This is a genomic window from Streptomyces lusitanus, assembly GCF_042647945.1.
GTDB classification, from domain to species: domain Bacteria; phylum Actinomycetota; class Actinomycetes; order Streptomycetales; family Streptomycetaceae; genus Streptomyces; species Streptomyces pseudogriseolus.
This window is the reverse complement of the sequence record NZ_JBHRWL010000027.1, coordinates 110,497-161,754: the sequence shown is the minus strand read 5'-3', so window position 1 is coordinate 161,754 and position 51,258 is coordinate 110,497. Positions and strand designations below refer to the sequence as shown.

Annotated in this window: 53 protein-coding genes (1 of these 53 only partly in view); 19 read left to right on the top strand and 34 right to left on the bottom strand. The window is 70.9% G+C overall.

Annotated elements, in window-relative coordinates:
• From ACFOSY_RS30345 to ACFOSY_RS30335, 3 genes are all read right to left on the bottom strand, one after another.
• A partial coding sequence (locus ACFOSY_RS30345) for a radical SAM protein (protein ID WP_394313029.1) occupies positions 1–512 on the bottom strand: 512 nt, incomplete at its 3' end.
• A gap of 68 nt (positions 513–580) precedes the next feature.
• On the bottom strand, positions 581–1,342 hold the full coding sequence (locus ACFOSY_RS30340; RefSeq protein WP_394313027.1) for a prepilin peptidase: 762 nt from the start codon (positions 1,340–1,342) through the stop codon (positions 581–583).
• Between the two features lie 13 nt (positions 1,343–1,355).
• Positions 1,356–4,349 (bottom strand): BTAD domain-containing putative transcriptional regulator, encoded by a 2,994-nt coding sequence (locus tag ACFOSY_RS30335; protein ID WP_394313024.1) that lies wholly within the window; start codon positions 4,347–4,349, stop codon positions 1,356–1,358.
• Positions 4,350–4,578: 229 nt separating this feature from the next.
• Between ACFOSY_RS30335 and ACFOSY_RS30330 the strand changes: the two genes are divergently transcribed.
• From ACFOSY_RS30330 to ACFOSY_RS30320, 3 genes are all read left to right on the top strand, one after another.
• Positions 4,579–5,226: a hypothetical protein gene (locus ACFOSY_RS30330; protein ID WP_394313022.1), complete on the top strand. Its 648-nt coding sequence runs from the start codon at positions 4,579–4,581 to the stop codon at positions 5,224–5,226.
• 2 nt (positions 5,227–5,228) lie between these two features.
• The gene (locus tag ACFOSY_RS30325; RefSeq protein ID WP_394313070.1) at positions 5,229–6,275 is read left to right on the top strand and encodes a hypothetical protein; all 1,047 of its coding nucleotides are present in this window, start codon (positions 5,229–5,231) and stop codon (positions 6,273–6,275) included.
• Positions 6,276–6,373: 98 nt separating this feature from the next.
• A complete protein-coding gene (locus ACFOSY_RS30320; protein WP_394313020.1) occupies positions 6,374–6,718 on the top strand; it encodes a hypothetical protein in 345 nt (114 codons plus the stop codon).
• Between the two features lie 30 nt (positions 6,719–6,748).
• On the opposite strand, the gene ACFOSY_RS30315 is transcribed toward ACFOSY_RS30320, so the two are convergent.
• The 11 genes from ACFOSY_RS30315 to ACFOSY_RS30265 form a co-directional block, all read right to left on the bottom strand.
• Complete coding sequence (locus tag ACFOSY_RS30315; protein WP_394313017.1) at positions 6,749–6,982, bottom strand: hypothetical protein; 234 nt, start codon at positions 6,980–6,982, stop codon at positions 6,749–6,751.
• Positions 6,983–7,362: 380 nt separating this feature from the next.
• Entirely contained in the window at positions 7,363–7,833 is a 471-nt protein-coding gene (locus ACFOSY_RS30310; RefSeq protein WP_394313011.1) for a pilus assembly protein TadG-related protein, read from the bottom strand.
• Entirely contained in the window at positions 7,830–8,264 is a 435-nt protein-coding gene (locus ACFOSY_RS30305; protein WP_394313009.1) for a TadE/TadG family type IV pilus assembly protein, read from the bottom strand. The genes ACFOSY_RS30310 and ACFOSY_RS30305 overlap by 4 nt, the downstream gene beginning before the upstream one ends.
• Positions 8,264–8,713, bottom strand: coding sequence for a TadE family protein (locus ACFOSY_RS30300; protein WP_006133156.1), 450 nt, complete (start codon positions 8,711–8,713; stop codon positions 8,264–8,266). Before ACFOSY_RS30300 ends, ACFOSY_RS30305 begins: the two co-directional genes overlap by 1 nt.
• Before the next feature lie 28 nt (positions 8,714–8,741).
• Complete coding sequence (locus ACFOSY_RS30295) at positions 8,742–8,993, bottom strand: hypothetical protein (RefSeq protein ID WP_006133157.1); 252 nt, start codon at positions 8,991–8,993, stop codon at positions 8,742–8,744.
• A gap of 85 nt (positions 8,994–9,078) precedes the next feature.
• Positions 9,079–9,993, bottom strand: coding sequence for a type II secretion system F family protein (locus tag ACFOSY_RS30290; RefSeq protein ID WP_394313067.1), 915 nt, complete (start codon positions 9,991–9,993; stop codon positions 9,079–9,081).
• Between the two features lie 14 nt (positions 9,994–10,007).
• A complete protein-coding gene (locus tag ACFOSY_RS30285; RefSeq protein ID WP_394313064.1) occupies positions 10,008–10,964 on the bottom strand; it encodes a type II secretion system F family protein in 957 nt (318 codons plus the stop codon).
• Positions 10,965–11,016: 52 nt separating this feature from the next.
• The gene (locus tag ACFOSY_RS30280; RefSeq protein ID WP_369157523.1) at positions 11,017–12,324 is read right to left on the bottom strand and encodes a CpaF family protein; all 1,308 of its coding nucleotides are present in this window, start codon (positions 12,322–12,324) and stop codon (positions 11,017–11,019) included.
• A complete protein-coding gene (locus ACFOSY_RS30275) occupies positions 12,321–13,208 on the bottom strand; it encodes a hypothetical protein (protein WP_394313007.1) in 888 nt (295 codons plus the stop codon). The genes ACFOSY_RS30280 and ACFOSY_RS30275 overlap by 4 nt, the downstream gene beginning before the upstream one ends.
• A gap of 17 nt (positions 13,209–13,225) precedes the next feature.
• Positions 13,226–13,966, bottom strand: coding sequence for a hypothetical protein (locus ACFOSY_RS30270; RefSeq protein ID WP_394313005.1), 741 nt, complete (start codon positions 13,964–13,966; stop codon positions 13,226–13,228).
• Positions 13,967–14,447: 481 nt separating this feature from the next.
• Entirely contained in the window at positions 14,448–14,963 is a 516-nt protein-coding gene (locus ACFOSY_RS30265) for a hypothetical protein (protein WP_394313003.1), read from the bottom strand.
• Positions 14,964–15,123: 160 nt separating this feature from the next.
• Here ACFOSY_RS30265 and ACFOSY_RS30260 point away from each other — a divergent pair, with 160 nt between their 5' ends.
• The 3 genes from ACFOSY_RS30260 (at position 15,124) to ACFOSY_RS30250 (ending at position 17,702) form a co-directional block, all read left to right on the top strand.
• Positions 15,124–15,804, top strand: coding sequence for a hypothetical protein (locus ACFOSY_RS30260; RefSeq protein ID WP_394313001.1), 681 nt, complete (start codon positions 15,124–15,126; stop codon positions 15,802–15,804).
• Between the two features lie 387 nt (positions 15,805–16,191).
• Positions 16,192–16,662 carry a hypothetical protein gene (locus tag ACFOSY_RS30255; RefSeq protein WP_394312999.1) on the top strand — a complete coding sequence of 157 codons (471 nt, stop codon included), beginning with the start codon at positions 16,192–16,194 and terminating at the stop codon, positions 16,660–16,662.
• The gene (locus ACFOSY_RS30250; protein WP_394312997.1) at positions 16,659–17,702 is read left to right on the top strand and encodes a hypothetical protein; all 1,044 of its coding nucleotides are present in this window, start codon (positions 16,659–16,661) and stop codon (positions 17,700–17,702) included. Before ACFOSY_RS30255 ends, ACFOSY_RS30250 begins: the two co-directional genes overlap by 4 nt.
• An 81-nt stretch (positions 17,703–17,783) precedes the next feature.
• Here ACFOSY_RS30250 and ACFOSY_RS30245 read toward each other — a convergent pair whose 3' ends face one another.
• The 5 genes from ACFOSY_RS30245 to ACFOSY_RS30225 are packed head-to-tail and all read right to left on the bottom strand — an operon-like array spanning position 17,784 to position 21,223.
• Positions 17,784–18,362 carry a hypothetical protein gene (locus ACFOSY_RS30245; RefSeq protein WP_394312994.1) on the bottom strand — a complete coding sequence of 193 codons (579 nt, stop codon included), beginning with the start codon at positions 18,360–18,362 and terminating at the stop codon, positions 17,784–17,786.
• The gene (locus tag ACFOSY_RS30240) at positions 18,359–19,027 is read right to left on the bottom strand and encodes a hypothetical protein (RefSeq protein ID WP_394312991.1); all 669 of its coding nucleotides are present in this window, start codon (positions 19,025–19,027) and stop codon (positions 18,359–18,361) included. The genes ACFOSY_RS30245 and ACFOSY_RS30240 overlap by 4 nt, the downstream gene beginning before the upstream one ends.
• Complete coding sequence (locus ACFOSY_RS30235) at positions 19,008–19,604, bottom strand: hypothetical protein (protein WP_394312989.1); 597 nt, start codon at positions 19,602–19,604, stop codon at positions 19,008–19,010. The genes ACFOSY_RS30240 and ACFOSY_RS30235 overlap by 20 nt, the downstream gene beginning before the upstream one ends.
• 33 nt (positions 19,605–19,637) lie before the next feature.
• Positions 19,638–20,915: a putative T7SS-secreted protein gene (locus ACFOSY_RS30230; protein WP_394312987.1), complete on the bottom strand. Its 1,278-nt coding sequence runs from the start codon at positions 20,913–20,915 to the stop codon at positions 19,638–19,640.
• Entirely contained in the window at positions 20,912–21,223 is a 312-nt protein-coding gene (locus ACFOSY_RS30225) for a WXG100 family type VII secretion target (RefSeq protein ID WP_006133179.1), read from the bottom strand. Before ACFOSY_RS30225 ends, ACFOSY_RS30230 begins: the two co-directional genes overlap by 4 nt.
• 308 nt (positions 21,224–21,531) lie before the next feature.
• Between ACFOSY_RS30225 and ACFOSY_RS30220 the strand changes: the two genes are divergently transcribed.
• The 6 genes from ACFOSY_RS30220 to ACFOSY_RS30195 all read left to right on the top strand — a co-directional run bounded on the left by ACFOSY_RS30220 (position 21,532) and on the right by ACFOSY_RS30195 (position 25,808).
• Positions 21,532–22,053 carry a hypothetical protein gene (locus tag ACFOSY_RS30220; RefSeq protein ID WP_394312985.1) on the top strand — a complete coding sequence of 174 codons (522 nt, stop codon included), beginning with the start codon at positions 21,532–21,534 and terminating at the stop codon, positions 22,051–22,053.
• A 384-nt stretch (positions 22,054–22,437) separates the two neighbouring features.
• Entirely contained in the window at positions 22,438–22,728 is a 291-nt protein-coding gene (locus ACFOSY_RS30215; protein ID WP_394312983.1) for a hypothetical protein, read from the top strand.
• 136 nt (positions 22,729–22,864) lie between these two features.
• Positions 22,865–24,112, top strand: coding sequence for a hypothetical protein (locus ACFOSY_RS30210; protein WP_394312980.1), 1,248 nt, complete (start codon positions 22,865–22,867; stop codon positions 24,110–24,112).
• Positions 24,113–24,125: 13 nt separating this feature from the next.
• The gene (locus ACFOSY_RS30205) at positions 24,126–24,536 is read left to right on the top strand and encodes a hypothetical protein (protein WP_394312977.1); all 411 of its coding nucleotides are present in this window, start codon (positions 24,126–24,128) and stop codon (positions 24,534–24,536) included.
• Positions 24,537–24,663: 127 nt separating this feature from the next.
• Entirely contained in the window at positions 24,664–25,194 is a 531-nt protein-coding gene (locus tag ACFOSY_RS30200) for a hypothetical protein (protein ID WP_394312973.1), read from the top strand.
• Positions 25,191–25,808: a hypothetical protein gene (locus tag ACFOSY_RS30195; protein ID WP_394312971.1), complete on the top strand. Its 618-nt coding sequence runs from the start codon at positions 25,191–25,193 to the stop codon at positions 25,806–25,808. Before ACFOSY_RS30200 ends, ACFOSY_RS30195 begins: the two co-directional genes overlap by 4 nt.
• 151 nt (positions 25,809–25,959) lie before the next feature.
• Here the strand turns inward: ACFOSY_RS30195 and ACFOSY_RS30190 are convergent, their stop codons facing one another.
• On the bottom strand, positions 25,960–26,601 hold the full coding sequence (locus tag ACFOSY_RS30190; protein WP_394312969.1) for a hypothetical protein: 642 nt from the start codon (positions 26,599–26,601) through the stop codon (positions 25,960–25,962).
• Between the two features lie 155 nt (positions 26,602–26,756).
• Positions 26,757–27,056, bottom strand: coding sequence for a WXG100 family type VII secretion target (locus tag ACFOSY_RS30185; protein WP_006133193.1), 300 nt, complete (start codon positions 27,054–27,056; stop codon positions 26,757–26,759).
• Positions 27,057–27,384: 328 nt separating this feature from the next.
• Here ACFOSY_RS30185 and ACFOSY_RS30180 point away from each other — a divergent pair, with 328 nt between their 5' ends.
• Complete coding sequence (locus ACFOSY_RS30180; protein ID WP_394312965.1) at positions 27,385–32,124, top strand: FtsK/SpoIIIE domain-containing protein; 4,740 nt, start codon at positions 27,385–27,387, stop codon at positions 32,122–32,124.
• Positions 32,125–32,175: 51 nt separating this feature from the next.
• Here the strand turns inward: ACFOSY_RS30180 and ACFOSY_RS30175 are convergent, their stop codons facing one another.
• Together ACFOSY_RS30175 and ACFOSY_RS30170 are read right to left on the bottom strand one after the other, a co-directional pair.
• Positions 32,176–33,981 carry a serine/threonine-protein kinase gene (locus ACFOSY_RS30175; RefSeq protein WP_394312959.1) on the bottom strand — a complete coding sequence of 602 codons (1,806 nt, stop codon included), beginning with the start codon at positions 33,979–33,981 and terminating at the stop codon, positions 32,176–32,178.
• A gap of 157 nt (positions 33,982–34,138) precedes the next feature.
• Positions 34,139–34,987, bottom strand: a complete 849-nt coding sequence (locus ACFOSY_RS30170) for a menaquinone biosynthetic enzyme MqnA/MqnD family protein (RefSeq protein ID WP_394312957.1) — start codon at positions 34,985–34,987, stop codon at positions 34,139–34,141.
• Between the two features lie 295 nt (positions 34,988–35,282).
• On the opposite strand from ACFOSY_RS30170, the gene ACFOSY_RS30165 reads away from it, so the two are divergent.
• A complete protein-coding gene (locus tag ACFOSY_RS30165; protein WP_006133199.1) occupies positions 35,283–35,486 on the top strand; it encodes a cold-shock protein in 204 nt (67 codons plus the stop codon).
• Between the two features lie 207 nt (positions 35,487–35,693).
• Here the strand turns inward: ACFOSY_RS30165 and ACFOSY_RS30160 are convergent, their stop codons facing one another.
• Positions 35,694–36,260 carry a helix-turn-helix domain-containing protein gene (locus ACFOSY_RS30160; RefSeq protein WP_394312954.1) on the bottom strand — a complete coding sequence of 189 codons (567 nt, stop codon included), beginning with the start codon at positions 36,258–36,260 and terminating at the stop codon, positions 35,694–35,696.
• A 68-nt stretch (positions 36,261–36,328) separates the two neighbouring features.
• Here ACFOSY_RS30160 and ACFOSY_RS30155 point away from each other — a divergent pair, with 68 nt between their 5' ends.
• The 3 genes from ACFOSY_RS30155 (at position 36,329) to ACFOSY_RS30145 (ending at position 38,135) form a co-directional block, all read left to right on the top strand.
• The gene (locus ACFOSY_RS30155; protein ID WP_394312952.1) at positions 36,329–37,045 is read left to right on the top strand and encodes an AzlC family ABC transporter permease; all 717 of its coding nucleotides are present in this window, start codon (positions 36,329–36,331) and stop codon (positions 37,043–37,045) included.
• Between the two features lie 14 nt (positions 37,046–37,059).
• Positions 37,060–37,356, top strand: coding sequence for an AzlD domain-containing protein (locus ACFOSY_RS30150; protein WP_394313057.1), 297 nt, complete (start codon positions 37,060–37,062; stop codon positions 37,354–37,356).
• A gap of 65 nt (positions 37,357–37,421) precedes the next feature.
• Positions 37,422–38,135: a class I SAM-dependent methyltransferase gene (locus ACFOSY_RS30145; protein ID WP_394312950.1), complete on the top strand. Its 714-nt coding sequence runs from the start codon at positions 37,422–37,424 to the stop codon at positions 38,133–38,135.
• A 6-nt stretch (positions 38,136–38,141) separates the two neighbouring features.
• Here ACFOSY_RS30145 and ACFOSY_RS30140 read toward each other — a convergent pair whose 3' ends face one another.
• Both ACFOSY_RS30140 and ACFOSY_RS30135 read right to left on the bottom strand, forming a co-directional pair.
• Positions 38,142–40,064, bottom strand: coding sequence for an AMP-dependent synthetase/ligase (locus ACFOSY_RS30140; RefSeq protein WP_394312945.1), 1,923 nt, complete (start codon positions 40,062–40,064; stop codon positions 38,142–38,144).
• Between the two features lie 472 nt (positions 40,065–40,536).
• On the bottom strand, positions 40,537–41,823 hold the full coding sequence (locus ACFOSY_RS30135; RefSeq protein ID WP_394312942.1) for an acetyl-CoA C-acetyltransferase: 1,287 nt from the start codon (positions 41,821–41,823) through the stop codon (positions 40,537–40,539).
• A 100-nt stretch (positions 41,824–41,923) separates the two neighbouring features.
• On the opposite strand from ACFOSY_RS30135, the gene ACFOSY_RS30130 reads away from it, so the two are divergent.
• Complete coding sequence (locus ACFOSY_RS30130) at positions 41,924–43,231, top strand: 3-oxoacyl-ACP reductase (RefSeq protein WP_394312938.1); 1,308 nt, start codon at positions 41,924–41,926, stop codon at positions 43,229–43,231.
• Position 43,232: 1 nt separating this feature from the next.
• Positions 43,233–44,093: a MaoC family dehydratase gene (locus ACFOSY_RS30125; protein ID WP_394312936.1), complete on the top strand. Its 861-nt coding sequence runs from the start codon at positions 43,233–43,235 to the stop codon at positions 44,091–44,093.
• Here the strand turns inward: ACFOSY_RS30125 and ACFOSY_RS30120 are convergent.
• The 8 genes from ACFOSY_RS30120 to ACFOSY_RS30085 form a co-directional block, all read right to left on the bottom strand.
• A complete protein-coding gene (locus ACFOSY_RS30120; protein ID WP_394312934.1) occupies positions 44,063–44,761 on the bottom strand; it encodes a TetR/AcrR family transcriptional regulator in 699 nt (232 codons plus the stop codon). The two genes, ACFOSY_RS30125 and ACFOSY_RS30120, sit on opposite strands and share 31 nt — an antisense overlap.
• Before the next feature lie 119 nt (positions 44,762–44,880).
• Complete coding sequence (locus tag ACFOSY_RS30115; RefSeq protein WP_394312932.1) at positions 44,881–47,022, bottom strand: LamG domain-containing protein; 2,142 nt, start codon at positions 47,020–47,022, stop codon at positions 44,881–44,883.
• A 152-nt stretch (positions 47,023–47,174) separates the two neighbouring features.
• Positions 47,175–48,512: a dicarboxylate/amino acid:cation symporter gene (locus tag ACFOSY_RS30110; protein WP_394312930.1), complete on the bottom strand. Its 1,338-nt coding sequence runs from the start codon at positions 48,510–48,512 to the stop codon at positions 47,175–47,177.
• Positions 48,513–48,577: 65 nt separating this feature from the next.
• Positions 48,578–48,664 carry a putative leader peptide gene (locus tag ACFOSY_RS30105; protein WP_394313054.1) on the bottom strand — a complete coding sequence of 29 codons (87 nt, stop codon included), beginning with the start codon at positions 48,662–48,664 and terminating at the stop codon, positions 48,578–48,580.
• Positions 48,665–48,842: 178 nt separating this feature from the next.
• Complete coding sequence (locus tag ACFOSY_RS30100; RefSeq protein WP_394313052.1) at positions 48,843–49,172, bottom strand: DUF4229 domain-containing protein; 330 nt, start codon at positions 49,170–49,172, stop codon at positions 48,843–48,845.
• A gap of 108 nt (positions 49,173–49,280) precedes the next feature.
• Complete coding sequence (locus ACFOSY_RS30095; RefSeq protein WP_394312928.1) at positions 49,281–49,805, bottom strand: GNAT family N-acetyltransferase; 525 nt, start codon at positions 49,803–49,805, stop codon at positions 49,281–49,283.
• 228 nt (positions 49,806–50,033) lie between these two features.
• Positions 50,034–51,197, bottom strand: coding sequence for an aminofutalosine synthase MqnE (gene mqnE / locus ACFOSY_RS30090; protein ID WP_394312926.1), 1,164 nt, complete (start codon positions 51,195–51,197; stop codon positions 50,034–50,036).
• A gap of 49 nt (positions 51,198–51,246) precedes the next feature.
• On the bottom strand, positions 51,247–51,258 hold the 3' portion of the coding sequence (locus ACFOSY_RS30085) for an Lrp/AsnC family transcriptional regulator (protein ID WP_369161787.1). The gene runs 447 nt beyond the window's last position; the window shows 12 of its 459 coding nt (coding positions 448–459); its start codon lies off the right edge, out of view; its stop codon occupies positions 51,247–51,249.

Sequence of the window (51,258 nt, the reverse complement as noted above, 5' to 3'; positions counted from 1 at the left end):
GCGTGGATCCGGGTGATGGCCTCCTCGACCGAGACGCCGGAGATCCGCGCCATGTGCTCGACCTCGCTCGCCCCCAGGCTGTGGATGACGAGCTGCGGGAACTCCTTCTTGATGGCCGCGAAGTGCTTCTCGTAGTACTCGACGCCGTAGTCCGGGTGGTGACCGCCCTGGAACATGATCTGCGTGCCGCCCAGCTCGACCGTCTCCGCGCACCGGCGCAGGATGTCGTCCAGGTCCCGCGTCCAGCCCTTCTTCGTGTCCTTCGGGGCCGCGTAGAAGGCGCAGAACTTGCACGCCGTGACGCACACGTTCGTGTAGTTGATGTTCCGCTCGATGATGTACGTCGCGATGTGCTCGGTCCCCGCGTACCTGCGGCGGCGCACGGCGTCGGCGGCTGCGCCCAGCGCGTGCAGCGGCGCGTCGCGGTAGAGGACCAGGGCCTCTTCGGGGGTGATCCGCCCACCGGCGGCGGCACGGTCGAGGACGGGCTGAAGGTCGGCCTTCTCGGTCACCGGTGTCCCTTTCGCAGGGGTGTGGACGGACGGAATCAGCGTACGTCAGCCGTCCCCGCGCGCCGACGTCAGGCCGTGTACGCGCCGATCAGCAGCCCCGCGAAGGCACCGCTGATCAGGAACGGGCCGAACGGGATCGACGTCTTGCGGCCCGCCTTCCGGGCGACGACGAGCGCGCCCCCGTACAGCGCCCCGCACAGGAACCCGGCCAGCGTGCCGAGCAGCACCGTGGGCCAGCCGTACCAGCCGAGGACCGCGCCCGCGCCGAGCGCCAGCTTCACATCGCCGAAGCCCATGCCGGCCGGGTTGATCAGGAACAGCACGAAGTAGCCGGCGCCGAGCGCGAGCGCGCCCAGCAGGGCGGTCGTCCACTGCCCGGCGTGCTCGGGGACCAGCGCGGTCAGGCCCAGCAGCGCCAGGGCCGCCGCCGCGAAGGGCAGGGTGAGCGGGTCGGGCAGCCGCTGCACCCGGAAGTCGACCGTCGCGAGCAGCACGCCCGCGGGCGCCAGCAGCAGCCACACCGCCAGCTCCGGCCGGGTCCCGGTGGCCGCGGCGAGGGCGGCGCAGACCAGCGCGGTGACCGTGACGGGGACGGCGGCGCCCGTGCCGTACGCCGCTCCCGCGCCCGTCCCGTGCGGGGTTTCTCCGCACGTCCGACAGCGCGCCGGGCCGAGCCAGCCCGCCAGCGGGTGTCCCTGCGGGCACGCCGAGCGCCACTCCTCCCCCGCCGGGACGGCGAACCGGTGGGCGGCGCGGGGCAGCAGCGCGCCGGCCGCCGCGCCCCACAGCGCGGCGACGGCGATCAGTGCGTACTCCAGGCCCCCGGTCATCCCGTACGGCCGCTCAGCCGGCCGCCGCGACCGCGTCGCGCCACGTCGGCAGCAGGTCGTCGAGCAGCGCCTCGGTGCGCGGCGGCAGCCCGCGCGCCCCGCTGCGGGCCACCAGGTCGGACGCCAGGGCGGTGAGCCGCGCCGGGTCGTCCAGGGCGTGGGTGGCGCGCAGCAGTTCGTTCCACAGCCGCTCGTCGGCCGGGGCGGTGCGCAGCGCCGCGTTCAGCGCCTCGATGGCCTTCTCCGCGCGGTCCTTCTCCATGTGGAACTCGGCGAGCGCGAGCCCGGTGTCCGCGACGAGCAGCGGGAGCTGCGCGTCGACGATCTCGTGGGTGAGCCAGCGGTAGCGGCCTTCCGGCCGGTCGGCCAGGAGCGGACCGCGCACCAGCACCAGCGCGTCGGTGAGCAGCCGCCCGCGCACCGCCCGGCTGTCGACGCCCTTGCCCTGCGTCGCCTCGTGGTACAGCGAGCGCAGGACGTCCAGGTCGGACACCACGGACTTGGCGAGGGTGAGCCGGCCGTTGTCGTCGGTGCGCAGCCGCGGGGTGCCGTCCGGGTCGGTGCCCAGCCAGTCCCGCAGCCGGTCGAGGAGCGCCTGGCGCACGTCGTCGGTGACGCCGCGCGGCCACAGCGCGGAGGACAGCACCCGCGGGTGCACGCCCTCGCGGTGCAGGAGCAGCAGCGCCAGCGCCTCGTGCAGCAGCGCGCTGCGCTCGCCGTCCGGCGTCTCCAGGCCGATGATCTCGTACGGCCCGACCAGGCGCGCGTACACGGCGGGGCGGCCCTGCTCGCTGATGTCGACGAGGAACGGCGGTGCGGTGCCGGGCCCGTCGGGGCTGCGGTCCGGGTCGGCGTCGGTGAACAGCTCGACGACCGCCCGCTGGTGGGCGGCGGGCAGGAGCTGCGCGTCGAGTTCCAGACCGAGCAGCGGGGCGAGCAGCCGGCCCTCTCCGGTGATCTCCATCTCCCAGGCGGCGCCGGGCAGATCGCCGCTGCCGGTGCCGACGAGGTAGCCGATGCCCAGGCGGCTCGCGTCGGCGGCGAGTTCGGCGAGCGTCAGGGCGTCCTCGGGGGACGGCTCGGCGGCCAGCAGCACCAGGTGCGGGGCCCAACGGGTGTGCTGGGCCGGGCCGGTGCGGCCGGTGAGCACCGAGTCGTGGCCGGCGGCGCCGAGCGCGCCGCGCCGCTGCCGGGTCTCCGCCTCCATCGTCTCGATCAGCGCCTCGATGCCGTCGAGGTGGCGCAGCCGGCTGGGCGCGAGGGCGGTGAGGTCCTCGCCGAACCCGACGAGGGTGATGGTCATGCGGTCCGACCAGCCGTTGGTGGCCAGTTCGGCGGCCACGGAGGCGAACACGGCCGCCCGGTCCTCCGCGCGGCCGCTCAGCGACACGATGCCGGGGACCGACTCCAGGTTGAGCAGCAGCCGGGAGTCGTCCATGGTGCCGAGGCTGACGAGGCCGGGGTAGGGCGCGGCGGTGTCGACGTCCTCGTACGCCTCGGCGTCGGCGCGGGCCAGCATCCAGAACGTCTGGTCCTGCCCCAGCTGCCACGGGGACGGCGGCTTGCCGGACGGCTGGGCGAGCTGGAGGTGCAGGTCGCCGTTGCTCAGCCAGGCCGCGTAGACCGTCGGCAGCGGACGGGACTCGGCGGCCAGCGACGCGGCGAGCCCGCGCAGCGACCGGTCCAGCCGCCGTACGCCCTCGGGGTCGGCGCCGACCAGCAGCGCGTCCTGCACGTCGAGGGCGTCGCCGGTGGGCGTGGGCGGCTCCATGCCGCGCCGCCCGCCGATCCCGGCGAACGCCGACTGCCACAGCGCCTGCCGGCGCCGGTGGCCGAGCGCCCCGAGCAGACCGGCGGCCAGCAGGGGGGCGGTGAGCAGGGCCTCGGGCAGCCCGAAGGAGGAGGAGTCCTGGGCGGGCGTGGCGGCCTGCTCGGGCGCGGGGCGCTGGAGGTCGGCGTGGCCGGTGCCGGGGGCGGGGCGCTGCTCGGGCAGACCGACCTGGGCGGTGTCACCGCCGCCGGTGCCGCTGCCACGGCCGCTTTCGCCGCCCTGCGCCTGGTCGCCGCCCTGCGCCTGGTCGCCGCCGGACGCGCCGTCGCCGGTCCTCGCGTAGTCGCTGATCTGCTGCCGCACCTCGGGCGACACCTCGGGGGCGTCGTCCGGCATCTCGACGAGGTCGCCGCCGCGGGCGTCGCCGGGCATCTCCATGATCCAGCCGGGCCGGATCAGACTGGCCTCGGACAGCCGCGAACCGTCCGGCTGCACCCGGTCCTTGTTGAGCTCGAAGATCTCCTTGTAGCGGCGGCCGTCGCCGAGGTGCCGCTCGGCGATCTCCCACAGGGAGTCGTGGTGACGCCCCTCGGGCGGCTGGATCCGGTAGAACTTCGTGTCGCCCTGCTTCTCGGCCGCGGCGGGGGCCGCCTCGGTGTGCGAGGCCTGCTCGGCGACCGCGGCGGCGGCGCCGGCCGCCTGCTCCTGCTGCTGGGCGAAGAGACCCGGCGTCTGCTGGGCGGCGGCCACGGTGGGCCGCTGGTTGTCGTCGAAGGTCTGGCCGAGCTGCGCGAGCGAGGGCGTGAAGCTGGCGGCGGTCGCGCCGACCAGCAGCAGCGCGGCGACGAGCTGCCGGGCGAGCAGCTGGCTGGGCCCGGCGCCGGGCACCCGCCCCGGCACCCCGACGCCCGACAGGGCGGCCTTCATCTCCACCAGCACGCACGCGGTGAACTGCGCCCAGGCGAGCCACACGACGAACGTGAGGATGCCGAGGAACGTCGACACGGAGATGTCCTGCTTGAGCCACTCCATCGGCTCGAACGTCTCCGGGAACGGCCAGCCCGCCGTCATCGCCAGCGCGGCCGGCACCCCGACGAGCAGCACCGCCAGCGCGACGAACGCCAGGAACGCCTTCACGAAGTCCCCGAACGTCCGCTGCCGCACCCGCACGGGCTGCGGCGTCCGGTTCCTCGGAGCCGTCGAGCTGGACGAGCTGGGACTGCGGCGTCGCGGCATGGCGGGTGTCCTGAGGTGTGGGAGGAAGGGGTCGTTGAGGCTAAGGGGATCTTATTGACTCGAATGGCCGCAGTCGAAGGGGTGCCGCCGGTCTCCGCCCGACAGGTCCCTGTCCCTGCCCCGCCCTGGGGCGCTTCCCACATCCCCCACACAATCCGCCGGGGCCTCACAAATGCCCCTGATAGCTTCGTTGTCGCCTACGTACAGCCGATACCAGGGGGATTCGTCCGTGGCCCGCAGCGCCTTCCTCACCACCGCAGCCGCCCTCACCGCGACGACGGCTCTGCTGCTCACGGGTTGCGGAGGCGACGACTCGTCGTCGGACGACATCAAGGGCGCGGAGTCCGGTTCGTCCAGCCCCTCGGAGTCGGCGCCGGCCTCGGCCCCGCCCGGCGCGAAGCGCCCGGAGATCACCCTCCCGAGCAGCTTCAGACTCACCTTCCAGGACTGGAAAAGCGACGAACCCGAGGAGCAGGCCGTCCTGAACGACGGCAAGGAGGAACTCCGTTCCGGGTACGCGGCCATCATCGGCAAAGACCTCGACAGCGAGGCGCTCGTCTTCTACCACACGGAATCGGGCCTCTCGCAGGCCCAGCAGTGGATCAGAACCTACACCGACAAGAACCTCACGGTCATCGGTGACCTGCCTGTTTTCGACCCCGAGGTCGCGCTGGGCTCCGGAGACGACAACGCGGTGCTGAACTACTGCACCGACGAGAGCAAGGCGTCGACCAGGAACCTGAAGACCGGCGAGGTGGAGGGCAACCCGCCCGGCACGGACCCGGAAGTCTTCTACTCCGTGTCGATGACGAAGAACGGACAGGGCGTCTGGCAGACGGTCTCCGTCCGCTCGGAGCGGGGAGGCTGCCAGAGGTGACGATGCGTCGCGCTCTCGTACCCCTCGTGCTGACCACGGCGCTGCTGACACCGGGACCCGCCCACGCCGTCGGTGGGGGCGGCACCCGGGGCGACGGTCCCGCCGGCGGAGTCAAGGGCAACGAGTTGACGGCCAAGGCGTCGACGTCCCGCATCAGGGTCACCCAGACCAGCGGCCCCACGGGCGGCAAGGGCACCCTGTCGTCGATCGACCCGACCTGGGAACCCCCACCCTGCTGGTATGAGCCCGTGTTCACGCCGGAGCAGCTGAAGAATTTCGCGGAGACGGAGGCCGCCGGGGACGTCAGCATCCGGCAGGGCTGGTACGGCGAAGGGTTGTGGACCGACCACTTCAGGGACGGCAAGGAAGCCCGGAACTACTTCGGTACGCCCGCGAACGTGCCCGGCTACAAGAACTACAACCTGGGCAAGGACGGTTACTTCTGGCGCGGCGTCGCCCCTGACTGGTCCGCCCTCGACGACACCTCGCTGTGCAGCCGCCTCATGTTCTGGCAGGACGCGGGCGAGGTACCGGACGAACCGGAGGCCCCGACACCCGAGGTGCTCGCCGCGTACGCGTACGACAAGGTCAAGGTCCCGGAGACCGAGATCGAGCTGAAGCCGACGAACCGGTCCACGGTGAATCTGCCCACCTGGATCTGGCTCGACCACGGCACGTTCCGTGAGATCCGCGTCCGCGCGGAACTCCCCGGCACCGGCCTGTGGGCCGAGACCACCGCCAAGCCCGTCGCCCTGCACCTGGACCCGGGCACGAAGGACGCCGAGACCTACCCCTCCTCCGGCGACTGCGAGATCAACGCGGACGGCTCCATCGGCACCCCGTACACCCGGGGCAGCGCGGACGAGACCCCGCCGTGCGGGATCCGCTACCTGCGCGCCTCGGGCGGCGAACCGTACCGCCTGACCGCGTCGATCACCTGGGAGATCTCCTGGCAGGGCACCGGCGGCGCCCAGGGCGACCTCCCCGACGGCACGTTCGAGACGACCCAGGACATGACCGTCCAGGAGATCCAGTCGATCAACCGCTGACCGGGATCCGCGACGCCTCGGCCCGGGCCGGCCCGTCCCTCCGGGTCGTACCCTGCTCAGGGTGAGGGTCGGCCGCGGGCTACCGAGGGGGGATTCACATGGGTGAGGGACAAAGCGATCTCGCGCTTCCGTTGTCCGATCTGGAGGACTACGGGCGCCGGCTGCGGTCGGTGAAGACGCGGATGAATCACACCAAGAAGCTCTTCGACCAGTACAAGGACGACATCGGCGACGGCAGCGTGAACGACGCGCTCTCCGACTTCGAGTCGAACTGGGAGGACGGGCGCGAGGACATCACGCAGCAGCTCGACGCGCTCGCCGACATGTCCGACGCGGTGGTCCGTGAATTCAACAAGCTCGAGAACGAACTCACCAAGCAGGTCAACGAGAAGATGAAGGTCGAGGACAAGCGCCCGAAAAAGGGGAACGGGGCCGAGAAGTAGACTCCCCGGCCCCGGCCCCGCGTCGCGGGCTCAGTACAGCGACGCGTGCAGGTGGCCGTCCACCGCGACGCCCTGCGGGGACAGAGAGACGCCCGCGCCGGCGCTGAGGGCTATGTTCCCGGCCTCGACGTGGACGCCGAGGGCGCCCGCCTCCGCGTGGACGCCGAGGGCGAGGCCGGCGCCGCCGCCCGCCTGGCCGCCGGAGACGAGGTCGAGGTCGGCGTCGGAGAGTTCGGCGGTTTCCACCCGGGGGGCGAGGTTCATGGGGGCGCGTTCCCTTCGTGTCGGACGATGCGTCGCGGAAAGTTCGCCGATTTCCGTCACACGGAAGGCCCGGACACGGAAAAGCACCGGCCCGCGGCGAACGAACAGCACCGCCCGATCAAAGCACGCGGGGATACGGCCGACCAGCGTCGTCCGGCCCGCGGTCCGTCCCCGTACGCCCCGCGCGTCACAGGTGTGACGGAAAGGACCGGGAAAGGTCGCAGGGCCTTCACGCCAGGGCGGTGGCCATTCACCTCGCGGAGGCTCCGGCCAAGTGATCGACCGGCTTCCGTCACCGCTCTGAGAAGCACTCGTGAACCCTGTGCCGATTCCCCGGATTCTTCGGGGTCACGCCCGCCGTACCCCGGCGGGAACGCCCGTCAGCCGACCTCGTTCTCCGCCACGGCCTGACCGTGCACCACCACGTCGCCGCCGTAGAACATCCCCGTGAACACGGGCGAGTACGTCAGCTGGACCTCGACCTCGACCGCGTCGACCGTCGCCGTCACGCAGTGGGTGGCGGCGATGTCCGGGCCGGACATGTCCATCTCGCGGGCGAAGGCCTTCACCCGGGCGTCGCAGTTCTCGAAGTTGATGGGGGCGGGGCCGCCCTCGTTGTCGTAGAGGGCCTCGCGGTCGATGTCCTGGGCGGCGAAGCGGGCCGCCTGTTCCGCGATGTCCGCCGCGCGCTCCCGCTTGGAGATCGACATGCCGCCGTCGATGACGAACGCCGCCAGGGAGAGGAAGACCAGCGCGAAGATGATGACCGCGCCGGCGCCCGAGCCGCGGTCGTCCAGCCGCGTACGGCGGTCCGCCAGCCAGTTCCGCACACGCGCACGCGCCGCCCTCACGCCGTCCTCCGGTACGGGTCGAGCGGCGAGCTGAAGCTCGCGGTCAGCGTCGTCGGGATGTCCAGGCCCAGCATGGCGAGGCCGCGCACCTCGCAGCTCACCTCGACGCTGAACAGGGTGTCCGGCTCGAAGCCCCGGCTCGTCTGGACGACGGTCACCGGGCCCGAGCAGACGTCCTGGAGGTTGGCCTCCGCCGCCGCCCGTGCCTCGGCCATCGCCGTGGCGTGGTCCTTCTGGATCGACCCCGCACGCGCCGCGTCCCGCGCCGCGCCGTCCAACGCGCCCCGCCCGTCGACCAGTTGTCCGAAGCCCACCAGGACGAGGATGAACAGGATCATCACCGGCGCGAGGATGACGACCTCGACGGTGGACAGACCCGCGTCGGCGGTGTCCTCACGCCCGGCTCGCGGACGCGGCAGAGAACGGCGCATCAGTTCTCCCCCTCCTGCACGAACCGCTCCACCGGGCCCGCCGACCGCGCGTGCACCGTCAGGTCCAGGCCCGGGAACACCGTCGGGATACGGGCGGTGATCTCCACGCCCACCGTGTTCTGCTCCGGCTGGAGCATCTTCACGTCCGGGGCGATGACCAACTGCGGGCCCAGCTGCTGGATGTAGCTGTCCACCACCTCCCGCGCCTCGCCCCGCCAGCCGCCCGGCTCCGCGTCCGCCGTCGCCCGCGCCTTGCGCGCGCCCGCCTGCGCCGCCGCCTGGGCGACATGATCGGCGAAGAAGTAGAGCGCGAACTGCACCGTCGCGAAGATCATGAAGAACAGGACGGGCGTGAGGAACACGAACTCGATCGCGGTCATGCCGGAATCGCCGCGGGCGGAGGCGGCCTCCACCCGTCGGCGTACCCAGCTGCGTACGCGCACCGGCATCCCCGTCACGTCGAGTAGGTGTGTGCGGTCAGCAGGTCTTGCCCGCGTCCGCGCCCTTGATGCAGTCGCCGACCTTGTTGGCGCCCTCGCTGAGCGCGGCGTTGATGATCGCGGCCACCACGCCGACGATCGCCACGACGACGGCCGAGATGATGACCCACTCGACCGCGGAGGCGCCGCGGTCCAGCTCGCCGGAGCGGGCCCGCTCGACGCGCGCCCGCATGAAGGTGACCAGGAAGTCGACGGCGGGGATGCCGGTGTGGAAGGTACGTCCGTTCATGACGCGTTGTCCTCTCGAATTCGGTTCACGGAAGTTCTGACGTACGGCGCGCGGTCCGCGGTTCGCGGCTCACCGGTCCGGTATCTCACACCTGGAACACCCGCATCGCCGCCGGGAAGATCAGGAACACCAGGAACCCCGCGCACAGCAGCAGCTGCGCCACGAGCATCGACTGGGACTTCTCACCCGCGCTGCCCTCGATCTCGGCGAGTTCGCGGTGCCGCATGGTCTCGGCGCGCGAGGCGAGGGACTCCCGTACCTTCGCGCCGTCGTCCGCGACCAGCGCCAGCGAGGCGGAGAGGTCCTTGAGTTCCTCCACGCCCAGCTCCTCCCCGAGAGCGCCGAGCGCCTGCCACTGGCTGATGCCGGTGATCCGGGCGTCGGCGAGGGCGTTGCGGATCCGCTGCGTGGCCCAGCCGTCGGACACCTCGGCCGCCGCCATCAGCGCCTCGGGCAGACCCCGGCCGCCGGCCAGGCTCATCGACACCAGGTCCAGGTACGCGCCGATCACCCGCCGCAGGTCGCGCCGCTTCTCGGCCGCGTCCCGGCGCACCTCCAGGTCGGGCAGGACGAAGAACAGCACCGCGCACAGCAGCGCCAGCCACACCGGGATGACCGGGCTGCTGCCGAAGCCGAGCTGCCAGACGATGGCGAACAGGAACGGCCCGAAGAACAGGCCCGCCACCGCCAGCAGCACCTTCGTCGCCAGGAACTTCTCCCAGCTGCGCTCCAGGACGGCCAGGTCGGCGCGGAGCGACCGCTGCTCCCAGCCCTGCTGCCGGTAGACCTCGGCGACCTTCTCGCCGACCTGCGCGCGCAGCGAGGCGAAGCGGCCGGACGGCTCGCGGTCCGTGGTCCGCGCCGACTCGTACGCCGTGCCGCGGGCCCGCATCGCGTCGATCCGGGCGACCTGCGAGAGGGCGCTGCGCCTGGTGGGCATCAGCGCGCGGACCAGGACGTACACGCCCAGTCCGACGACCGCGCCGACGACCACCGGCATCGTCAGTTGGTCGTTCACCGGCGTACCCCCTCTTCCGGCTGGAACGGCGACGCCTGCGCGGGCCCGGCGCCCGGGGTGCGCGGACGCACCAGACGCACCGAGGAGTCGTCGCGTACGAGGAAGCGCTCGGGCGTCTCGATGGTGGACAGCTTGCGCAGCCACCAGAAGCCCAGCGCGAACAGCCCGCACACACAGGCGAGGACGACCTGGCCGACGGCCGTGCCGTACGGCTCGACGAAGTCACGGTTGAAGATGGACAGTCCGAGCACGAACGCGATCGACACGGCGACGACGATCTGCACCGAGCGGCGCGTGGACGCGCGCTGCGCCATCACCCGCTGCCGCATGTCGACCTCCTCGCGCGCCGACTTGGCGAGCGCGCCGAGCACCTGCCGCAGACCGGGGCCGCGCAGGCGGGCGTTGAGGATGAGGGCGGCGACGATGATGTCGGCGGAGGCGTCGTCGATCTCGTCGGCGAGCTGCTGGAGCGCCTCGGGCAGCGGGGTGCGGGCGCGCAGCCGGTCGACGAGCGCGTCGAGGTGCGGGCGCAGCACGGGCGCGGCGGCCCGCGCGGACGCCGGGATGGCCTGCTCCAGGCCGACCGCGCCGGCGATGGTGTCGCGCAGCGACTCCGTCCAGGAGGCGAGCGCCTCCACCCGCCGCATGGCCGCCCGCTCCTCGGAGGCGCCGCCGAAGAGGCGGTCCCAGAAGAAGACGAGCACGGCGGAGGCGATGCCCGCGACCGCCCAGCGGGTCATCAGCAGCACGGCGAGCCCGACGAGCGCGGCGAGCGAACCGCGCCGCCCGGCGAACCGGATCAGCTCGCCCGCCCGCTCGCTCGCCTTCTGCTTCTCGTGGTCGGGCTTCGCGGGCAGTCCGCGTACGGCGACGACGAACAGCGCGAGACCGCCGCCGACGGCGACACCGCAGGCGAGCGCGTACAGCACGGTGGTGGAGAACAGTCCGCCCATGGCGCCGAGCGACTCGAGCGCGGCGAGGTCGGTGGTCGTACGCGTCACCGGCTCACCCCCACGTTCCGCTGGGCCGGTAGCCGTGGGCCATCAGTTCCTCCAGGCAGGCTATGGGGGCGTGCGCGGCCACCCGGCCGTCGGGGGTCTCGGCGAACACCTCGCTGGACAGCACCCGCCCGTCCACGCCGTTCACCTCGCGCACGGAGGTCACCATGCGCTGGAGCCGGCCGCCGCTCTGGAAGCCGTTGCGCCGCTGGATGAAGACGACGAAGTTCACCGCGCCGGCGATGAGCATCTGGCTCGCCTCGATCGGCAGCCGCTCGGTGGCCTGGAGGGCGTAGGTGGAGATGCGGTTGAACACCTCGCTGGAGCTGTTGGCGTGGATCGTGGACAGCGAGCCGTCGTTGCCCTGGGACATCGCGTTCAGCATGGTCACGATCTCGTCGCCGAGCACCTCACCGACGATGACGCGGGAGGGGTTCATACGCAGCGACCGGCGCACCAGCTCCGCCATCGAAATGGCGCCCTGTCCCTCGGAGTTGGGCAGCCGCTCCTCGAACGCCACCACGTTGGGGTGCAGATCGGGGAAGGTGTCGAGGCCGAGCTCCAGGGCGCGTTCGACGGTGATGAGACGCTCGTGCGGCGGAATCTCGTTGGCGAGGGCCCGCAGCAGCGTCGTCTTTCCGGCGTTGGTGGCGCCCGCGATCATGATGTTCTTGCGGGCGCGGACCGCGCAGGCCAGGAAGTGCCCGAGCTCGGGCGTCAGCGTGCCGTTGCCGACCAGGTCGGAGATGAACACCTTGCCCATACGGGCCCGGCGGATGGACAGCGCGGGCCGGCGGGCCACGTCCATGACGGCCGACAGACGCGAACCGTCCGGCAGCCGCAGGTCGAGCTGCGGGTTGGCGGAGTCGAAGGGCCGGGACGACAGACCGGAGTAGGCGCCCAGCACCTGGATCAGCTCGATGAGCTCCTCGTCGGTCTCGGCGACCGGCTCGCCGCGCACCTCACGCCCGTCGGAGTAGCCGACGAACACCTGGTCGCAGCCGTTGATGTCGATGTTCTCGACCTCGGGGTCGTCGAGCAGCGGCTGAAGCCGGCCCACCCCGAACAGCGCCGCGTGCACGGCGGCGGCGTACTGCTCCTCGGTCTCCGCGTCGAGCGGCGTACGGCCCGCGTTGATCTCGGAGCGGGCGTACTCCTCGAGGATCTGGGCTATGACGGCACGGGCGTACTGCCGCTCGTCCTCGCCGGACATCGGCGTGACGCCGTTGACCTGGTCGAGGCGGCGCTGCTCCGCGATCCGGTCACCGGCGTCCTGACGGAACCGCTTGACCAGGGAGTGGTCGACAGCGGTCATCGCCCGGCTCCGTGACCCTGCGGCGGCGGGCCGGCGTGCGCCTGCTGATGGACGGCCTGGGCCTGCGCGGCCTGCTGCTGCGCGGCCCAGGCGGCGCCGTACTGCTGGTACACGTCGGCCGTGACCTTGCGGGCCGAGCGGATCAGCAGCGACTTGTCCAGCCGGCCGCGGCGGCGCCCGGCGAGCTGCTCGGCGCCGGCCGGGTCGTCGGCGAGGGTGCCGACGACGCGGGCGCCGGTCTGGGCGTGCACGAGCATGTCGTTGACCTGGCCGGCCAGCTTGGCCGCGTTGCCCGGGTCGGCGACCAGGACGACGCCGATGACGGGGCTGTTCAGGGTGGCGGCGCCGCGCGACCCGCCGTGCAGCTTGCCGGCCAGCGCGGCCGCCCGGTCCCGCACACGGGCCAGCGCCTCGGGCTCGGTGCGCGAGATCAGCAGGACGAGGGAGGCGTGCGGGAACAGCTCGACGGCCGGGGTGTCGCCGCTGATGCGGCCGCAGTCGGCGATGACGTCGGCGGGCGCGTTGGGCGAGTCGGCGAGGGAGGCGAAGGCGCGCCCGAGCGTCGGCCACAGACCGGCCAGGCCGGCCGCCTGCTCGGCGACGCCCAGTCCGACGAGAACCTCGAGTCCGCCGCTCAACGGCTGGACGTGGTCCCAGAGTTGGTCGGGCACGAGGCCGCGCCGCGCGGTGGCGGCGATGGACAGCATGCCGGTGTTGGGGTTGAGCGGGCCGCCGTGCGCGGCGGCGCTGCGGTACACGAGGTCACCGCCCGCCGGGTCGGTCTCGGCGAGCAGCACGCGGCGCGGCCAGACCGCCGCGAGGGCGACGGCCGCGGTGGTGACGCCGGGGGAACCCTTGTCGGCGGCGAGGGCGATGAGGGCCATGGGTCGGGTGCCGCCTTCTAGTTGCCAGTGACGAGGACGAGAGCCACCTCGCCGTTGGAGGCGGCCTGGGTGAGCGCCGCGGCCTGCGCGTCGTCGACGAGCAGCGTCACGGGCAGGTTGGTGCTGCTGACGAGGTCGTCGCCCTTGGTCTCCTTGACGTAGTCGACGACCGCCTTCTCCACGATCACGGCGTCACCGCCGCCGGTCGAACCGCCGGAGCCGCCGGAGCCGCCGGTATCGCCGTCGCCGGAGTCGGACCGGGAGGTCCCGCCGACGCGGTAAGCGGCCACCGTGGCACCGGACTTCAGCCCTGCCGGGTACTGCCCCTCCTTCAGGGACAGGCCGACCAGGGACTTCCCCTCGGGCACGTTGGCCTCTTCACCGAACATCTCGCCGACGGCGACCACACCGCCGGGGATGGTGGTGACGGCCTTCAGCTTCTTCAGGGCGTCGAGCTGCGACCACTTGACGTAGTTGATGCCCGGGTCCTCGGCGACCATCACCGACGTCGTGTTGCTGTCGGTGACCGCCTGCCCGGCCGGGATCTCCTGGGTGATCTTGACGACCTCGATCCGGTCACCGGCCTGAAGCACGAGCATGGTGGCGCCGAGCGCGCCCACCAGGATCAGCAGCACGGCCAGCGCGGCGAGGGCCGGCTTGCGCTCACGGGGCGGAGTGGGAAGCCGGTCCCCGACCGACGGCCCGGCCGGCACCGCGGAACGACCCGCGCCCGCCCCCGTACGCTCCTGGATCTTCACGCAGCCGCTCCCCGTACACCCAAGATGATGTCTGCCAAGTACTCCGAAATTCCCGACACTTCACCCACGTCTGCTCGCGCACGGACAAGCCCGACGGGTCGGACCTACCCGCCCGACCTGGGCAAATAGCCAACGCTGTGGTGAGTGTCAAGCCATCGCACCGTATCAGCCACACATAAGCCCCTCAAGACGGAGCCGACCTCGCGGACCTCACCGCGCACACCGTTATTCATCTGCAATTTCACTGTTGAACAACCCAGTTGGGACCGGCCCGCCACCTGTGCTCGAGCGAACCCCCGCCCCAACCGGCCGACCACGCCTGCCGTACGGTCCCTTACGTACCGCACATGAGCCCTGCACGATTCGCTCACGAGGACGCCGGACGGCCATGCCATGCTCGTCGCCCGGACCGGTGGGGACGGGATGCACGGAGGGCAGGGGCCTCGGAGAGCCGCCGCGGAGGCCGCCCTTGCGCCCGGACTCACCTCCCGATCGGCCCCCAGTCCCGTCGCGGTCGTGGCGGTTCGACGGGCTGGGCGGGCGCGGCCGGGTCACGGCCTGATCGCCCGGAGAACCACTCCCCCACCTGCAGGACCACTCCTACGAGGGAAGGGCCGCCGATCACCAGGCCGAACCCCAGCCCGAACCACCCACTGCCGTCCCCGCGACTCAGCATCCCCACTCCGGAGACGACGAGGACGACACCGCTGATCACCGGGGGCAGCAACCAGGGCCATGCGTCCGGCTCGGCCACCGCTTCCTCACGCCGCCCCTGACAGTAGGCCGACCACCAGAATTGGACGCTCCACCACACGAGCAGATACGCGGAGACGGCTCCGGCCCCCAGCCCCAGCCGGGCCGGCCATCCAACTCGGCTGGCGACCGCGGCGGCGGTGAGTCCAACGGCCAGGACGACCCAGAAGAGGAACAGCATGACGCCGACGGCCAGCCGGTGCCCACGGCCGCCTTGAAGAGCACGGTGCGAGATGAAGACCACGACCGCAGCGTAGACGGCACGGCTCTCCGTTGTACGTCCCGTCCAGGCACCCGGAAACTGGCATTTCGGCCTGGCCAAGGGACAGTTCGCGTTGGTGAAACCGAGAACTGCACCGATACCGTCACCGCACTGGAAACGTTACGTCTCACGGGAGCCCACTGTGAAGCGCCGCCGCACTTTGCCCGTTGCCGCCGCGTTCGCCACCGCAGCGACCTTGCTGCTGACAGCCTGCGGAGGCGGAGGCGACCAGTCCGGGGGCAGCGACACGATTGCCGACTCCGGCACCGGCCAGGGCGCCGAGAAGCCGACCAAGCCGGCGGAGCCCTCGGGAGCACCGGCGGAGGACAAGCCGGACGGTGTGGATGTGTCTGTGCCCAAGGACATGAACCTGGTCTTCGACTGGGACAAGCCCGAGGACAAGAACGAGGCGGCCGCCATGGACGACGCCGCGAATTACGTCCGGGCCATCTATCACGGCATCGACAAGCGCACGACCGACGACGCCGCCCTGGTGGCCTATTCCAAGGGCCAGGGACTGACGTACGGTCAGACGCAGATCAGCGCCAGGCTCGAGGGCGGATGGACGGCCACCGGCACCCGGCGCCACTACCAGGCCACCACGCGCTCGACGCCCGCCGGCGACACGGTGGAAGTGGCTTTCTGCGTCGACTCGACCAAGTTCTATTCGAAGGAAGTGAAGACCGGAAAGGTGATCAAGGGCACGCCGAGCCTGACGGACTTCGACCACTTCAAGATCATTATGGCCAAGGCGCCCACTGGCAACTGCCTCTGGCAGGCGTCCGAGGTGTTTGTGGAGGGGAAGGCGGCGACGTGCCAGTGACCAAGTCATGGGCCACTTCGGCCGTCACCGGCGCGATTGTCCTGCCGCCGGATTTCCCTCACACGTCACGCTTGAGATCTTCGCGATTCGCCCACGCCCTGGTCAAGTAGGCCCTCCGGGCGGAGCATGCCGACCTGGCGAACCGATTGCCGCACGGATACCGTCGTTGCCCTTGACTGAACATCTGTCTCACGGGGAGTCACTGTGAAGCGCCGCACTTTGCCCATCGTTGTAGCGTTCGCCGCGGCATCCGCCCTGTTGCTGACCGCGTGTGGCGGTGACGACGGGGCGTCCGGCGGGGGCGACGAGATCGCGGGGGCCGACACGGGGAAGAGCACGGCGTCGCCCTCCCCCGGTGGGGCCGACGTCACGGCCGAGCGTCCGGACATGACCCTGCCCGAGGACGTGGAGGAGCGGTTCGAGGGCTGGAAGACCGGCGACGCCACGAAGGACGCGGTCCTGGCGGATGCGGGGAGGGCACAGACCGCGGTGACGCACGCCGTCACCAAGGGCGATCCCGAGTCCCCGGCGCTCCGCTTCTACCAGTCGGGCAGCGCCCTCGCGGGCAGTCAGGACTGGGTGAAGGGCATCGTGGACGCCGGACTCACCTACTCCGGATCGGTGCGCTACTTCGCCCCGGAAATCAGCGTGTTCGACAAGAAGTCGGCGGGCGTCTCGTACTGCGCCGACGAGAGCAAGGCCTACAACAAGGACCGCAAGACGAACAAGGTGGACAAGACCCCCGCGACCGACGACTCCTACGTGCTCTACAGCACGCGCCTGGAGAAGAACGACAGGGGGGTCTGGCAGACGACGAAGCTCGAGTCGGAGCGGGGGAACAAGAAGTGCGTGCAGTGAGGGCACGGCATCGCTGGCTGGTCACGGGGGCGGCTGCCGGGGCACTCGCGCTCCTTCCCGGAACGGCGTTCGCATGGGGTACGCCGGGGGCGTCGAACGGCGAGAAGAAGGAGACGAGCGGGACCCGCGACGGGTCCGCCCTCGTGTCCAAGGTCGTCTACAGCGGCTCCACCTCCGGCGCCCGAGGCGACGGCGACGGCCGTGGCGCCCTGCAGCCCGTGGGTGACTGGTCACCTCCCGCCTGCTGGTACGAACCCCGTTCGGCGGAGCAGTTCCGTGACTACGTCGAAGGCATGTACGAGGAGACGATCAACACCCCCGGCCAGCACAGCTACGCCAAGCAGTCGGTCGGCATGTTCCGCGACGACTACAAGGACGGCACGTACAAGAACTACAACCTCGACAAGAAGGACGAGGGCTCCTTCTGGGTCGCCGTCCGTGACGAGGACCGCAGAATGGAGCCCGAGGCGCAGGCTTGCGACAAGCAGCCGTTCTGGGTGGAGAACGGCGACCCCGTCCCGGCCGAGAACGCGGTCACTCCCGAGGTGCTGGCCGAACTCGCCTACAACCGCGTACGTCTGCCGGCGGTCGAGGTGACCTTGAGGCCCGAGGCCGCCACCAAGGTGAACCTGCCCACCTGGGCCTGGCTGGACAGGACGAGGTTCAGGGAAACCTCGGTGACCGCCTCGATCGCCGCGGGCGGACTGAACATCCAGGCCACCACCACCGCCAGGCCCGTCTCCCTGAGGCTGGAGCCCGGCACGCCGGACGCCGAGACGTTTCCCGCCTCGGGTGAGTGCACGATCGACGCCGACGGCTCGATCGGTGAGCCGTACTCCCAGGGCAAGACCGACCTGACTCCGCCCTGCGGGCTGAAGTACCTGCGCTCTTCCGGCAACGGAACGTTCACGCTGCGGGCCACGATCACCTGGGACATCTCCTGGACCGGCACCGGCGGTGCGGGAGGCGACCTCCCGGACGGCACCTTCGGCGACGACCAGGCCGTCACCGTCCAGGAGATCCAGGCAGTCAACCGCTGACAGCGGCTCGGTCCCGGCTCCGCCCGCGCCTCGGGCGGAGCCGCACGGACGTCATGCGCGGGCCGCAGGCCGCGGTGGCCGTCACTCCACCCACCGCAGCGACCCCGCGATGGCCTCGCACAGCCGCAGCATCGGACCGGACATGCCGACCACCGGCGCGGAGAACGACAGGGTGAGGTAGCCCGTCCCGCCCGGCAGGACGACATGAAGATCCAGGGACGTCGGCCCCGCGACCCGGACGGTTCGGCCGGCCGGGAGGTCGACCACCCCGACCTCGCGCCGCCCGCCGTCCTCGTCCTCCCGTGCCTCGATCCACGCCGCGAACGCCTCGGGATCGGCCGGCGTACCGCCCGGCGGCATGAGGGAGACCAGCAGGGAGGCCGGCAGTCCTCCGTTGCGCGACAGAGTCAGGAGGTAGAACTCCATGGCGCCCCGCGCCAGACCCGCCTCCGCGGTGTTGCGCAGGGTGGCCCACACGTTCCGCGTCAGCTCGGCCGGGACCTGCCGGCCGTCCGCCTGCTTCTCCACGAAGGTCTTCAGCTGACGACGCCAGCGGTCCTGCATCAGGTCGACGCGGAACCACTCCCGCGGGACGAGCAGCCGGTAGTCCCGGGCGCCGGCCGTCGCCGGCGCGGCGGCGCTCTCGGACGACTCGCTCACCCGGGCATCACCAGGGGCGCCCCGGAGTCGTCGAAGAGACGGACGCTCTTCACGATGCCGGCGAACATGGCGGAGAAGACGTCCCATCCCTCGGCGGTGGGCGTCCCCATCTCCATCATCAGCACGGTGCCGTTGTCCAGTGGGATCTGCACCTGGATGAACGACGTCCAGATCGGCTCGTCCTGACCCGACTGCGTCAGCGCGCCGTCGACGTTCGAGGCGCGGTTGCCGACGCAGGTCACCGCCGGACCGCACGGCAGCTGCACCTCGTCGACCTGGCCCAGCCCGAGGTGCCGCATCGTCGTCGCGACGAACCCGGCCGGGTTACGGCCCGCCCGCTCGTCGAGGTCCATGAGGCTGACGTTCACCGTCGCGGTGCACCGAACCCCGTCGACCTCGGTGGTGACGAAGCCGGCGTACTGCACACCGGCCTCGATGAACTCGTCGTAGTGCGCCGCGCACATCGCGGCGTACTGGAGCTGCACCTCCTCGTCGGCGCCCGGCAGCGCCTGCTTGGCCAGGGCGACCAGCTGATCCGCCAGCTCGTCCAGGTCGTCCGCCTCAAAGGGCAGTTCGAAGAAGCCCTCGGGCATGATCCAGCGGACTTCTATGCCGTGGTCGCCCGTGAGCGTGCGCTGCGCCGTGTCAGCCGTTTCCGTGGTCATCTGCACCCTTGCTTCGGGACTGTTCGCGGTCGTCCACGTCGGGACGGAACGTCGCGGCGAACGGGTAGGGCCCGTAGTGCGGATAGTGGGCCGGGATCTCGGCCCCTCCCCGTCGGGCGATGTGTGCGATCTCTCGGTACTTCGCCGCACGCGCCCGCAGATTCTGCCGGACCGGGTCGCCCCAGACCCGGATCGCACTGCGTACGAAGAAGAAGATCTGCGTCACCAGGACGGCCGCGGCGACCGCCAGGTAGGCGTTCCGGGAGGCGGGGGTCTCCCAGTACTGGGCGACGCCGCCCCAGTACACGACGGCGCCGAAGCCGACGAGCGCGAGCGGCACCCCGTGCTTGAAGCCCGCGCCGAACATCTCCTCCTCGTCGGCATGCCGCCGGTGCAGGAGGTCCAGCACGGCCTCGTCGTCGAGGAAGTCGAACCGGAGCGCGCGTCCCGCCTCCTCGGCGGCCCGCTTCGCCTCCGGCACGCCGGCGATCACGGAGCCGTCGACCAACGTGGCGGTGTCACCGCCGCGTCGGCCGACGAACTGCCGCGGTCCCAGCTCTTGCGCGTCCTCGGTCATGACATCTGCCTTCCAGTCGTTGGGTATCGCGGTCTATGCCGCCAGGGCTGCGTTGAACGCCTTCGGTGTGACGCTCGGCGCGGGGCGAGGGCTGGGCCGGGGCGTGGTCTCGGGCGTCGGCGCATGCTCGGGCGTGGGCGTCGGCGTGGGACGGGGCGTGGGCGCGGTGGCCTTGGGGGGCTCCTGGTAGCCGGTCCGCTCGCCGTTCTCACCGCTCAGCATGCGGTGCAAGGCGCTGGCGAGACCCGCGCCCTTGATGATGCCCGTGATGTTCTTCCCCTCGACAACACCGAGCGATGTCCTGGCGAGGACCTTGTTGGTCAGCTTGACGGCGACACCATTGAGGAAGTTGTGGCCCACGCCCTTCATCGCCGCCATGCCACTGAACCTGATGCCTCCCAGCGCCTTCAGTCCCTTGAGTCCCTTGAGGGCCTTGAACCCCTTCAGAGCTCCCAGTCCCGGAAGAACTCCGAGCGCGTCGGCGCCCAGCTTCAGCCAGTCGACCTTCCCGCCGCGCGCCGTCATGTCGTACGCATGACCGGCGAGCGCCGCCGCGCTCGCGATCACGGCGAGGGTCGCGAAGATGGGCACCAGGAACTGAAGCGGCGGAACAAAGGCGCAGATAACCGCCAGGACGGACAGAACCGCCGAGATGTTGGACAGCATGTCGGCCCAGTCCGCCAGGAAGTTCATGAATCCGCCGGGATCGCGGACCGCGTCGTGATGCACGACGTTCCTGATATGGCGAGCGGCCTTGTCCCCGGCGTCGTCATAGATCTCCCGGGCGTCCTTCACCGCCTTGCGGGCGTCGCCGATGCGGTGCAGCGCCTCGGCACGCTTCTTGACCCAGCGCTCGTACTCCTCCTTCTCCGCGGCAGGAATGTCGTACGCCGTCGGGTACTTCTCGGTGAACTTCTTGACCTCGCCGTCCGCGAGGTCGTGGTCGGCCTTCGCCTCCCGGTAGTCGGCGAGTGCCTTGTCCGCCTTGCGCTGCGCACGCCGCATCTCGCCGGCGAACTGGTCCGAGCTGCCCTCACTGACCTGCTCGCCGACGGCCTTGGCGGCTTCGTCGTAGCGTTCGAAAGACTTCTTCAGCTTGTCCGCGGTACCGCCGGCAATCTCATGGAAGCCTTTGCCCGCCTCGCTGTCCCAGCCCTCGACGGAGGCCAGCGCCTTGATGACGCGGGACTGTTCGTCGATCATGTCGGCCATCTTGCGCAGCTTGCGGCCCAGTTCGGCGACCTCCTCGGGGTCGCCCGGCGTCGGGTCGTCGTGCCACAGCGGCGGCCAGTCGGCGTCTGTCCTGCTCACTTCTTCCCCTTGCTCTGCGCCTTGGCGTCCCGGATCGCCTTGGCCAGTTCGCGGTCGATGTCGTCGTACGCCTTGGCCGCGCTCTTCGTGAACTCCGACAGCTGCTCGAGCTCCTTCATGAGCTTTTTGCGCGTCTTCTTCCAGGTGTCCCCGAAGTCGGAAAAGGCGTCCTTGAGGCCGCCGTGGCCCACCGCGCTGCCGTACTCGTCCGCGGGGTTTCCGTGCTTCTCGAACTCGCCGTGAATCTTCGCCAGGTCACGTGAGCATTGTTTGATGGCGGCGAGGTCCGCCTTTATGTGATCCCCCATGATTCCAATCCTTTCTCACCCGTTCCCGCCCAGAGCCCTTCACCAAGGGCGGTCGCAGCCGTCCACCGACTCCCGCGTCACGGCTCTGTACAGCAGATACTCTCAGTCAACCGATCTGGTCCGGCATCGGCAAGGAGACGGCTGACATGGCACGCAGGAGCAAACGGGGCGGAATCGCGGGACGCCTTGACATCCGCTCCGAAGCTGGCGAATGGTGCTGGATCGGAACAATCCCGCAGCCTCCGGCCGATGTTCTGCACGCCGCGGGCAACCCATCGCTCCGCCCGGCCCGCCGGCCCCCTTTGGCCATGCTCGGTACGGTACTTGGCGCCGCATTCCTCCCGCTCCTGCTCCTCCTGAGCCTTCTGGCGCGAGGGCAGGAGGCGGTCGAGCGCGCCCTTGACTCCAAGGAGGAGAAGGAACGGCACCGGGCGCGGAAGCAGGACGAGAAGCGGATGGAGGCGGCTGTCGACCAGCGCGGCCTGGACAACGTCTTCGACGGCGACTGGAACGGTGCCGCCGGCCAGTTCCTCCTGCGCTGGTACAGCCACTCGACCCACCACGAGCGCCTGCTGTTCGCCGGCCCGGACGGCATCACCTTCGCGGCCCCGCCCAAGCGCGTCAGCTCGGGACGCGACAGGCACGCCCAGATCGTCGCCCGCCTGTCCCCCGACGAGGCCACGCTGGAAGACCCTTTCTCCGGCGAGTTCGAGACCCGGATCCTACTGATCCGCTTCCACGACGGCTCCTGGCTGCGGGTGGACACGGAGGAGTCGCGGAGCGAGCTGCACATGTACGCGCTCCGGAACGCGCCTGTCGGCGGGGCCTGAGGGAACGGTGCCGTAAGTCCTGGGTAGTTCGGCCCGCTGAGGCCGGCCTCTGGAGGACGGACACAGCCGTTCGGCGAACCACCGTTTTCAGCCTCCCGCAGTGAAGTTCACGTTGGCGAAACCGGCAACCCCACCGATATCGTCACCGCACTGGACACGTCTCGTTCCGCAGGGAGCCCACTGTGCAGCGCCGCGCCATGCCCACCGCCGCCGCGTTCGCCTCCGCGACAGCGCGGCTACCCACGGCCCGTACGCCCGGGGACGAATCGCCGCCCGCAAACGAGCGCGTGGTCACGGGCATCAGACGGTGACGCACCCGCGACTTCGCCCGGGCCCCACTCCACTTACGTCGACCGATCACCTGACCTTTCCGGGACACTACGCATGTCCGACTTGACCGTAGATCTAGCACTTCTGACCAAGTCGTCGAAGCAGCTGAAAGCGATTCGGAACGAGTTCGCCCATCTCGGCGAGTGGAAAGTCGAGATAACCAGCTCAGTAGGAGCCTCTGAACTCAAGGGCGCCATGACGGAGTTCATCGACAACTGGAGCGACAACCGCAAACGGTTGCTGGAGTCACTGGAGAGCGTCGGAACAATGGTAGAGGCGACACGAGAAGCATTTCAGAGCCTCGAGGACGAGCTGACCAGGAGCGGAGAGAAAAAGGAAAGGTAGAAATAGTTACTCGCTCAGCACGCCCTACCCGAACTCTGCAAGAGGGAAAATGGCGCGACCTAAGGATTGGCAGCCACTGCGCGAGAGTGATCCTGTTCCAGGAGATCCTGTCGAGATCCGCGAGCAGGTAAAGCACATGAAGAAGATCGCCGCATACCTGCGCACTCAGGCTGCGGCGTTAACTGCTATGGCAGACGCCGACAACCTGAAGGGCAAATACGCTGACGAACTCTCAGGAAAAGCCCGCGGACTAGGGCGAAAATTGGACCTCGCAGAGGACCGATACCGCGAGGTGAAGGGACACCTCTCGAACTGGGCGGACGAACTGGAGGATTTCCAGCAGAGAGCGGACAGGGCACTCACTGATGCCCAGGACGCCCAGCAGAGGATCGACGGTCGTTCCACGAGCGACGAGCAGGAAAGTCCGGATGGCGCCAAGAGCAGCAAGAAGCACGAAGCAGAGCAGGATCCGCTGTTGCAACAGGCCAAGGAAGATCTTGAAGAGGCCCGCAAGCGCCTCAACTCCACCGAAAGCGCCTACCGCGAACGCTCAGGCCACTTTGCGAACAAGATCAGGTCGTCCATTGACGACGACATGAAAGACAGCTGGTGGAATGACGTCAAAGCCTGGGTGGCCGACGCGGACTGGTTGGATGCTTTCGCTGAAGGGGCTAGTTGGGCAGCGACCGCTGTTGGCGCACTAGCCATTGTTTTTCCCGCTCTCGGCGTGATTGCGCTTGTCCTGACTGTCGCCGTCGCAGCCATTCACGTCGCGCAGGCTGCTACCGGAAACGGGTCTTGGTTCGACGTTCTGATGGATCTCGGCGCACTTAAGTTGGCGCGTAACGGGATAAAAGCAGCCAAGGCGATCAAAGCCCTCCAGAAGAACTCACGCAAGACGGCGGCCGGCCTCGCCAAGGAGAAGTCCGCTGCACAGGCCGCCCGCAGCAATGCAAAAGCTCGCAGTAAAGCGGGTAAGTCTGAACGAAAGAAGGGGGGTACCTCGCGAAAGGCCCGGGAGAACGCCAGAGCCAGGCGTCTGCGTATGGAGGGTGAGAACCGTGCCGCAGGGAAGCGCTCCGCCGAAGTGGTGCGAAATTCCGAGTTGCCCCAGGTCACCGTAAGGGAAAGCGCGGGTACTGTTGGGGACAAGGCTCTCGCCCGCCAGGTCAAGGATGTCGTCAGGTGGCGTGACACATACCCCGGGAACGCTGAGCTCGCTTCCAACGCCAACCAGGCATTGCGCCACCAAAAGGTGGTGCAGGGATCATGGGGAGCGTCGACGGTTCTGGACGCTGGAGACAAGGGTGGAGATGCATTGACCGGCGATGGATACTCCAGATCGAAGGATCGGATGGCCGCTCCCATCGGTTATCAATGGTGAAGGAAATGAATCAGTGAGCGAGAGCCGCGACACCGCACAAGCAGATGAGACAGCAGCCTGGCTCCCTTACGGTATCGCCACCGTCAAGGTGATTTTCATGATTGCCGTCTTCCGTTACTTTGCGACTCCGTTCACAGATGACATGTTCGGGGAAGAATTGCTGCCCCTGCCTACTTGGGAATGGACCGCGTTCTCCATCACGCCGGGGCTTCTCATCTGGTTGGCGCGTCGCCCGGTCGACTGGGCGACCTTGTCAACGGAACGGACGATCCTTCGGATCGCACTGACGTTTTACTTTCTCTACGCCCTGGCGTTTTCCCTTTTCAAGGGCGGATGGATTCTTTGGCTTGCGGCAGCCGCCGCCCTTGCCGGGCACCTAGGGATCCTTTATCTCGACGGTAGGCGATCAGCTCATGGCGAGTGAACGGAACGCGGTAGCGGAAGAGATCGGCAGCCGCGCAATAGGGTACCGTCTGTTGCTCCCATCGGAGTGGGTGCAAATTCCCTTGCATCAGGGAACGAACGAGGCTGTTGACCGTGTCCTTCGGGACATGTTCTCCCTTATCCCTGCTGACGCCCCAAGGGACAGGATTGAACCCTACAAAGCAGAGATTTCTCGGCGGTTCCACGAGTCCGTTGTTGAAGCTCGGCGAAGGGGCGGAATCGACCTGTACGTTCCCCTGAAGTTGCGGGGTGATCAGGAGTTCAACCTGGGCGCATCGCTCCTTGTTGCGGAAACAACGCTGCCGAAGCGTCTGCGGGAGGCACCACCTACTGACCCTGGGGAGCTGGCCGTGCAGTTGCTCTCCCGAGATGGCGAGGACATTGATGTAGCCTCCGGCGAAGTGGACGGGGCAATCGCTGTTCGACGGGAGTACGTCGCGGAGTCAGATCGTAGGCACGTGATACAAGCAGCCTCCCGCCGGGTCGAGTACGTCATTTCCGTCCCCGGGGACGCAAGCCGGTGGTTCGTAGCCGCCTTCTCAACGGTTGGGGGTGGGAGTCCACGAGACGAACTCGCGGACGTACTCGTTGAATGGTTCGATGCAGTGATGGCGACCTTCCGCTGGAGGCACGGATGAAGGAGGTCTTCTGGCCGATCATCGACATTGAACACGTCGACGCCTACCCGTGGGTGATCATCCCTCCCAGGGCGGGTCCTACCGCGCCTTCTGACGAGTGGGACGACATCGATGCGTGGTGTCTGGAGAGAGCAGCGGACCTTTGGGGTGACCGCGACCTGGATCCGGGCCCTCACGGTGTCGGATTCGTGGGTGGTACTTTGGCTCGCTGCGCCAAAGCCCTTTGCCCCCCTGAGTCGACCCACTGGCTCTTTCTCCATCTTGACCACCCCACAGATGTACCCCTGCCGGTCTGCGCCGCTATCGGTCCCGCTCAGGGGCCGCGAGAGCTCACCCTCCGCGCGCTCACTGAAGCCGACGACCCGAACGCCGTAGAGCCGCCTGTGGTCAAATCATTCCATTCCCTTCATCTGGGCGACGGAATGTCAACGTTCCGCTACGTCACTCAAGAGGACTCGCCACATGTCCTGGCATGTGTCCGATACGCCTGGCAGGTTGCGGAACATGAAGCGGACGTATTGCTGTGGACAGCAACCGAGGATGTGGCGCGAGTTCTGCAGGCCGCTGACGACGTGGAAGAATTGGCCTGTTCCCTGGCTATTTTCGTCCCGTGATCCAGAGTCCTGCTCCGAGTCAGCCGATGCGCCAGCCTCACCATGGACGCGACTGGCGGACAGCGCGCCTGTACAACGTCTTCGAGGGTAGCTGGAACGGTGCCGCCGGCCAGTTCCTCCTGCGCTGCCGGTGTTCTCGTCGCTCCAGGGATCAGACCCCAGAAGCACCGCCTTCCGGAATCGGCTTCCCCTCGACGTCGAGTGGCACAAAGCTGAGGGTGGGCACTAACGCGTCCGCCATCCGCGTGAGTTGGTCACCGTGTTCCATGACCCTCCACGTCATCGTCGCCAAGAGGACGTCAGACGTCTGGGGGACCAGAAGGGCGTGCGAAACCCTTTCCGAGAGGCGCTTGCCGAAACCCAGCACGCCCTTGGACTGATACTGGGCCTGCAACCGGACCGCCGGGCCAACCGGCAGCTCGACCCTGCTCACCTGTGACTTCCCCACGATCCCCTTGTGGCCGCGCAGTCTGTTCGCCACCTCCTCCAACGAGAGAACCACCCCGTCCTCGCCGAAGATCTGAACGTCGAAGACGGCACAGTTGGCCCCGCCCACCGCGAAGTAGGCGGCTGCGAGCACCGCGTGTGTCTTCTCGGCGTTCCTCGCCAGGGAGATCAGGCCGTCCTCCATGGATTCCCTGGACGCCACAAGGTCCAAGGGGTTGAAGGAGTTCACAACCTCCCGGGCCCAAGCTGCCCTCCCGGCCGGGTCGAGCTCGATCGCAGTCGTAAGGTCGACCCATCCGTCCGGAAAGTCCAGCCGACAGGTCCAGTCGTCAATGTCGACCGTCACGCTGGTCACCTCGAGGTCATCGATCGGCGCGTCGACCGAGCGCCCCACGGCTGCCCAGGTCGATGCCAAGTGGTGTCACCACACGGAAAACGGTGGAGCAGGAAGCCCAAGCCCCCCGCCCCACCGCCGGTGTAACCGCACCCAGCGCCCGGAAGTTACTTCCGCGCCGCCTTCGCCAGCTCGTCGTCGATCTGCTCGAACTTGTCGGCCGCCATGGTGAGGTAGTCACCCATGCCGTCGAGGCCGTCCAGCGTGGTCTTCGCGCCGTTGGTGAACTCGTCGAAGTTCTCGTCGAAGGCCTTCGACGAGCTCTTCGTGACGTAGCCGGAGTTGACCAGGTTGTTGATGTACTTGCGGAGGCCGTCCAGCTTCTCCTGAAGCTTTTCCTTCTCCTTCACGACATGCTTGGCAGCTTCCCGCATGTCCTGATATGTGATGTCAAGGTCTTTGGCCATGAAGCCGCTCCCTCTCGCAACGCCGCAGGGCCAACCCCCGTGGCTCCCTTGTTTGCGGAACTACCGGCCTGCCGTCGCGGCCCCTGCGGCTCAGGGGCCTCTCGGGCCCGCCGGTGTGATCGTCCGCTCTTGCGGCAGAAGCTTACGGGGGTGAACTGCGCCGCCACATCCCCACCTTGTGAAGGCAACGGTCACAAGTCGTGGACGCCGTTGCTGCCGGGAACGCGGGCCCGCTCCCCGACTGCCTTTCGCCGGGGCGGAGCCGATATCGTCGGCGGGACTGTGAGCCGCGGGGTGGAAGCGGCCGCAGGGCCTGGGGAGGACAAGCGTGCGCCTGACTCTGACCGTCGTCGATCCGTACGGCGGGGACTCCGCCGATGTCGTCCTCGATGCCGATCCCGAGTCGACCGTGGGGGACATCGCACGCGAGCTGGCCGCACAGGTCGGGCACGCCGGCGCCCAGGTCATCCCCATCGGGCACCAGGGGCAGACGCCCGCCGGGAACACGCCGACGGTCTACGTCGACGGGTACGCCGTCGATTCCTCCGCGACCGTCGTCGGCTCGCCCCTGCGCGACGGCGCCGTGGTCTCCCTCCAGGACCCCTCCGGATGTCTGCCCGGTGAGCCCACCGGACTCGTCGAGCTGCGCGTCGTCGGCGGGCCCGCCGCCGGCTTCGTGCACCGGCTCGGTGTCGGGCGCTACGACATCGGCAGCGGCAGCGCCTCGTACGTCCGGGTCGACGACTCCGAGGTCGACGCCCGCGCGCTGACCCTGTCCGTCGCCACCGACGGCACCTGCCAGGTCGTCGTGCACGGCGAGCACGCCGCCGTCACCCTCGACGGCGAGCCCATCGCCGACGCCCAGGAACGCCGGGAGGAGGAGCAGCGCCGCCGGGAGGAGGAGCAGCGCCGGGAGGAGAGCGGCGGCGACGATCCGTCCGGCTCGGCCGCAAAGAAGAAGCGCGGGAAGCGGAAGAACAAGAAGAAGAAGAAAAAGAGGGACGGGGCCACGAGCGCCTCCGTCCAGCGCGGCGGGCGGTTCGACTGGCCGCTCGGCGGTCAGATCGCCGTCGGCAACAGCCTGCTGGAGCTGACCCGCTACACCCCGCCCAACGCCGCCCTGAAGTGGTCCGACGACGGCGTCGGGCTCGACTACAACCGGCCGCCCCGGCTCCGCCGGCCGGAGCGGCAGACCAACTTCCGGCTGCCCTCCAAGCCCCGCGACTACGAGGCCCGGCCGCTGCCCTGGCTGATGGCGCTGACGCCCCTCGTCGGCGCGGTCGTCATGGTGACGATCTTCCAGCGCTGGTACTACCTGATCATGGCGGGGCTCAGCCCCATCCTCCTCTTCGCCAACTACTTCAACGACAAGAAGCACGGGCGCAAGTCCCACGCCAAGCAGGTCAAGGAGTACGAGGAGCAGAAGGAGCGGATCGAGCGGGACGCCCAGGACGCGCTGGTCCAGGAGCGCGACGACCGCCGGCACGCCATCCCCGACCCGGCGACCGTGCTGTCGCTCGGCACCGGGCCGCGCACCCGGCTGTGGGAGCGGCGCCGCACCGACCGGGACCATCTGCTGCTGCGGTTCGGCACCGGGCAGATGCCGTCCGAGGTGGTGCTGGACGACCCCGAGCAGGACGACCACCGGCGCCAGGTCACCTGGAAGATCGAGGACGCCCCGGTCGCGCTGAACCTGCGCGGGCTCGGCGTGATCGGCGTGGCAGGTCCCGGCGACTCGGCGCGCGCGCTCGGGCGGTGGGCCGTCGGGCAGACCGCCGCGCTGCACAGCCCGATGGACGTGCAGTTCTACGTGCTGAGCGAGAACTCCGCGCAGGAGTCCTGGGACTGGGTGCGCTGGCTGCCGCACGCCCGCCCTTCCGGCGGCCACGACGTGAACGTCCTCATAGGCACCGACGCGGAGACGGTCGGCGCCCGCATCGGTGAGCTGACGCAGATCCTCGACGCCCGTAAGAAGGCCGCCGAGCAGAACCGCTCCCAGGGCACGACGTTCAGCGACCCCGACATCGTGGTCGTGTGGGACGGCTCGCGGCGGCTGCGGTCCCTGCCCGGCGTGGTGCGGCTGCTCCGCGAAGGTCCCTCGGTGTCCATGTACGCCCTGTGCCTGGACGCCGAGGAGCGGTTCCTGCCCGGCGAGTGCCAGGCGTTCGTCGTCGCCGAGCCCCTCCCGGAGGAGCCGGGGCGGCAGCAGGCCGACCGCGCGGCCCAGCCGGCCGTCGCGGGCAGCGGCTTCCCCTCGTTCCAGGCGTGGCACAGCAACGCCCCGGAGCCCGGCCGCGGCGCCCAGCAGGCGCCCGACAAGCTGCGGCTGCGCGTCGAGGAGGCCGGCGCCGAGCGCATCAAGGACGTACGGCCGGACTTCGTCACGCCCGCCTGGTGTCTGCGGCTGGCCCGTTCCCTGTCGCCGCTGCGCGACATCAGCGGGGAGACCGAGGACTCGGCGCTGCCCGGGTCCAGCCGACTGCTGGACGTGCTCCAGCTGGAGCCGCCGACGAGCGACGCGATCATGGCGCGCTGGCGGATGGGCGGGCAGTCCACGCTCGCGGTGATCGGCGAGTCGTACGACGGGCCGTTCGGCATCGACATGCGCAAGGACGGCCCGCACGGCCTCATCGCCGGTACGACCGGTTCGGGCAAGTCGGAGCTGCTCCAGACGATCGTGGCAGCGCTGGCGGTCGCCAACACCCCGGAGAACATGACGTTCGTCCTCGTCGACTACAAGGGCGGCTCCGCGTTCAAGGACTGCGTCAAACTCCCGCACACCGTCGGCATGGTGACCGACCTCGACGCGCATCTCGTGGAGCGCGCGCTGGAGTCGCTGGGCGCGGAGCTGAAGCGGCGCGAGCACATCCTCGCCGCCGCCGACGCCAAGGACATCGAGGATTACCAGGACCTGGTACGGCGGGACCCGTCCCACCCGCCGGTGCCCCGGCTGCTCATCGTCATCGACGAGTTCGCGTCGATGGTGCGCGACCTGCCGGACTTCGTCACCGGTCTGGTGAACATCGCCCAGCGAGGCCGGTCCCTCGGCATCCACCTGCTGCTCGCCACCCAGCGTCCGAGCGGTGTCGTCTCCCCCGAGATCCGCGCCAACACCAACCTGCGGATCGCGCTGCGCGTGACGGACGCCGGCGAGTCGACGGACGTCATCGACTCGCCCGAGGCCGGGCACATCTCCAAGAGCACCCCGGGCCGCGCCTACGCCCGGCTGGGGCACGCCTCGCTGGTGCCGTTCCAGTCGGGACGGGTCGGCGGCCGGCGTCCCGGTGCGGCCGACCCGGCCGCCCTCGCGCCCTGGGTGTCCCCGCTGACCTGGGAGGACCTGGGCCGGGCGGCGCTCACCAAGCCGAAGTCGGAGGCGCGTGAGGACGAGGAGATCACCGACCTGAAGGTGCTGGTCGACGCGGTGCGCGACGCCAACGCCTCGCTCGGCATCCCCGCCCAGCACAGCCCCTGGCTGCCCGCCCTGGACGAGACGCTGCTGCTGGACGAGATCGAGGTGCCGTCGTACGCGGCCGCGCCGGGCACGCTGCCGCCGGCGCCGTTCGGCGTCGAGGACCTGCCCGCCGACCAGGCCCGCCGCCCGGTCGTCGTCGACTTCTCCTCGTTCGGCCATCTGATGATCGGCGGCGCCCCGCGCAGCGGCCGGTCGCAGGTGCTGCGCACCATCGCGGGTTCGCTGGCCCGCACCCACTCCGTGGCCGACGTGCACCTGTACGGCATCGACTGCGGCAACGGCGCGCTCAACGCGCTGACCCGGCTGCCGCACTGCGGCGCGGTCGTCGGCCGTAACCAGACCGAGCGGGTGGTCCGGCTGGTCAACCGGCTCAAGGGCGAACTGTCGCGCCGCCAGGACCTGTTGGCGGAGGCGGGCTTCGCGGACATCGGGGAGCAGCGGGCCGCGGTCGCCGAGCACGAGCGGCTGCCGCACATCGTGGTGCTGCTGGACCGCTGGGAGGGCTGGGTGCCCACGCTCGGCGAGATCGACCACGGGTCGCTGACCGACGAGTTGCAGACGATGATGCGGGAGGGCGCGAGCGTCGGCATCCACCTGGTGCTGACCGGTGACCGGACGCTGCTGGTGGGCCGGATCGCGAGCCTCACGGAGGACAAGTACGGTCTGCGGCTGGCCGACCGCAGCGACTTCTCCTCGCTCGGCATCCCCACCCGCAAGGTGCCGGAGGAGATCCCGCCGGGCCGCGCCTTCCGCAACGAGTCCGGCACGGAGACGCAGTTCGCGCTGCTCGCCGAGGACACCACGGGTCAGGGGCAGGCGGCCGCGCTGACCGCCATCGGTGAGGCGGCGGCCGCCCGGGACGCCGAAGTGCCGCGTGCGCGGCGGCCGTTCCGGGTGGACAGCCTGCCGAGCCGGATCGCCTTCCCCGAGGCGTGGGAGATGCGCGACCCGGACGCCTCGCGCTCGAAGCTGTTCGGCCTGGCCGGCATCGGCGGCGACGAGATCGTCGGCTTCGGTCCCGATCTCGCCGAAGGCGTACCGGCGTTCGTGATCGCGGGTCCGGCGAAGTCGGGCCGCTCGACGGTGCTGATGAACTTCGCCCAGTCCTTCCTCGCCCAGGGGACGCGGCTGGTGGTCGCCGCGCCGCGCCAGTCGCCGCTGCGGCAGCTGGACGGCACGGAGGGCGTGCTGAAGGTCTTCACCGGCGACGACATCGACGAGGACGAGTTCGAGGCGCTGATCGACGAGGCGTCCCTGGAGGAGCCGATCGCCGTGCTGGTCGACGACGGCGAGATCCTCGAGGACTGCGACGCCGAGAGCCAGCTGAAGAAGGTCGTCTCTCGGGGCGCGGAACGCGGGCTCGCCCTCGTCATCGCCGGCGACGAGGAGGACGTGTGCAGCGGCTTCTCCGGCTGGCAGGTCGACGCGAAGAAGGCCCGCCGGGGCATCCTGCTCTCCCCGCAGGAGTCCTCCAGCGGCGACCTCATCGGCGTCCGGCTGTCCCGGGGGATGGTCGGCGGGCAGATCGCCCCGGGCAAGGGGATGCTCCACCTCGGGGACGGCGAGCTGCGGACGGTCGTCGTACCGGGCTGAGCGAGGCACCCCGCCGCGTGGACGGGTCGCCCCTGCGGACCGGAGGCCCGGCTACTCGATCTTCGAGAGCCGGGCCTTCGGCCGTCCCGAGTCCTTGCTGTCCGACTCGTAGACCAGGTCGTCGCCGGCCGGGGTGAGGAGGACGGTGTGGCGGGCCTGGTTGCAGACGTCGCGGTTGCCGGGCGCGCCGACGGAGGTCGTGACGATCCGCTTGGCGGTGACCTCCTTCAGGGTCAGGACGTCGTCGCAGACGCCGCCGAAGATGTCCGTGTGCCGCAGGGTGCCGACCCGCTCGCCGACGCCCGCCTTCTTGAGCGTGAGACGGAACGTGCCGAGCGGGATGGTGATGCTCTCGCGGGAGGCGGCCTGCCCCTCCCAGGTGCCGACGTAGGCGGCGGGCAGGGTGCCGGCGGACGGGGCGGCGGAGGGCCGGGCACCGCTCGGCCCCTTGTCGGCGTCCGCGCCTCCTCCGGACCCCGGCAGCAGGTCGAACACGAACACCGAGCCGACGGTCACGGCGGCCATCGCACCCGCCACGGCGAGGGCCACCGTGCAGCTGACCCGGCGGCCCCGTCCCCCGGCGCCGGGCGTGGACGCGGCCGAGACGGAGAGGGACAGCTTGCCGGGGTCGGCGGTGCCCCGGTCCACGGGCTGGGTCGGCGGATGCGGTGCGGCGGGCCCGGCGGGCGTGGCGGGCCCGGCGGGCCCGCCGGGCCGGGAGTCGGGCGCGGGGCGGGGGTACGGAACCCCCGCGTCCGTCCGCGCGCTGTCCGACGCCGGCATGACGGGCGGCGGCCCGAACACACCGGCGACGGCCCCGGCCGAGGCGGGCGCGCCCGCCGGAGTGCCGGCACCCGACGGAGTGCCGGCGTCCGCCCCCGACGCGCCCTCCGACGCCGCGTACTCCCCGACCGACGGCTTGCTGAAGCCCACCGGTCCGGACAACCCCTCCCCCGTCCCCGCCTCAAGATTGAGCAGCTGCACAGCCGCCCGGCTCACCTGCTCCACCAGGGCCCCCGGCAGCCAGCCGCTCGACACCAGGCGGGCCGCGCCGCCCTCCGGGGCCAGGCGGCTGGTGATCTCGGGCGGGGTCGGTCGTGCGGACGGGTCCTTGTCGAGGCACGCCTCGACGAGCTCGCGCAGGTCACCGGCGAGCCCGTCCAGCTCGGGCGGCTCGTGCACCACCCGGTAGAGCAGCGCCGCCGAGGAGTCGCCGGGGAAGGGCGGCGCGCCGGTCGCCGCGTAGGCGAGGACCGCGCCGAGGGAGAAGACGTCCGCCGCGCCCGTCACGCCCTTGCCCAGGATCTGCTCGGGGGACATGTAGCCGGGTGAGCCGATCGAGACGCCGGTGGAGGTCAGGGACGCGGTGCTGTCCGTGGCGCGGGCGATGCCGAAGTCGATCAGCAGGGGGCCGTCGAGCGTGAGGAGCACGTTGGACGGCTTGACGTCCCGGTGCACCAGGCCCAGGCCGTGCACCGCCGTCAGCGCCTCGGCGAGCCCCGCGCCGAGCGTCCGTACGGTGTGCTCGGGCAGGGCGCCCAGTTCGGTGACGGCGGCCGTGAGGGAGGGGCCGGCCGCGTAGGCGGTGGCGACCCAGGGGACGCGGGCGTCGGGGTCGGCGTCCAGTACCGGTGCGGTCCAGGCGCCGCCGACCCGGCGGGCCGCGTCCACCTCGCGCCGGAAGCGGGCGCGGAACTCCTCGTCGAGCGCGAAGTGGGGGTGCACGATCTTCACCGCGACCGTCCGGCCTCCGGCGCTGCGGCCCAGGTAGACCCGGCCCATGCCGCCCGAGCCGAGCCGTCCGAGCAGCCGGTAGGGCCCCACGACCGTGGGTTCGTCAGCATCGAGCGGCCGCATGGCGCCACCCCTCCCCCGTCACGCCCGTACGCCTTGGTGCCCAGCCAGCGTAGTGGCCGATCCGGGCAGGAGACCCGGATCGGCCGCGCGGCACAGGCGGACCGCGTCCCATACGAACCGCATCAGAACGGCCCGCGCCTGGGCGGCGTCCGCCGTCTCAGGGGCGCAGCAGCTCCACCCTGACGTCCGCCGGGAAGCCCGTCGTGGGCCCCACCCGGCGGGCGAACTCCGCGACCGCCGCCAGCTGCGGGGGGCCGAAGCGGAAGTCGAGGGTGGTGAAGTACTGCGCCAGGGTCTTCTCGTCGAAGGCCTCCCAGCGGGCCGCCTGCTCGGCCACCTTGTCGACCTCGTCGAGGGAGAGGTTGCGGGAGGCGAGGAAGGCCTCGTGCACCTTGCGGGTGAGCGCGGGCTCGCGCTCCGCGTACTCCTTGCGGGCCGCCCAGACCGCGAAGACGAACGGCAGGCCCGTCCACTCCTTCCACAGCGCGCCCAGGTCGTGCACGTCGAGGCCGAAGCGCGGGCCGTCGACCATGTTGGCGCGCAGGGCCGCGTCGCCGATGAGGACGGCCGCCTCCGCCTCCTGCATCATCAGGCTCAGGTCGGGCGGGCAGGTGTAGTAGTCGGGCCGGACGCCGTACCGCTCGGCGAGCAGGAGCTGGGCGAGCCGTACGGAGGTGCGGGAGGTCGACCCGAGGGCGACCCGGGCCCCGTCGAGCCGGTCCAGCGGGACCTGCGAGACGATCACGCAGGACATCACCGGGCCGTCGCAGCCGACGGCGATGTCGGGGAAGGCGACGAGCTGGTCCGCGTGCTTGAGGTACTCGACCAGGGTGATGGGCCCGATGTCGAGGTCGCCCTGCACCAGCTGCTCGCTGAGCTTCTCGGGGGTGTCCTTCGTCAGCTCGAAGTCGAGGAGCGTGCCCGTTCTCGCGAGCCCCCAGTACAGGGGCAGGCAGTTCAGGAACTGGATGTGGCCGACGCGCGGCCGGGTGCGAGGATTGTCCACATCGTGAGGCTAGACCCAGCGGCGGGCCGCACGGCGGTCGCCCCCGGCGGGGCGACCGCGGGCGTGACGGACGAGGTGTTCAAACATCCGGGTGACGTGATCTTGACCTCTATTGCGATCCGGCGTCCGCGTGCTAGGCTCATCGCAAGTTGCAGTTTGGTTTCCCTTGCAGTACAGAGCCTGCGGAGCATGTGACCGCGGGCTCTCGTCGTTCTCAGACGGATGCAGTTGTGCGGAATTTCTTCACACTTGCTGGTTCTGGAGCAGGGCAACCCTTTGAGCCCAAGGAGGGCTTATGGCTACCGGAACCGTGAAGTGGTTCAACGCCGAAAAGGGCTTCGGATTCATCGCCCAGGAGGGCGGCGGCCCCGACGTCTTCGTCCACTACTCCGCGATCAACGCGACCGGCTTCCGGTCCCTCGAGGAGAACCAGCAGGTCACCTTCGACGTCACGCAGGGCCCGAAGGGCCCGCAGGCGGAGAACGTCACCCCGGCCTGACCCTGATCCTCCGATCCGGGAACGACTAGCAGTACCCAAGGAGCCCCACGCCGCGAGGCGAACGGGGCTCCTGCCTTTTCCCCGGTTTCTCCGAAGGGCCGGCCCGTCCGGCCCCCGGAGAAATTCCGGTGAATTCCCGCCGAACGGCTCCCCGGCCCCGTACGGGATCGCGGGCAACCCGTACGGGATCGCGCACGGGATCGCCCCTCACACGTGCTGCATGATCAGCACGAATTTCGTGCCGGGCTCCAGCGCCTCGTAGCGGTGCGGCACATCTCCGCGATACGCCATGTAGTCCCCGACGCCGAGTTCCGCCTCCTCGCCCTCGGGACCCGCCGACACCCGCCCCGCGCCGACCACGATGTGCTCCACCGTCCCCGGCATGTGCGGGTCGGAGGCCCGCACCGTCCCCGGCTCCAGCTCCACCGCGTAGAGGTCGCGCCGCGCGCCGGGCGGACTCGCCGACAGCAGGGTGGCGACATAGCTGGACCGGTCCGAGCGCACGGTCGGCCCCTCCCCCGCCCTGATCACCTGGACCCTGGGCGCCGGCGGCTCCACCAGCGCGCTGAACGGCACCCCGAGCGCCACCGCCAGCGCCCACAGCGTCTCCATGCTCGGATTGCCGCCGGCCGCCTCCAATTGGGACAGCGTGGACTTGGCGATACCGGCGCGTTTGGCCAGCCCGGAGAGGGAGAGCCCGGCGCGGACGCGTTCGCGGCGCAGGGCCGCGGCGATCCAGTCGAGGGGCAGGCGGGACGGCGCGCCGTCGGTCATGTCGTTCGCTCCAGACTGCTATTCGTTCGGCTTGACGAACACCTACGCGTCTGTCCATTGTAGAAAACATGCGTTCGGTACAGCGAACACCCTGGTCCCGGCCCGGCCGCCCCGACCCCGGTCTGCTCCGGGACGTGGCCCTGGTCTGCCTCGCCGGAGGCGTCGTCGGCGTGTCGTTCGGGGCGATCGCGGTCGCCGGGGGCCTGCCCGTATGGGTGCCGGTGGTGATGTCGCTGGTGGTGTACGCGGGCTCCGCCCAGTTCAGCGCGGTGGGCGTGCTGCTCGCGGGCGGCGGACCGGTCGCGGCGGCGGCCACGGGGCTGTTGCTCAACACCCGCACGGCCGCTTTCAGCCTGGCGGTCGCCGAGCACATCGGGCGGAGCCGGCTCGCCCGCCTGGTCGGCGCGCATCTGGTGACCGACGAGACGGTGGCGTTCACCCTCGCCCAGCGGGACCCGGCCCGGCGCCGTGCCGCCTTCTGGGTGTCGGGGATCGGGCTGTTCGCCGTGTGGAACGCCTGCGTGGCGGCGGGCGCGCTGGCCGGCGGCGCGCTGGGCGACACCGCCCGCTACGGCCTGGACGCGGCCTTCCCCGCCGTCCTGGTCGCCCTGGTGCTGCCCGTCCTGCGCGAGGACGCCGGTGTCCGCCGGGCCGCCCTGGCCGGCGCCGTGCTCGCCCTGGCGCTCACCCCTGCCGTACCGGCGGGCGTGCCGGTGTTGGCCGCGCTCACCGGTCTGGCGCTGCACGGACGGACGCCCGGAAAGCGGAAGGAGCCGCAGTCGTGAGCGGGACGGCCGTGATGGTGCTGGCGCTGGCGCTGGGGACGTACGCCTTCCGGCTGGTGGGGCCGGTGCTGCACGGGCGGGTGGAGCTGCCGGACCGCGTGCGGGTGCTGCTGTCGGCCGGGGCCGTGGTGCTGCTGGTGGCGCTGCTGGCGACGGGGGCGCTGACCGAGGGCGGGGAGTTCGCCGGGTGGGCGCGGCCCGCCGGGGTCGCCGTGAGCGGGGTGCTGGCGTGGCGGCGGGCGCCGTTCGTGGTGGTGGTGCTCGGCGCCGCGGCGGCCTCGGCGGTACTGCGGGCCGCCGGGGTGCCGTAGGGAGACCCGGCGAACGGGTCCGGTGTCCTGAGGCGTTGTCAGTGGCCGCCGCTAGCGTCCCTCCCATGACCACGAGCCGACCCGCGCACGCCGACCAGCCGGAGCACGTCCGCACGACCCGCGCTTTCCCGGAGCACGTCCGCACGACCCGCGCCTTCTACGACGCGATCGCCGAGGACTACGCCGCGATGTTCCGGGACTCCCTCGCCGCCATGCCGCTGGACCGGGCGGTGATGGCGGGGTTCGCCGAGCTGGTCGGAGCGGGCGCGGCGGTGGCCGACGTGGGGTGCGGTCCTGGCCGGGTGACCGGGCATCTCGCCTCGCTCGGTCTGGACGTGCGCGGTGTCGACCTGTCCGCGTCGATGCTGGCGATCGCCCGCCGGGAGAACCCGGGGCTGCGGTTCGAGCAGGGCTCGATGCTCGCCCTGGACCTCCCCGACGGCTCCCTCGCCGGCCTCGTCTCCTGGTACTCCACGATCCACATGCCGCCGGAGGACCTGCCCGCCGTGTACGCCGAGTTCCGGCGGGTGCTGGCGCCCGGGGGGCTGCTCCTGCTGGCCTTCCAGACGGGTGACGAGCCCCGGCGGCACGAGCGCCCCTGGGGGCACCCGGTCACGCTGGACTTCCGGCGGATGCGGCCGGAGCGGGTCACGGAGCTGCTGGAGGCGGCCGGTTTCACCCTGGTGCAGCGCACGGTCCGGGAGGCCGACACCCGGCAGGGCGAGACCACCCCGCAGTCGTTCCTCATGGCGCGCGCGCCGGGCGAGCGCCGCTCCTGACCCCGGTCACCTCTCGTACAGCGCCTCCACCTCGGCCGCGAAGTCCCGCAGGATCGCCTCGCGGCGCAGCTTCATCGACGGCGTGAGATGGCCGGCCTCCTCGGTGAAGTCCTCCGGGAGCACGGCGAAGCGCCGGATGGACTCGGGGCGGGACAGCATCTTGTTGGCCTCGTCGAGGGCGCGCTGGAGGATCGCCCGCAGCTCCTCGTCGTCGACGAGAAGTTTCGCGGGGACGGGGTGTTTGCCGTTCATCCGGCGCCAGTGGGTGATGCCGTCGAGGTCGAGGGTGATCAGGGCGGTCACGTAGGGGCGGTTGTCGCCGAGGATCATCACCTGGGAGATCAGGGGGTGGGCGCGGAGCCAGTTCTCCAGCGGGGCCGGGGCGACGCTCTTGCCGCCCGCGGTGATGATCAGCTCCTTCTTGCGGCCGGTGATGGTCAGATAGCCCTCGTCGTCCAGCTCGCCGAGGTCGCCGGTGGCGAACCAGCCGTCCCGGGTGGCGGACACGACCCCGCCCGCCTGCGGGTCCCAGTAGCCGCGCAGCACGTGCTCGCCCGCGATCAGGACCTCGCCGTCCGCCGCGATACGGATCTTGGTGCCGGGCAGGGGCCAGCCGACGGTGCCCAGGCGGGGCTTCAGCGGGGGTGTCACGGTCGAGGCGCCGGTGGTCTCGGTGAGGCCGTAGCCCTCGAAGATCTCGATGCCGACTCCGGCGTAGAAGGCGGCGAGGGAGCGTCCCAGCGGGGAGCCGCCGCAGATGGCGTAGCGGACCCTGCCGCCCATGGCGTTGCGGATTCTTCGGTACACCAGCGGGTCGTAGAAGGCGCGGGCCGTCTTCAGGGAGCGGGAGGGGCCGTTGCCGGTGCCGGTCTGCCGGGCTTCCAGGGCCTCGCCGTAGCGGCGGGCCACCGACGCCGCGCGGTCGAAGGTGGACTGCCGGCCGCCCGCCTCGGCCTTGGCGCGGGCGGTGTTGAACACCTTCTCCAGCATGTACGGGATGGTGAGCAGGCAGGTGGGCCGGAAGCTCGCCAGGTCGGGCAGCAGGTCCTCGGCGGCCAGGCTGGGCGCGTGCCCGAGGCGCACCCGGGCGCGCACACAGGCGATGGCGACCATGCGGCCGAAGACGTGGGACATGGGGAGGAACAGCAGGACGGACGCCTCGTCGTTCGTGCGGTCCCGGAAGACGGGGTAGAGCAGCTCGACGGCGTTGTCCACCTCGGCGAAGAAGTTGCCGTGGGTGAGGGCGCAGCCCTTGGGCCGGCCGGTGGTGCCGGAGGTGTAGACGAGGGTGGCGAGGGTGTCGGGGCCGAGCATGCCCCGGCGCACCTCGATCTCGTGGTCGGGTATGTGGGCGCCGGCGTCCGCGAGGGCGTCGACGTGCCCCTTCTCCATGACCCACACGTGCCGCAGGTCGGGCAGGTGGGGCAGTTCCGGGCCGATGGCGGCGGCCTGGCCGGCGGTCTCGGTGATCAGGGCGACGGCGCCGGAGTCCTGGAGGATCCAGCGGGCCTGGTAGGCGGACGAGGTGGGGTAGACGGGGACGGTGACCAGGCCGGCGGCCCAGGCGGCGAAGTCGAGGACGGTCCACTCGTAGACGGTGCGGGCCATGATCGCGACGCGGTCGCCCGGAGTGAGGCCCTCGGCGACGAGTCCCTTCGCGGCGGCGAGGACCTCGGCGGCGAATCGTTCCGCCGTGACGTCCCGCCAGGAGCCGTCCCCGCCCTTCCGGCTGAGGACGACGTCGCCGGGCGCGGCGCTCGCGTTCTCGAACGGCAGGTCGGCGAGCGATCCGTGCCGCACCGGCTGCGCGAACGGCGGCACGGACGCCTCCCGGACGGCCCCGTCCAGCCGGCGGGTGGCCGGCGGGACGAGGACGGGCGCCCCGTGGACGTCGGCGTCGAGAGCGGTGGCGTGGTGCGGGGTGGTCACGAGCGGCTCCTGGGGCGTGCAGGCGAACTGCGGGTGCAGGCGAACTGCGGGGTGCCACGACGTACGTGCCTCGCACGCCGAGGCGTTCACCGGAGGCGTCCACGGCTCGGGACGGCACCGGTCGGTGCGGGGATCGTACGGCTCCGGCGTGAGGGGTTCGTGCCGGTTCGGAGGTGGAGCGGGATCAAGCGTGTGCAGTGTCGGGGGTTACGTGAGGGTCACTCAGGTATGACCCGCACGGGTCCCGTTCGAGGCACCTCCGGGGCACGTCCGGGGCACGTCCCGGGTCCCGTACGGGGCACGTCCTGGGTCCCGTACGGCCCCCGGACGACGCTCGGCCCGGGGCCTGTACGGCACCTGCTCGAGGCTCGACCCGGGCCCCGTACGGCACCCGTCCAAGGCTCATTCCGGCGCCCGCCCGGAACCCGCCCGGGTCCCGTAGGGGGCCGTGCGGGTCCCGGAACCGCGCTGCTCAGGGCCGCTCCAGGACGGCCGTGACGCCCTGTCCGCCGGCCGCGCAGATGGAGATCAGCCCCCGGCCGGGGGCGTCCCGCTCGGCGAGCAGCTTGGCGAGCGTCGCCACGATGCGGGCGCCGGTGGCGGCGAAGGGGTGGCCGGTGGCGAGGGAGGACCCTGCCACGTTCAGCCGCGCCCGGTCGACGGGCGGCAGACCGCGCTTCTCCCAGGCGGCCAGGGTGGCCAGCACCTGGGAGGCGAACGCCTCGTGCACCTCGACCAGGTCGAAGTCGTCCAGGCCCAGCCCGGCCCGCTCCAGCATGCGTGGGACGGCGTACGCGGGCGCCATCAGCAGGCCGTCCTCGCCGTCGGCGACGTCCCCGTGCACGAAGTCGACGGCGGCGGTCTCGTACGCGGTGAGGTAGGCCAGCGGTTCCAGGCCGCGCCGCTCGGCCCACTCCTCACTCGCCAGCAGCACGACGGCGGCGCCGTCGGTGAGCGGCGTGGAGTTGCCCGCCGTCATGGTGGGTTCGGGTCCGTCGAGGCCGAACACCGGCTTGAGCGTCGCGAGTTTGGCGACCGTCGAGCCGGGGCGCAGGTTCTGGTCGCGGGCCAGGCCGCGGAAGGGCACCACCAGGTCCTGGAAGAAGCCCCGTTCGTAGGCGGCGGCGAGCTTCTGGTGGCTGGCGGCGGCGAGTTCGTCCTGGGCCTCGCGGGTGACGCCCCAGGCGCGGGCCGTGACGGAGGCGTGCTCGCCCATGGACAGCCCCGTGCGCGGCTCGGCGTTGCGCGGGATGTCGGGGACGAGGTGACCGGGGCGCACCTTGGCGAGCGCCTTGAGGCGGGCGCCGAGGGTCTTGGCGCGGCGCGCCTCCAGCAGCACCTTGCGCAGGCCGTCGTTGACGCCGAGGGGCGCGTCGCTCGCGGTGTCGGAGCCGCCGGCGACCGCGGCGTCGGTCTGGCCGAGGGCGATCTTGTTGGCGGCGGCGACGACCGCCTGGAGTCCGGTGCCGCAGGCCTGCTGGATGTCGTAGGCGGGGGTGCGGGGGTCGAGGCGGGAGCCGAGGACGGTCTCGCGCGCGAGGTTGAAGTCGCGGCTGTGCTTGAGGACCGCGCCGGCGACGAACTCGTCCACCGCGCCGGGCTGTTGGAGGCCGTACCGGTCGACGAGGCCGTCCAGGGCGGCGGTGAGCATCTCCTGGTTGGAGGCGGTGGCGTAGGGCCCGTCGGAGCGGGCGAACGGGACGCGGCTGCCGCCGATGACCGCGACGCGCCGCACGGTGGCCGGCTTCAGGGTGCTCATCTCGACCTGCTCCTCAACCGTGACATAGGCTTACCTCCGGTAACCTTACTCCAGAGTAAGCACTGGGCGAGCCCCTCGCACCCACCCCTGGGAGTCCCCGATGGCCGACCGCTATCTGAGCTTCACCGGCACCGCGCCGGGCCGCTTCCTCACGCGCCGCCTGGGCCTGCCCCGGCCCGCCCCGCTGCGCCGCTGGTCACCGGAGCGGCCGGCGCTGGACGGCGGGCTGCTCCACCTCACCGCGGGCGCCTCCCGCCTCGCCCTCGCCCCCGTCCTCGCCCGCACCGGGCTCCTCACGGACGAGGCCGCGGGGAGGCCCGCCGCCGTCGTCCTGGACGCCACCGGCGTACGCACTGTCGAGGACCTCGACGGGGTGCACACCGCCCTGCACCCCGTCGTCCGCTCCGTCGCCGAGAGCGGCCGGATCGTCGTGCTCGGCGCCCCGCTCGACCCCGCCGACCACCATCAGGCCGCCGCCCAGCAGGCGTTGGAAGGCTTCACCCGCTCCCTCGGCAAGGAGACCGGCGGCGGCAGGACCGTCAACCTGGTCCGCCTCACCGACGCCCCCGCCGCCGAGTCCACCCTGCGCTTCCTGCTCTCCCCCAAGTCGGCCTACGTCAGCGGCCAGGTCATCACCGTCGGCGACCAGGCGAGCCCCGCCCCCGAGGACGCCGACCGCCCCCTGACCGGCCGCACCGCCCTGGTCACCGGCGCCGCCCGCGGCATCGGCGAGGCCGTCGCCGCGACCCTGGCCCGCGACGGCGCCGACGTGGTCGTCCTCGACGTGCCGCAGGCCGAACAGGACGCCCGCCGGGTGGCCGAACGCATCGGCGGCAGCGTGCTGCTGCTCGACATGACCGCCGCCGACGCGGGCGCCCGCATCGCCGACGCGCTCCCCGGCGGACTGGACGTACTCGTCCACAACGCGGGCATCACCCGCGACCGCCGACTGGTCAACATGCCCAAGGACCGCTGGAGTTCGGTGCTCGACGTCAACCTGGGCAGCGTGCTGCGCACCACCGACGCACTGCTCGACGCCGGGGCGCTGCGCCGCGACGGCCGGATCGTCGCCACGGCCTCCATCGCGGGCATCGCCGGGAACGCCGGCCAGACCAACTACGGCGCGAGCAAGGCCGGCGTCACCGGCTTCGTCCGCGCCCTCGCACCCCGCGCGCTCGCCGAGCACGGGGTGACGGTGAACGCGGTCGCGCCCGGCTTCATCGAGACGAAGATGACGGCCGCCGTCCCCCTGTTCATCCGGGAGGCCGGACGCCGGATGAACTCCCTCGCGCAGGGCGGTCTGCCCGTCGACGTCGCCGAGACCACCGCCTGGTTCGCCCACCCCGGCTCCGGCGCGGTCAACGGCCAGGTCGTGCGCGTCTGCGGCCAGAGCCTGCTGGGGGCGTGACATGGCGCCGACCCCGCCGGAGCCCGCCGAGACCGTGCTCTCCCGCTCCCCGTCCCTCGCCCCGCTGCTCGCCCGCGGCGCCGTCCTGTCGCCCTTCCGGCGCCCCGGCCCCGCCGCCGCGCACCCCCGCACCCGGCTGGTACTCCCGGGCCTGCGCCCCGACCCCGCCCGGCTCGCCGCGTACGCGCGGGTGTGCGGCTTCCCGGCCGGCGCGGACACCCTGCCGGTGACCTACCCGCACGTGCTGGGCTTCCCGCTGGCCATGCGGCTGATGAGCGCCCGCGACTTCCCGCTGCCGCTGCTCGGGCTCGTGCACACGTCGATCGGCATCACCCGGCACCGCGCCACCCCGTCCGCGGCCTCCTACGACCTCACCGTGTACGTCGACGGACTGGCCCCGCACCGGCGCGGCACCGAGGCCGCCGTGGTCACGCACCTGCGCGCCGGGGACGACCTCGTGTGGGAGTCGCGCAGCACATACCTGGCCCGGCACCGGACCGCTCACACGGAGGAGCGGGCGCGGACGGAGCAGGGCGTCGACCTGCCCGCCGTCGAGGAATGGCAGTTGCCCGGCGACCTGGGCCGCCGCTACGGCGCCGCGTCCGGCGACCGCAACCCGATCCACCTGCACCCGCTCACCGCGCGCCTCTTCGGCTTCCCGCGCGCCATCGCGCACGGCATGTGGACCGTCGCCCGCTGCCTCGCCGCCCACGGCGTCCCGGACGCGGCCGAGGTCCGGGCGGACTTCCGTGCGCCGGTGCTGCTGCCCGGCACGGTGACGTACGCGGCGGACGGCGGGCGGTTCGCGCTGCGCGGGAGCCGCGGCCGGGTTCACCTCACCGGCGCGGTGACCTCGCTCTGAGGCTCCGGGACGTCCGCGTCCCCGCTGTCGGCGGGCGGGGTCCAGTGCCGACCGGCCATCAGGTTCCCGAGCCCCGCCCACGCGAAGTTCATCAGCGTGGTCGCCGCCTGCCGAGCGGTGACCCCGGGGGTGGCGTTGGCCCAGTCCGCGAGCGACTCCGCCGCCCCGACCAGCGCCTCCGCCAGCCCGGACACCTCCGCCTCCCGCAGATCGGGGTCGCGGTGCGCCTCGCGCGCGGCGGCAAGGATCAGCTGCGTCACGAACGCGACGATCTCCGCGCGCATCGCGGCCACCTCGGCGGCGAACACCTCACCGTGGGTGCGCGCCTGGAGATGCAGCACCGCCCAGCCGTCGGGGTGCCGGGCGGTGTGCGTGAAGAACGCGGCGAGACCCGACCACAGCTGCCGGTCCGCCGGCAGTCCGGGCCGGGCCCCCGCGCGCACCGCCTCGGTGAGCGCCCTGGCCTCCCTGCGGATGCACGCGGTGAACAGGTCCTCCTTGGAGTTGAGGTACAGATACACCAACGGCTTGGACACGCCCGCCAGTTCGGCGATCTCGTCCATCGACGCGGCCATGTACCCCCGGCTCCCGAAGGTGCGTACGGCGGCGTCCAGCATCTGCTGTTCACGGACCGCACGCGGCATCCGCTTGGTCTTCACGGCACCCATGGGACACAGCGTACGGTCAGCGGCAGGCGTGAAGGCGCACACACGTGAGGTGCGCACCCCGGCAACGGTCACCCGTGTCGTGTCGCCGGGACGCGCACCTCGGCGCGGTGGTGGAGGTGTCAGCAGAGGCAGGGATCGGTTTCGTGACCCAGGCCGAGCACGTCGTCGTCCGTGAGGGCGCCCGCGTATGCCTGGAGCTCGTCCACCTGGCCCTTCAGGTGTTCGCCCCAGCCGTCCGCCGTGCGGGCACGGCCCACCTGGAGCGGGCCGGCGCCCGTCCAGCCGTTCCGGAGCTGGGCCGTGGCGTCCGCCTCGGTGTAGCCGTCGGCGTACAACGTGACCGTGTCAGTGGCGTCGTCGTAGACGATGGCCAGCCGCGTGCCGTGACCGCTGCCGCCGTCCGGCATCGTGAGCTGCGAGACGACCGTCTCCGGCGCGCCGGCCTCGTCCCGCTCCGGCATGATCAGCTGCCAGGCGTACAACGCCGGGTCGTAGCGGAGCTTGAAGGCGTCGGTGTGCTCACCGGCCTGGGAGAGCACCGTCATCGGCCGGGTGGCGTCGTCCTGCTCGATCCGTGCGACGACTCCGAGGGTGAAGCTGTCACCGGTGTCGACGACGGGCATGTCGAGAGCCGCGTGACCGCTCTCACCGTCCAGCTCCAAGTGCCCTTCGCCGACCAGCGGATCCCGCGGCCACGTCGTGCAGTCGGGGTCGACGTCGGGAATGCAGAATTCCGGCATGCGGTAGATCGACGCACCCGGCGCGAGCCGCAGGGGCGCTCCCCCCGCGTTCTCGGGCGTGGTGCCGTCGTCGGCCGTGCTGAACGACCAGTGCCCCAGGAGACGCGGCGTGCGGCGGGCCAGCTCGGTCACCTCGCTCGGGACGACGAGACGGTCGTACGCCCGGACGTCGCCGATGTCACCGTGCCAGCGGTGGCGGTAACCGTGCGGGCCCAGAATTCTGCCGATCTGGAAGGCGCCGTCCGCCCTGACCGGGGCGGTCTCGACCTTGGTGCCGACCTCGTGTCCGTTGACGAAGAGCTGGGCGTACCCGGTCTCGGTGTCGTAGAGACCCAGCAGGTAGGCCCATTCGCCGGCCTCGGGGGCCCCGCCGGTGACCTTCGCGTCGCCAAGGGTGAAGGACCAGGCGGCGGCCGTCTCCTGGGGAACCTCGAGCCCCAGGGCGTAGGCGGGGCCGGACGTCGTGTCCTGGCTCAGCACGGTCATGGAACGGTCGTCCCGCGCCGGGCGCACCCAGGCGCCGACGGCGAAGGTCCTGCCGCTGTCGACGGCCGGGCCGCCGGTGGTGAGGAAGGCGTGCCGGCTGCCGTCGAAGGCGGCGGTGGAGGTGAGCGGGGTGCCCGAGGGGGCCGGGCCGCCGAAGGTCACGCCACGTCCCGCTCGGGCAGCCTCTCCCGCCTCGGCAGCCGCCGTGGCCGAGCCGGCCGCGTCGTCGAGCTTCCAGCGGGAGACGGGGGCACTCGCCGCGTTCGGGTGGAAGGTGTAGTCGGTGCGCATGCTCACCCGGCCGGCGCGGTCCACCGCATGGACGCTGAGTGTCTTCGGCCCCCTGCTCAGCGGGACGTAGCGGACGGTGGCGGGGCCGCCTGTCTCGGCGGGGCGCACGGTGCCGCTCGGGCCGCCGAGGAAGGTGTACCGGTACTCGACGACGTCCGCCGAGGGCGAGTCCATGGTGAAGCTGCCGTAGACACCGACTCCGCCGGCCCACCACGTGTCCGCCGGGTACTCCGGCGAGCTGACGACGGGAGCGGCCGGGCTCTCGCCGTCGTGGACGAATCGGCAGGCGGCGCCCGGCGCCTCCGAGCTCCAGGGCGAGTACGCCACACCGTCATTGGCCCGAACATGCCAAGAGATCACCGTGTCCGACGGGACGTCGGACGGCACGGTGGTGCGGTGGACCAGTCCCACGGGGAACGGCGAGGTGGTCCAGGAGCGGCGCTCTTCGGTGCCGTCCGGGTCGGACCACCAGACCTCGAACTCGGCCGTGAGCTGCTCCGGATACCCGATGCGGTCGTCCTCCACCGGATCGGTCGGCCGAGCCTGGAGCACCGGAGGGCTGCCCACATACATCGGCTCGTCACCCGACGCGCAGTCCTTGAACTCGGTCTGGAGATCCTGGACGGCGGGCGGCAGATTCACCTGCTCCGCCGCGTACGAGGCGGACGGCGTCACCGCCCCCGCCACCAGCGCCGCGAGGCAACTGCCCAGCAGCGCGCGTCTCTTGCGCACTCTTCCCGACATGAACGAAAGCCCCTCCCCTGACGATGCCCGATCACCGAACGGCCGGGCGGAGGGAGGCTAGCAGCGGCCTCCGACATCGGCGATCATGTTTCTCGGGAGGCCGGCCGGCAAGTGCCCCAGGGCCATGGACGACAGAGAGCGACGTCGGCCGGTCAGACAGCCGCGGCGACCGGGCGGGCGTCCTTGGCCTCGGGGGTCTCGCCGACCTCGGGGGTCTCGTCGACCGGGGAGGCGTGCACCGAGTCGTACGCCTTGCGGTCGAGCAGGCCCTCGCGGGCGGAGACGACGACCGGGACGAGCGCCTGGCCGGCCACGTTCGTCGCCGTGCGGATCATGTCGAGGATCGGGTCGATGGCCAGCAGCAGGCCCACGCCCTCCATCGGCAGGCCGAGGGTGGACAGGGTGAGGGTCAGCATGACCGTGGCGCCGGTGAGGCCGGCCGTGGCGGCGGAGCCGACCACCGAGACGAACGCGATGAGCAGGTAGTCGCCGACGCCGAGCGGGACGTCGAAGATCTGCGCGACGAAGATCGCGGCGATGGCCGGGTAGATGGCGGCGCAGCCGTCCATCTTGGTGGTCGCGCCGAACGGCACGGCGAAGCTCGCGTACTCCTTGGGCACGCCCAGGCGCTCGGTGACCTTCTGGGTCAGCGGCATGGTGCCGACGGAGGAGCGGGAGACGAACGCCAGCTGGATCGCGGGCCAGGCGCCCTTGAAGAACTGCACCGGGTTGACCTTGGCGACCGTCGCGAGCAGCGTCGGGTAGACGCCGAAGAGGACGATGAGGCAGCCGACGTAGATGTCGGCGGTGAAGGTGGCGTACTTGCCGATCAGGTCCCAGCCGTAGGTGGCGATGGCGTTGCCGATGAGGCCGGCGGTGCCGATCGGGGCCAGGCGGATGACCCACCACAGGGCCTTCTGGAGCAGCTCCAGGACGGACTCGCTGAGGGTGAGGATCGGCTGGGCCTTCTCGCCGAGCTGAAGGGCGGCGATGCCGGCCACGGCGGCCATGAACACGATCTGGAGCACGTTCAGCTCGGTGAACGGCGTGATCACGTCGGTCGGCACGATGCCGGTGAGGAAGTCGATCCAGGAGCCGGTGTGCTCCGGCTCGGCGCCGTCGGCCGGGGTGAGGCCGGTGCCGGCGCCCGGGTTGGTGACCAGGCCGATGAGCAGGCCGATCGCCACCGCGATCAGCGACGTGATCATGAACCAGAGGAGGGTCCGTGAGGCCAGCCGGGCCGCGTTGTTGACCTTCCTGAGGTTGGTGATGGAGACGAGGATCGCGAAGAAGACCAGCGGGGCGACGGCCAGCTTCAGCAGGCCGACGAAGGTGCCGCCGACCTTCTCCAGGGTGGTGACCAGCCAGGAGAGGTCCTGGCTGCGGGCGAGCCAGCCGAGCAGGACGCCCAGGGCGAGGCCGATGAGTATCTGGGCCCAGAAGGGCACGCGGACAGACCGCTTCAACTGCGTGTTCGTGGACACGGACATGCTCCGGTGAGGGGGGACGCGTGAGGGATGTGACGTGGGACTTGGGACTCGGGTGGGGCGCGGTGTCAGGACGGACAGTTCGCGGTGGTGACCCGGCAGAGGTCCACGTGCAGGCGCGCCACGAGCGGAACACTCCGGGGCGTGGGGAACACGGCTGCTGACTTCACCCGATGACCGTAACACCTGAACTTTGAGAAGCTCAAAGCCTTACTTTGAAAGGTGTGACGGCAAACACGCACATAGAACGCAAGGCGCCCCGGTCTCCCTGGTGGAAGGGAGCCGGGGCGCTTCGCGTGTGCTGCGCGGGTGTGGCGGACGTTACGACGCCTGCTACGACGCCTGCGCCTGGCCCGGGGTCTGCCCCGAGGTCTGCCCCTGCGCGCGGGCGGTGTCGTCGGCCGCGTCCTCCTGGGTGCGGTTGGCCTCCAGGTTGGCCTTGGCGCGCTCCACCCGGCGCACGATCCGCTCCGAGGCGCGGTCACGTTCGCCCCGGAGGACGACGAAGCTGATCGGCGCGGAGATCAGCAGGGCGAGCAGCACGATCCACAGGCCGTTGGAGTCGCCGAGACCGCGCGGCACCAGACCGGAATGGACGAGGGCCCAGACGACGACGAGGCAGCCCACGAAGATCCCGAGGCGCATCAGCGTGTAGCGGAGCATCTCATCCACTCTTCCGTGCGTACGGTCAGAAACGTCCCTTGAGGGACGACGTCCAGTGAAGCACGAACGGCGGGCGATCTTTCAGCGGGGTGTGGGGCCGTACGGGACTCAGCTGAGCGTGAGCAGCATGATCACGTCGTCGCGGTCGTCGCCGGGCGCCACCCGGATCGCGTCCGGGACCCGGCCGACCTCCTTGTAGCCGCAGGAGGCGTAGAAGCGCTCCAGGCCGAGACCGCCGCGGCAGCCGAGGCGGATCGCCTCCACGCCCTCCATGGCGCGGGCGGCCCGCTCGGCCTCGGCGAGCAGGTCACGGCCGTAGCCCTTGCCCTGGTGGCGTGGGTGGACCATCACCGTGTAGAGCCAGATCCAGTGGGTCATCAGGGGGTGGGTGTTGCGCGTGAGGAACGCGGTGGCCGCGACGCGGGCGTTTTCGTCGTGCCCCACGACGAGGCGGCTGCGGCCCTCCGCCATGTCCGTGAACTGCCGCAGCAGGGCGGGGCGGATGTCCTCCCGCGTCACCGGCGCGACGAAGCCGACGGCTCCGCCGGCGTTGGACACGTCGGTCCAGAGATCGAGGATGCCGTCGCGGAGGGTGGGGGTGATGCCGGGGTCCGGGGTGAAGGTAAGGGGCATGGGGCGATGGTAGCCCTTACCTGGGCGGGGGTGTAGAGGTTTTCGGGGCGAGGGCGCGGCTACACGCCGTTGGGGTGCGGACCTCTTCCGGACGCGGCCCGTACGTGGCTGGTCGCGCAGTTCCCCGCGCCCCTGAGCGCGCTGCACTATCGCGCCCCCGAAGGGGCGCGGGGAACTGCTCTCGAGCAACCACCGCCCTGCCGCAGCCGAAAAGGAGACCCGACGGAGTCAGACCCGCATCGGCTGAGGCGACTCCCGCCGCGCCGGGTCCGGACCCTCGTACTCCCGAATGACCTCGTACCGCGTATTCCGCTCCACCGGCCGGAACCCCGCGTCGCGGATCAGGTCCAGCAGATCCTCCCGCGTCAGCTTGTTCGGCGTGCCGAAATTGTCCGCGTCATGCGTGATCTTGTACTCGACGACCGACCCGTCCATGTCGTCGGCGCCGTGCTGAAGCGCCAGCTGCGCCGTCTGCACGCCGTGCATCACCCAGAACACCTTGACGTGCGGCACGTTGTCGAACAGCAGCCGCGACACCGCGAACGTCTTCAACGCCTCCGCGCCCGTCGCCATCTGCGTCCGCGCCTGGAGCCGGTTGCGGACCTTGCCGTCCTTCATGTCGACGAAGTCGTGCTGGTAGCGCAGCGGGATGAAGACCTGGAAACCGCCCGTCTCGTCCTGGAGTTCACGCAGCCGCAGCACGTGGTCGACCCGGTGACGGGGCTCCTCGATGTGGCCGTAGAGCATGGTGCACGGGGTCTTCAGACCCTTCTCGTGCGCCAGCCGGTGGATGCGGGACCAGTCCTCCCAGTGGGTGCGGTGGTCCACGATGTGCTGCCGGACCTCCCAGTCGAAGATCTCCGCGCCGCCGCCGGTGAGCGACTCGAGCCCCGCGTCGATCAGTTCGTCGAGGATCTCGCTCGCGCTGAGCCCCGAGATCGTCTCGAAGTGGTGGATCTCCGTGGCGGTGAACGCCTTCAGCGACACGTTCGGCAGCGCCGCCTTCAGCTCCCGCAGCGACCGCGGGTAGTAGCGCCACGGCAGGTTGGGGTGCAGGCCGTTGACGATGTGCAGCTCGGTGAGGTTCTCCGAGCGCATCTCCTCGGCGAGCTTCACCGCCTCCTCGATCCGCATCGTGTACGCGTCCTTCTCCCCCGGCTTGCGCTGGAAGGAGCAGTACGCGCACGACGCGGTGCAGACGTTGGTCATGTTGAGGTGCCGGTTGACGTTGAAGTGGACGACGTCACCGTTGAGCCGCGTCCGCACCTCGTGGGCGAGCCCGCCGAGCCACGCCAGGTCGTCCGACTCGTACAGCGCGATGCCGTCCTCGCGGGTCAGCCGCTCACCGGAGCGGACCTTCTCCTCCAGCTCGCGCTTGAGCCCGACGTCCATGCCGTTACCTCTTTCCCAGAAGACAGACCCGCTCCACCGTACGCCCCGGTCAGCCGACCTC

Bases quoted from the DNA above. Each gene is read 5' to 3' on its own strand.
- ACFOSY_RS30160 (WP_394312954.1), bottom strand. From the start codon at position 36,260: ATGACCGACGGCGCGCCGTCCCGCCTGCCCCTCGACTGGATCGCCGCG.
- ACFOSY_RS30240 (WP_394312991.1), bottom strand. From the start codon at position 19,027: ATGACCACGGAAACGGCTGACACGGCGCAGCGCACGCTCACGGGCGAC.
- ACFOSY_RS30165 (WP_006133199.1), top strand. From the start codon at position 35,283: ATGGCTACCGGAACCGTGAAGTGGTTCAACGCCGAAAAGGGCTTCGGA.
- ACFOSY_RS30305 (WP_394313009.1), bottom strand. From the start codon at position 8,264: ATGCGCCGTTCTCTGCCGCGTCCGCGAGCCGGGCGTGAGGACACCGCC.
- ACFOSY_RS30300 (WP_006133156.1), bottom strand. From the start codon at position 8,713: ATGCCGGTGCGCGTACGCAGCTGGGTACGCCGACGGGTGGAGGCCGCC.
- ACFOSY_RS30125 (WP_394312936.1), top strand. From the start codon at position 43,233: ATGGCGCCGACCCCGCCGGAGCCCGCCGAGACCGTGCTCTCCCGCTCC.
- ACFOSY_RS30110 (WP_394312930.1), bottom strand. From the start codon at position 48,512: ATGTCCGTGTCCACGAACACGCAGTTGAAGCGGTCTGTCCGCGTGCCC.
- ACFOSY_RS30150 (WP_394313057.1), top strand. From the start codon at position 37,060: ATGGTGCTGGCGCTGGCGCTGGGGACGTACGCCTTCCGGCTGGTGGGG.
- ACFOSY_RS30130 (WP_394312938.1), top strand. From the start codon at position 41,924: ATGGCCGACCGCTATCTGAGCTTCACCGGCACCGCGCCGGGCCGCTTC.
- ACFOSY_RS30320 (WP_394313020.1), top strand. From the start codon at position 6,374: ATGGGTGAGGGACAAAGCGATCTCGCGCTTCCGTTGTCCGATCTGGAG.
- ACFOSY_RS30100 (WP_394313052.1), bottom strand. From the start codon at position 49,172: ATGCTCCGCTACACGCTGATGCGCCTCGGGATCTTCGTGGGCTGCCTC.
- ACFOSY_RS30275 (WP_394313007.1), bottom strand. From the start codon at position 13,208: ATGGCCCTCATCGCCCTCGCCGCCGACAAGGGTTCCCCCGGCGTCACC.
- mqnE (WP_394312926.1), bottom strand. From the start codon at position 51,197: ATGGACGTCGGGCTCAAGCGCGAGCTGGAGGAGAAGGTCCGCTCCGGT.
- ACFOSY_RS30115 (WP_394312932.1), bottom strand. From the start codon at position 47,022: ATGTCGGGAAGAGTGCGCAAGAGACGCGCGCTGCTGGGCAGTTGCCTC.
- ACFOSY_RS30145 (WP_394312950.1), top strand. From the start codon at position 37,422: ATGACCACGAGCCGACCCGCGCACGCCGACCAGCCGGAGCACGTCCGC.
- ACFOSY_RS30200 (WP_394312973.1), top strand. From the start codon at position 24,664: ATGTTCTCCCTTATCCCTGCTGACGCCCCAAGGGACAGGATTGAACCC.
- ACFOSY_RS30135 (WP_394312942.1), bottom strand. From the start codon at position 41,823: ATGAGCACCCTGAAGCCGGCCACCGTGCGGCGCGTCGCGGTCATCGGC.
- ACFOSY_RS30095 (WP_394312928.1), bottom strand. From the start codon at position 49,805: ATGCCCCTTACCTTCACCCCGGACCCCGGCATCACCCCCACCCTCCGC.
- ACFOSY_RS30220 (WP_394312985.1), top strand. From the start codon at position 21,532: ATGCTCGGTACGGTACTTGGCGCCGCATTCCTCCCGCTCCTGCTCCTC.
- ACFOSY_RS30285 (WP_394313064.1), bottom strand. From the start codon at position 10,964: ATGGGCGGACTGTTCTCCACCACCGTGCTGTACGCGCTCGCCTGCGGT.
- ACFOSY_RS30155 (WP_394312952.1), top strand. From the start codon at position 36,329: ATGCGTTCGGTACAGCGAACACCCTGGTCCCGGCCCGGCCGCCCCGAC.
- ACFOSY_RS30340 (WP_394313027.1), bottom strand. From the start codon at position 1,342: ATGACCGGGGGCCTGGAGTACGCACTGATCGCCGTCGCCGCGCTGTGG.
- ACFOSY_RS30195 (WP_394312971.1), top strand. From the start codon at position 25,191: ATGAAGGAGGTCTTCTGGCCGATCATCGACATTGAACACGTCGACGCC.
- ACFOSY_RS30315 (WP_394313017.1), bottom strand. From the start codon at position 6,982: ATGAACCTCGCCCCCCGGGTGGAAACCGCCGAACTCTCCGACGCCGAC.
- ACFOSY_RS30185 (WP_006133193.1), bottom strand. From the start codon at position 27,056: ATGGCCAAAGACCTTGACATCACATATCAGGACATGCGGGAAGCTGCC.
- ACFOSY_RS30235 (WP_394312989.1), bottom strand. From the start codon at position 19,604: ATGACCGAGGACGCGCAAGAGCTGGGACCGCGGCAGTTCGTCGGCCGA.
- ACFOSY_RS30225 (WP_006133179.1), bottom strand. From the start codon at position 21,223: ATGGGGGATCACATAAAGGCGGACCTCGCCGCCATCAAACAATGCTCA.
- ACFOSY_RS30290 (WP_394313067.1), bottom strand. From the start codon at position 9,993: ATGCCGGTGGTCGTCGGCGCGGTCGTCGGACTGGGCGTGTACGTCCTG.
- ACFOSY_RS30280 (WP_369157523.1), bottom strand. From the start codon at position 12,324: ATGACCGCTGTCGACCACTCCCTGGTCAAGCGGTTCCGTCAGGACGCC.
- ACFOSY_RS30335 (WP_394313024.1), bottom strand. From the start codon at position 4,349: ATGCCGCGACGCCGCAGTCCCAGCTCGTCCAGCTCGACGGCTCCGAGG.
- ACFOSY_RS30325 (WP_394313070.1), top strand. From the start codon at position 5,229: ATGCGTCGCGCTCTCGTACCCCTCGTGCTGACCACGGCGCTGCTGACA.
- ACFOSY_RS30175 (WP_394312959.1), bottom strand. From the start codon at position 33,981: ATGCGGCCGCTCGATGCTGACGAACCCACGGTCGTGGGGCCCTACCGG.
- ACFOSY_RS30295 (WP_006133157.1), bottom strand. From the start codon at position 8,993: ATGAACGGACGTACCTTCCACACCGGCATCCCCGCCGTCGACTTCCTG.
- ACFOSY_RS30210 (WP_394312980.1), top strand. From the start codon at position 22,865: ATGAAGAAGATCGCCGCATACCTGCGCACTCAGGCTGCGGCGTTAACT.
- ACFOSY_RS30120 (WP_394312934.1), bottom strand. From the start codon at position 44,761: ATGGGTGCCGTGAAGACCAAGCGGATGCCGCGTGCGGTCCGTGAACAG.
- ACFOSY_RS30255 (WP_394312999.1), top strand. From the start codon at position 16,192: ATGACCCTGCCCGAGGACGTGGAGGAGCGGTTCGAGGGCTGGAAGACC.
- ACFOSY_RS30215 (WP_394312983.1), top strand. From the start codon at position 22,438: ATGTCCGACTTGACCGTAGATCTAGCACTTCTGACCAAGTCGTCGAAG.